Origin of the sequence: Pseudoalteromonas sp. AOP31-A2-14, from assembly GCF_052378035.1 — a bacterium.
Taxonomy (GTDB): Bacteria; Pseudomonadota; Gammaproteobacteria; order Enterobacterales; family Alteromonadaceae; genus Pseudoalteromonas.
Window position 1 is genome coordinate 2,119,275 of record NZ_JBQSXI010000001.1, and the last position, 57,671, is coordinate 2,176,945.

The window sequence follows — 57,671 nt, forward strand, 5'->3', positions numbered from 1 at the left end:
CCACTGCGTGCTATGGATTGGGTGGATTTATTTGCCTTAGCCGTTAATGAAGAAAACGCAGCGGGAGGCCGTGTAGTAACTGCCCCCACCAATGGCGCGGCGGGTATTTTACCTGCGGTATTAATGTATTATCACAAATTTATCAAAGAGGTAGACCGCGATATTGCAACACGCTACTTGCTTACCGCTGCAGCTATTGGCATTTTATATAAAAAGAATGCTTCTATCTCGGGTGCAGAAGTTGGCTGCCAAGGTGAAGTAGGCGTTGCTTGCTCAATGGCTGCCGGCGCGCTAACTGAAATAGTCGGTGGTAATGTTGTTCATGTTGAAAACGCGGCTGAAATCGGTATGGAGCATAATTTGGGCCTTACTTGCGACCCGGTCGGCGGACTTGTTCAAGTCCCCTGTATTGAACGTAACGCTATGGGCGCTATTAAAGCAATTAATGCCTCACGCCTTGCCATACGTGGCAGTGGTGAGCAAAAAGTATCGCTCGATAAAGTCATTAAAACTATGCTTGATACCGGTAATGACATGAAAACCAAATACAAAGAAACCGCTCGCGGTGGCTTAGCAGTTAATATTATCGAGTGTTAGATTAAAGCTTAAATGTAAGCTATTAAAAAAGCCGCAATTGCGGCTTTTTTGTTTTTTGCTTTGATACAAATAATAACTTTATTAGTAATTACTTTACCGGTAGCTCAATGTCTTCAAACAATTTATCTACGTCTTCTTGATTACGTAATAGGCTTGCGCGCTCTACTCTTTCTTTGGTTAGGTGCGGTGCAAAACGCTCAATAAAGTCATACATATAACTACGTAAAAAACTGCCTTTTCTAAAGCCAATTTTAGTCGTACTAGCTTCGAATAAATGGCTGGCATCAATACAAACTAAATCAGTATCAGAGATTTGATCAATCGCCATTGACGCCATAACCCCAACGCCTAAACCTAAACGTACATATGTTTTAATCACATCTGCATCAGTGGCAGTAAAGACAATATGTGGCTCAAGGCCTTGTGCATTAAAGGCTTTGTCCAGCTCTGAACGCCCAGTAAAACCAAACACATAAGTAATAAGTGAATACTTAGCAATATCGGCAACAGTTAAGTTATCCGCCTTTTTAGCTAACGGATGATCTTTAGCAACCACAATACTGCGATTCCAGTGATAACAAGGCAACATCACTAAATCAGAATATAAATGCAACGCTTCGGTGGCTATAGCAAAGTCTGCATCGCCTCGGGCTGCCGCATCAGAAATCTGCTGTGGCGTACCTTGGTGCATATGCAATGACACTGCTGGGTATTTCTTCATGAATCCTTGAATAACATTAGGTAATGCATAGCGAGCTTGAGTATGAGTAGTAGCAATATTAAGCTTACCTTGATCCGGTAAAGTATGCTCATTAGCCACCGCTTTAATACCTTCTACTTTAGAAAGAATTTCACGAGAGATATTAATAATCTCACTACCTGCACTGGTAACATGGGTGAGGTGCTTACCGCTGCGACCAAATATTTGTACACCCAACTCATCTTCTAACATACGCACTTGTTTAGAAATACCGGGTTGCGAGGTAAATAAACTTTCAGCAGTAGCTGAAACATTCAATTTATGATTTTGAACTTCGACGATGTATCTGAGTTGTTGTAATTTCATGGCTGCATTTTAAATTTTATTATTCAGTTTATTTATAAATGCTGCGCACTATTAAGCCAAGTGTTATTTGTTTAAAAAACAAATTAAGCAAAAAGAGGAGCATATTTATAACTTCAATTGCTTTAGGCTAGCATATTACAAGGTATTGAGGTAGCCATCTTTTTTAGCAAATTAGTCTTATTTTTGGGCATTTAAAGCTATAACTACTGCAAACTGTACTAATAAATCATGAATAACTGCTCTTTATGATTACAAATCCACGCAAAACTATCCCGCAGGTAATTATTTATGTCAGTCTTTTAGCACTAACTTGAGATACTTGAGTCCTACCCATTATCGTTTGTATCATTATGTGGCTGTTGCAGTTTTCGTTATTGCCCTATGAGTGAGCACAATACACCATAAAGAGAAACAAGAAGTCTAGCGCCGTAAAGAATTAACAAAACAAAAAATCATCGAAAAACCTGAAGGCGTGCTACTTAATAATGCGAATATTCCCATGTCAGAAGATACGCTTAAAATAGTTCAACGCCGCATATTCGATGCACTGAACGCCAGGGTTCAACTTTCATCAATTTCAAAAGAACTTAAAACCGTTTCAACTATGCAAAATAACGCTTAATCGCACCTGTTGAGGAGGAAAAATAAAGAAACGCTGACACCTCCACATAACGGTAAACAATTTGTAAGTTTTATTCAGGGGATAAAAACTACGCGCAGTGCTTCGCTCAGAGCATGGTAAAGATAAAGTCGACAGCCAAACAGTACTTTGAAAAAGCTTATGCCGTAGTTAGCGCAGCGCCCTACTCTGATGAGTATATTGTTGCAAAGCGCACCGAACTTAAAGATTATTTAGAAGCAATTAGTACTGAACTAAAAGCCGATAAAGCAACGGCACTCAAGAAAAACAGAACAATAACAAAACGACTTAGCTATTTTATGTTTTGTCTAACTTCTAAACTACACTAATCTAAAAACGCAAACTTTAATATAAATAATGCCGTTAGTACCCAAACACTAATGGTTATTTCTTCACGCTTACCACACACTAATTTAACGGCTGTATAAGCAATAAAACCAAGCGCAATCCCATGCGCAATTGAAAATGTAAGTGGTGTCATTAAAAGTACCACACTGACAGGAATAGCATCAGTCATATCATCCCAATTAACCAATTTTAAGTTTTGCATCATTAACACTGCAACATACAAAATTGCTCCAGCAGTTGCATAAGCAGGGATCATTTGAGCAAGTGGCGCAAAAAACATCATCAGTAAAAAGCACATACCCACTACCACCGCAGTAAGGCCTGTTCTACCGCCAACAGATACACCTGCAACCGACTCAATGTAAGAGGTAGTAGTAGAAGTACCTAACATTGCCCCTGCGATAGTCGCAGAGCTGTCAGCACTTAAGACACGGCCCAAGCGTGGCATATTGCCTTTTTCATCAGCAATACCTGCTTTTTGTGTTACAGCGACTAATGTGCCCGAGGTATCAAATAAATCCACAAATAAAAAAGCAAAAATAACGCTTAGCATTGACAGTTCAAACGCCGCTGAGAAATCGAGTTGCATAAAGGTCGGCATTATCGAAGGCGGCATTGATATAACGCCATGGTACTCGACAAGTCCCATTGATAGGGCAATACCGGTCACTAATAAAATACTAATCAATACACCACTTTTCATATCACGATAAAGCAACGCTGTAATAATAAAAAAGCTCAAAATAGCCAGTAACGGACCCGCTGAAGTAATATCGCCTAATTGTACTAACGTGTCAGGACTTGCTACGATTATTCCGGCTTTTTTTAATGCAATTAACGCTAAAAAAGCACCAATCCCTGTGGCAATGGCTCGTTTAAGCACTAAAGGAATCGCATTGATGATCCACTCTCTGACTTTAAATAAACTTAGACATAAGAAGATACAGCCTGACATAAATACCGCACCTAACGCAGCTTGCCATTCGTAACCCATGCTAAATACAACACCGTAGGTAAAAAATGCGTTTAAGCCCATTCCAGGTGCTAGTGCTAATGGATAATTGGCCCATAAGCCCATAATAAAACAGCCAATCGCCGCTGCAATACAGGTAGCAACAAACGCAGCACCTTGGTCCATTCCTGTTTCAGCTAGCATTGCAGGATTAACAAAAACAATATAAACCATCGTAATAAAGGTAGTTAGTCCAGCAATAGTTTCACGTTTTACTGAAGTGTTATTAGCGCGGATTTTAAAGAGAGCGTCGAGCATTGTAGTACACTTGAAAAGTTAATAAATGGTTAATTAACTTTATCATAAAATTTATTGAACTATAGGACAATTTGCTTCTAAATGACTAAATTACTCAAGTTAGACTTCCCATAGTTTGCTAGACACCAGATAAGGTACATTGTAACGTCTAATAAGAAGTGTGTTATGAGCGAAGAGCCGTTTGAGCAATAAATTAACCAGTCATTAAGCTGATATCAATGACTGGTTATCGCTCTTTGCTGAAGTACAGCTCAGTGCGTGAAGCGGACATTGGTAATGTCGCAATAAGCGGTAAGTAATAGTTGGTTAAAATAGCGAGGCACGAATAAAAACCAACTATTTTTTGTCATGCTTGAATCACTTGTTATATTTACTGGTTCTGGAACATTGTTTGAATTTGATCATCAAATATGAAAGTGTTTAAAACCCATTCATCGCGAGGTTTATAGAAATAAAACTTCCAACGAAGAACATGCTTATCAAATTTTTGAAGATACAATATTAGCATTAGTGATTCCCCAACTTCTTCTATAGCAGCAACTTCTACACTAATAGTTTTACCAAACCGCTGTTCAATAAGAGGTTGTTGCATTTTCATTTGATCAATTAATGCAAAATACTCATGTTCAGGGACTATGAGGTAAGGTTTTGTAAGCTTAGTACCTGCTACCATATTCCCTTTTTCCATTTCAGCCATAACACTTTTAGCTAATTCCTTTGCTTTCGTCTTTGAAGACAAAGTATCTGCAAATGTATTTGAGCCAAACAAAACTAAACTAAGAATTAATAGTACTCTTTTCACGACATATCCTTTATATAATGTAAACATAACGCCTTGCTAAGCGGCAAAAAATTGTTGCCTAAAATAACGACGAAGGAGCAAAAGCCAACTGTTCTTTATCCTTTCAAGCAACTTGTATGGATAATAAACCCATAAATTAATTATTATTCTAACCTAGTTCAGGTAATGTGAGGCCCAAACTTTGCCTGCAACCAAAGCCTTTTATACAGTAGTTCGATTGAGCGCAAACTCCTCTATTGAGAGACCGGTAACAAGTTAAAATGCGGTATAAACTCCAAGCATTAAACTCGGATAGTCAACGGGGCCTCGAGCCCGAATAGCAAGGCAGAGTCAGCTTATTATGAAAACACTTGATAATCAAAATGAAATAAACGCCGGTGTCGATACAAGTAAAGAACAACTCGATATTTATATCAGGCCTTTAGACATTTATTTTACTGTAGAAAACAATCAAAGTGGCATTAAACACGCCATTCAAATTTTAAAAAACACCCAGTAACGCGCGTCACTATTGAGGCGACTGAACGTGTTGAACAGCCTTTTATTATAGCCTGCGCTGAGGCAAATATTCCCTTCGTTGTTGCTAATCCCGTGAACATAAAACGCTTCGCAGAAACTATCGGCCAAAAAGCAAAAACTGATAAACTTGATGCACAACTTATCGCTCACTTTAAAGAAGGGATTAAACCACCTTTACCTTCTTTAAAGCCAGAAAAAATGCGCTTGATGAGCGATTTACTATCGAGAAAACGCCAGTTAATGAATATGCAAACGATGGAGAAAAATCGCTCTCAAATAATGCCAAAAAACTATCGTCACTCATAAAATCTATCTTAACTGCACTGAAAAACCAAATAGATAAAGTCGATTTAAAACTACAAAAACTCATTAAAGAGTGTGACGAATACGAAGCAAAAAGTGCCATTATCCAAAGTATGCATGGTGTTGGCAATGTGGTCGCATTTAACTTGTTTAGCGACATGCCTGAGTTAGGTTATGTAAACAACAAAGAGGCAGCTTCTTTAGTGGATGTAGCCCCATTTAATCGTGAAAGTGGCGTGTATCAAGGTAAGCGAATGATACGTGATGACCGACCTAAAATAAGAACGGCCATGTATATGGCGATGATGTCAGCCATTCAGTGCAACTCTAAATTTAAAGACATTTATTAACGCATGCTCAAAACAGGAAAGCCTAAATAAAGTAGCCATTATTGCGTGTATACGAAAGCTGGTAATGATCATAAATTCAATGGTGCGAGATGGTGTCATCCCTCTCTGTCAGACTAGTTGTCGCGCTTAATATTCAACCATTAAACAGAGGGCGTGGAGTAACAATGAAACATTATTCAGCGCAAAGCAAAGAGTCGGCTCTTCAGAAGATGATGCCTCCAAATAATATAGCAATAGCCCAATTATCAATCGAGATGGGGATTGGTGAATCAACCTTGTATAATTGGCGAAAACAAGCAATTGATAAGGGGCATTTAGTGCCAGGTGATGGAAAGAATGCTGAGCAGTGGTCATCAGCAAATAAATTCTCAGTCGTGTTGGAAACAGCCTCTTTAAATCAAGCTGAGTTAGCGGAATATTGCCGAGGCAAAGGTCTTTATGTGGAACAAGTATCGGCTTGGCGAAATGCGTGTATAGATGCAAACGCTAACGTTAAAGAGCAAGAAAAAGCCTTCTCCACCGAAACAAAGAAAGATAAAAAACAGATCAATCAATTAGAAAAGGAGCTACGTCGAAAAGATAAGGCACTCGCTGAAACCGCAGCACTATTGGTGTTAAGAAAAAAAGCAAATGCGATCTGGGGGGAAGCCGAGGACGAATGATCCTCGACTCAGCTCGCATTCAAGCAGTTAAACTAGTTAATGAAGCTGTGAGTTCTGGTGCGCCAAAGTTTAAAGCTTGCCGTGAACTTGGGATCAGTGTCCGGACGTATCAACGTTGGACTGTTGACGGGAACATAAAAACAGATGGTAGACCAATATCTCAGCGCCCTGAGCCAAAAAATAAGCTATCAAAAGCAGAGAGAGATAACATATTAGCCATCGTTAATAGCGATGATTTTAAGAGCTTACCACCAAGCCAAATCGTCCCTACATTAGCAGATGAGGGTATTTATCTTGCTTCTGAATCAACATATTATCGTGTTCTTCATGAAGAAAAACAGCAAAACGCTCGCGGACGTAGTCAGATAAAAGAGAGAAAAGTACCGACGACACACTGTGCTACAGGGCCAAACCAAGTGTGGTGTTGGGATATTACTTGGTTACCAGGCCCCGCTAAAGGGCTGCATTTTTATTTATATTTGATACTCGATATATTTAGTCGAAAGATTGTTGGATGGGAAATTCATGATGACGAATCAGCAGAAAATGCATCAATATTAATTAAGAAAGCTCATTTAAAAGAAGGAGTTAAAGATAATCCTCTGGTACTACATTCGGATATTGGAAGCCCAATGAAAGGCTCATCAATGCTTGAAACACTTTATAGTTTAGGTGTCGTGTCGTCTTTTAATCGTCCTAGGGTGAGCAATGATAATGCTTATGCTGAGTCGATATTTAAAACGTGTAAATATCGCCCTGACTATCCGTATAAAGGGTTTTCAACGTAAGCGCGCATTTAAGCAGTGCGCTTAGCTATAATCGAAGTCTAGCTGCACATTCCACGGCATTAGGTCGGTAAAATCATCATCACCCTCATCTCGATTCGGCAACGTTTTAAATAAATGCACAAAGTAGTTATAAGGATTGATGTCATTGGCACGACACGTCATCACAATACTATAGAGTGTGGCGCTTGCTTGGGCACCATTAATTGACTTTGAGAATAGCCAGTTTTTCCTACCAGTGGTAAACGGCCGAATATCTCGCTCAGTAATATTATTATCAATCCCTAGTTCGCCATCTTCACTATATCGCATTAATTTCGGCCATTGATTAAGCGTGTATTTTATCGCTTTGCCAATATAACTCCCCGCCGTTACTTTACCTTCGGCTTCATCAAGCCACGCTTTAAAGTGCATTAATATGGGTAAGGCTTTTTCTTGTCGTAACTGATACCGCGCTTGAGGGGATAACTGTTTGTTTTTAGCCTGGGTTTCCAGTTTATATAATTGGCTGATAAAGCTGATGGCTTTATGCGCTCGACCTTTGTTTTTCGACTCTGCTTTTAAGGCATCGTTATATTTGCGTCTAGCGTGTGCCCAACAACCAACAGGGGTAATGCCTTCAATACCGTCATAAACACGGTAACCGTCGCACTGTAAATAGCCTTGATAACCGGCAAGAAATTCTTTTGCGCAAGCGCGACTTCGACCTGCTTGGTAATCGTAAATCACGACAGGCTCATGGCTAACCTCATTGCTGCGATAAACCCACATGTAGGAATTGCTGCTAGGATTGTCACCTTCATCTAAGACTTGTGTACGGGTTTCATCGGCACATAAACTGTGCTCATTAAGCAAGTGACGTTGCATGGCTGCCACTAAGGGGCTGATTAGCAGGCCCGCTTTAATACACCAATTAGCTAATGTTCCGCGCGATAGTTCAAGGCCGCCACGGCCCAGTATTTCAACGAAACGATAAAGCGGTAAGGCATCGCAGTATTTGCCTGTCACAACCGCCGCTAATGCCTCGGGACTGGCAATACTCCCCGGTATCGGTTGTTTAGGTTTAGGCGCGGTGATGATTTTACTGGTCAATTGTTCATGCTCGCAATGTCTGCAAGCATATTTAAATTGTTTGTGCTTAATGACGCTGACTTTCGCCGGAATAATTTTAACTTGTTCGCTGTCTTCACTACCACATTGATGTAGTTGCTCACCGCAACACTGACACGTTAACTCGGTTAAGGTGTGCTCAACCTCTTCTCGTTCAAAGTGCTCAGCCAGCGTTTGTTTGCCTTTCTTATGGTGTTTAGGCGGCTCAGTCGTTTTATGCTGCTCCGCTTCATTGAAGGTGCCCCGTGGGGCTTTTTCACTTTTTTTACCGTATTTTTGGGATTTACTTAACTTAAGCTCAGCAAGCAAGTGGTCAATCCGCGATTGCATTTCAACCTTATCTTCTTGTAAAGCATCAAGCTTAGCCTGCATAAGTGCAAGCTGATTTTGTAGTTCGGTGATGAGAATAGTGTCTGGCATTTTAATAGCATGACACATGGGAAAGATCGTTCAAGTAAAAAAAACGATCTGATTAATTTACATCACCGATAACCCCGATAAAGTCGGGTGCCGTGTTTGATTACTGACCGGTAACCCTGATAGCAACCACTGTAATTGGCGTTGCTCGATGCCCATAGCCGTGTGTTCATTAGTCTGTTTTGGCCACTGAAATCGTCCTTGTTCTAAACGACGATAATAGAGCCAAAAACCGTTGGTATCCCAAAATAAAATCTTTAATTTATCGCGTTGTTTATTACAAAAAACGAACCACGCTTGGCTTAAAGGATCGAGAGATAGGGTATCGCTGACAATAATACTTAGGCCATTGATTGATTTGCGCATGTCGGTGAACCCCGTGACCAAGTAAACTTGGTGTGTGCAAGGTGTCACAGTACGCTCAATAATTTGGCTAGCGTTTGGTTAGCTAATGTCGACTCGAAGTCTATTTGATAGCCGTTTGGTGTGGTGAGTTTAATGATTGAAGGTTGCGTAAAGGCTTGCTCATGAATAACAAACGGGATCACCTGTTGCTTTTTAACCCTTACCGTTTCGTCAGAAAGGCGTTTACGCCAAACATAGAAAGTCGATGCGTTAATGTTGTTATCACGACAAAATTGAATGATGGCTAAACCACTCGATTTTTGCTGCTCAAAAATGCCTTGCCAGTGTTTTATTTTTTGCTGTTTATTCATAATTACCTCAGGTTAATATGCTGAGTAAATTATGCATAGGTGCCATTAACATTGGTATGTGGGGCTAATTACGCGCTTACTTTTCAACAATTGATGAGGCGCGTAGTTGGGTGTTGAAATTTAGCCACTGGTATAATTTTAACCACAAACATAGTGGCATCAAATACGTCAGCCCACATCAAAGGCATTCAGGATTAGCGGGTGACATATTGGCTAATAGAAAAGAAGTTTATCAAGGTGCTAAAGATGCTCACCCTGAGCGCTGGAGCGGTAATATCCGTAATTGGGATTTACCAAAAGAAGTGTACTTAAACCCTGAACAAAATAGTGTCAAGGCTGAGAGTGCATAACGTAGTGATCGCGACAACTAGTTTGACAAACACCGTCATGTGAGACCCTAAATTGGTTTTAAATTAGGAATTGACACCATAGTCACTTGTTAGATGCGATTACGCATGCTTAGATTCTAATAATTCACGTAGCGCTTTTGGCAAAAAACTTCTTGCTTTGGTGGTTATTATTAATTCATTTTTTTGCCAAAGAACTCCTAAAAAGATAACGAACAAACCAAGCAGCGTTAAAGTTATCGGGAATAACCAGCTATCCTTAAAAATATCGGAGGCTAAATAACCTATATAACCAGAACAACCTATTGCGCCAAAGATAACAAATACTCTTCTGACAATTAGAACTCCAGTAAAAATCATAAATAGATTGATCGTAAAATAGATAAACTTAGATAATTCGCTATCAGAGTATTGGAAAGACATTCCTCCCCAAAATGCAATTACGCCAAAGAGATATATCCAAAATGAATAATCAGCTTTATTGTGAGATCTAATATCAACCCAAAAAGCTAAAGCGATCATGAGAAGCCCAGAATACATAGAAACTATTTGTCTGAGCTCCCAGCTATAATCTCCACCATTAATCATGACCGCAACATCCATAGTTAAATACCAAAGAGTTACTGCAATTGGCATAATTAAGAACGGATATTTATATTTCCAAGCAATAATAACTCCTACTGCTAGCGTACTTAATTCCATGTAAAGCCAATGCCATTTGATATATCGATGGTATTCACGGTAAACACTATCATCAGGCCAAACACCTAGAGCATGCTGCAACCCATAAACCGCTAACGGTGTTAATGCTATTACAAAAGTTCCACATATTCCTGCAGGGATAGATAACTCTTTGGACTTAAAGATATTGGTAAGTTTCAAACCAACTGAACTATAAAACAAAGAGATAAAAACAATACCTACTCCACCGAACGACTCCCACCCTAAATTCATAAAAAGAGTCATTGCTCCGATGGCAATCATTCCTCCTATGTAATAAAGAACGTGTGTGAAATCAAACTTAGGCGCTGTATTTGGTTGCTTGTTTAAAAATTCGATTAATTTCTCAGACTGCTCAAATGAAAGAATATTTTCATTTACAGCGGCTTCAAGGTTTTTCCTAGTAAAGTTCAATCAAGACTCCTTTCTATTATGAGCATCTAAAACGCCTCATTAAGAGGCTAAAAATTGTTGGCTAAAATCAGCGAGGCACGAGCTGCGGCCAACTGTTTTAGTCCTGTTTGATTGGCTTGTTCGGGATATTTGTAGAAGATCGTGCTACTTTTTTATAAATAACACCTTTAAAATCCATATAGTCATTAAATGAATTCTTAATTCTATCAATAATATCTGCACCACTAAATGTCGTATCCTGACTGAAAAATGGAGTGATATCCCTATAAACAAGTTCTATACCCTTGAATTTTTTTTGGGACATAGTTAACCCCGTAGCAACGATAAAATCAACACGGACACTGGCGCTTCCCATTAATATATTACTTGGGTCATAATTAACAATAGCTTCAGAAGGAGATTCAAAAATGATTGAATAATTTTCAAGTCCTTCAACTACTGTTTGTAGATCTTTATTCAACTCTGACTCTTCAGCCATATAAATAGTCGTAATTAATGAGTTTTCTGTGGAAATCTGAGAAGAACATGAAGATATCAACCAAATTATCACAATTATATAGCTAAATTTTATTACATTACTCAAAGTTTGCACCTTATCCCTAACGCCTCATTCAGAGGCAATAAAATAGCTGGTTAAAATTAGCGAGGCACGAGCAAAAACCAGCTGTTTTTTGTCCTGCTGAAATGACTTGTGTACGCCCGACATGGGCATTGACTTATGAGGTGAAAGTCCTCTGTAGGAAGATCACCGTTTAAATAACACACTGTTATTAAACGATAACTACTAGCGAATGGCAAGGGCTAAATCGCGAGAGATAGTCTAGAGGAAGCCGCTAGCAAATCTGTGAGCTGATGAACAAAAACATCATATGAGGCGTAGGCTGGAGACGAGCTAGCACAAGATAGCGAAGTCATGTGATCTAACGGCCACCGTAAATGATGCAGTTGTGCAGAGAAAGTCGATGCACCTTATTCGGGGAGATCTGATAAACACGCATCCGCGCTAACGCTTGGAGATTACCAGTTAGGGACTGGTTGTTCAACCCTTGGCGCTTTGGTTGCTGCGACCTACAGCGAGCGAAATAGCAGTAAACAAGCATTAGTTTCGACGCGCTTTATCGAGTAATCGCTAGAGTGATTTATCAGAAGTCAGCAGACGGCATAGTAGCCAAACGCCCATCGTAATGGAGGGGACACGGTGAAGGCCTGAACATCTTAACCAGAGGAGATACTACAAATGAACTTGAATTCACATAGATCACCGTGTTGTGATAGTGATGAACAGCGTTCGACTGTGAATAATACCTCGAATGAATACAACAAAACAGATCGTGACCTGATGGCAAGGGTACTGAGCAACCACAATATTGGTGCAGCATGGCAACATGTTAAGCGCAATAAAGGGGCTGCGGGTATTGATAATATGAGTATTGAGGAATTTAATGACTTCGCTAAGTTACATTGGCTGGGTATTAAACAACAATTACTTAACGGCACTTATCAACCCTTGCCAGTCAAACGCGTGATGATACCCAAACCTGATGGCGGTGAGCGAATGCTTGGGATCCCTGCTGTTATCGACAGAGTGATCCAACAAGCCATTGCTCAAGTGATCAGCCCTTACTTTGAGCCTCAATTTTCACCACATAGTTATGGTTATCGCCCTCATAAAAGAGCCAGTCAAGCAGTGAACCATGTTCAGTCTTGTGTTAAACAAGGTTATAAAACAGCGGTTGATATCGACTTGTCTAAGTTCTTTGATGAAGTAAACCATGACATGCTGATGAATCGTGTTAGCCGTAAAGTCAAAGACAAAGCACTCATGCGCCTACTCGGTAAATACTTACGAGCGGGGATCGCAGAGCGCGAAACAGGTCTGTGGTTTGAGTCAACCAAAGGAGTCCCTCAAGGTGGGCCATTATCCCCTTTGCTTTCCAACATCTTACTCGATGAATTAGATAAGAAGCTAACCTACAAACACCTTAAGTTTGCACGTTACGCTGATGACATAATCATTTTAGTAAAAACGAAAAGCGAAGGATTAATAATCCAGCGGGAAATTACTGCGTTCATCACTAAGCGATTAAAGCTCAAAGTGAACGAATCGAAAAGTCGAGTGGGTCCAGTATCAGGCTCAAAATTTCTCGGGTTCACATTCCGTTACGGTCAAGTGCAGATCCACGAACAGGCGCTAAAGAAATTCAAAGCAAATGTCAGGGAACTCACTAACCGCAACTGGGGGATCTCAATGACCCTACAAATTCATAAACTCACGCAGTATTTGCGCGGCTGGGGACACTACTACCTGATAGCCAACGCTTATCAGCTAACGGTGGATTTAGATCATTGGATCCGACGTAGGATAAGAATGTGCTACTGGCGGCAATGGCGTAAACCTCGCACCAAAGTACGCAGTTTAATGAAATTGGGTGTTAGCGAACGACTCGCCATAGCCTGTGGTATCACCAGTAAAGGCCCTTGTAGAAGCTCAAAAACAAAAGGTATTAACATTGCGCTAGGCAATAACTACTTAGCTTCACAAGGTTTAGTGTCATTGAGGGATATTTGGATCAACATTCATTACGGGAGATGAACCGCCCATTGCGGACCCGCATGATGGGTGGTGTGGGGGCTGGAGGTTAGAGACCTCCGGCTACCCGATTAGCTTTGTTTGCCAAGGTATTCTTTAGCGTACAGGCCAACTAAACTACGCCCAGGATTTTGACCGTTAATCCATTCATCAACGGAGAATAGCTCAAACAATCCAACTTTAATCAAGGTCGGTACTGCGATCTTCAGCTGCTCTTCTACCTCGCCACGCTCACCTGCGTTGTATAAAGCGACGTTGCGGAGCATCGTGGCAACCGTACCTGTTTGTACCTTACTTCCATCTTTAAGGGTGACTGCGGGAAGCTCTTCTCCTTCGGCCACGATCTTTTTATTGATCGAACCAAGTTGCTCGATATTTTCTGGTGAACCTTCGGACATCTCGATCTCCTTCAATAATTTTCGTAATCGCTAACGAGCCTGTAGAATAACTCGTTTTTAATTTATTTTTATTGATGCATTAACCATAGCCGAGTTCCTATTTTGATTCAATCGGTTACTTCGATTTTACGTAAAATATAAAAGAGGATTTGCTGTTGCTTTAATGGGCGTTTTGGAAGGTATCACAGGTGTTTGAGTGGATTATTTGAGGTGATAAGGGCTTACGCTAATTAATGCATCGTGTTTCTCAGCTTTTCTAGATTATGAACAAGGCAATACAACTGCCATTGCGCATTCACTTTCGTTTGTCCACGTAAGGTCAACTTATTCATGCCTTTATTGACAGTAATATTCCCGAACACTGGCTCTATACAGCCGAGTCTTTTACTGTACTGTCGTCGTCCCATTGGGCTGTCTATTTTGGCCTTCATTTTGTCGATATAGCTGAGCTGTTTACGCGATTCATCATTTTTAAACTGTACTTGCCGCCCTGTTTTTGTCGGTGGCTGTCGCATGCATTGCTGTTGCAGTGGGCATACTTTGCAATCTTTTAAGTAACCGCAGAATCGCGTGTATTTTTGGTTGTGGCTTTTTACATTGATACCACTTCGCCACATGTCATTGCCTGCGGGACAGCGGCAGGTTTGTGTCGTTTCATCATAATGGAAGTCCTCTGAAGTAAATAAGCGTGGCTTACCTTTACTGCGTTTTAGTCGGCGTTTTTCTTGCTCTGTTTCGTATGTTTCGCTGTCTTTAAATAACGGGTTTCGTTTTCTAAATTGGTTATCCGCAATGTAAGTATCAAAGCCACTTTTCGCCATGTATTCAAGATTCGCTTCGCTATTAAACCCACTGTCTGCGGTGAACTTAATCGTTTGTTCGTCTGTTGATTTGTCGGTATTCAATTTATCAAGCTGCTGCTTTAATTGCTTAACTGCTGGCTGCAAGGTTTGTTGCTCACCCACCGAGCCCCATGCCTGTGCTTGCAGTATAATTTGATGTTTATCGTCATTTATCGCTATCCCATTGTAGCCTTGGATTGTGCCTTTTGACGTGGTCATTTTCGCGCTATCGGGGTCGGTAATATTACTTTTAATGGGCTTGCCTTTGCTGCCCGTTTTTTCCTCGTGGGTCGCTAAGAACTCCGTGATTTTATCTGCACTTTTATCCAGCTTTTCTTTTTGCTTTAAATCCTGTGTTATCAACTCTTCGCTCAGGCTATCTTGTGATTGGTGACGTTCGATAATACGTTTACTCGCGCGTTCTAGTTTTGCTTTTTTACGCCCTAGCTCATCGAATGTGCCGCTCCATTCTTTACTCGCATTCGATTTCAATTTGCATCCATCAATGGCAAACATGTTGCGACCTATCAAGCCTTCTTCGTCGCATATCATCAGTACTTGCGTAAACAGCGGTTCAATCTGTTCGTGCATTTTGGCCACGAATCCCGCTACCGATGTGTAATGAGGTTGAATATCACCCGACACACTCATGAACAAAATATTCGTCTCACACGCCTTAGCAATACGGCGGCTGCTGATCAAACCATGTGCATAGCCGAGCAAAATAATCTTTAGCATCACTGAAGGTGGATACGCCGCCGCGCCCGTTTTATCATTGTTATACCACGCGTCAAAGCCCGACAAATCGAGTTTATTTTCGACAATATAACAAAGCGCATACTCAAATGTACCTGGCAATATTTGCTCAGCAAAATTGATTGGAATGAATTTATTTTGGCAGGATAAGTCAGGCTTATAGTTGGCCATAACAATTTACCGTGGGTGAATAATATCTATTAGATCACAGTAACCCTGTGGGTTCAAGGTTAAAAAACAATCAAGTGAAATGTGTAGAACCAGTTCCTAAAAAGAGTAATTCTACAACCTCAACGCCTCAATAAAAGGCGAGCGTTAGCGAGTCCAGCCCACGTTTTTTGTGGGCGTTTTTCATTGCCTTGTTAGGTGCTTTAATACTTTTTATACCCATCAAGTGGCAGCCCTTTCTCGCCAGATATTTTAAGAATATTGCATACAATTTCAAAGTATTGCGGCTGTATGCCTTCTATTTCCTTATGTTCACCATGATCATTTAAAGAGCGAATAGTTTTAAAGTTATCCCACCTTCCACTTTGAGCTATGATTTCGTTAACCTCATGATGCTTTGTGCAATTATACTCACGGAATATCTTTATGTATTCATTAATTTCCTTGGACTCATTTTCAGAAAGAGGCTTACCTCTAATAACTGACTCTGAAACTTGCTGCTTACTAGAATACTCTCGGTAGATAAATACCATTTTACTGAATCTATCCGAACCAGCGGATACTAGTAATTGAAGGTCTTGCCATGAGAGCTTTGTAATATTAGTGATATGGATAGTGCTTCTTCTTCCCTTTCTATTCGATACCTGCACTACTTCATTTACACTAAAGTTTGCAATTTTTTTATATAGATTCACGTCATAGTCAATTTTCAAAACAACCTCTATCTTTCACGTGACTGACACCTAACAATTTTATAGTGCGCGAAGGGCGGATCTTTCTGCTCCGACCACACTCATTTTTTACTTTATATAGTTTTAACAAATTAGCTAATATATTACTATCACTAAGTTTTCTATTATCTTTAAGCAAAGCTAAATAGAACAATATACGCGCGTCGCTTATATCCTTGAATATGTGCGCAATCAACGTTTGGCCGCTCAATTAGCTGTTATACTTTGTCAATATCAAAATTTACCCTACAGCTACCGAAAAGCATCATTAGCATGACACGAGCAGGTTAACAGGCATTAAAAAAACACATAACTAAATATGCCAATAATTGCAGCATAAATCAGCATCGGCAGCACTGTTTTTTTGATCACCACGCCTTCTTGGTTATTTAAACCAACAATACTTGCCACCGCGATAATATTACTTATACAGACCATATTACCCATTGCTGCACCAACGGACTGTAGTGCAAGTATTAATGTAGTCGGTAAGCCAACCTGCTGCGCTATGCTGTATTGAATACCAGCAAAAGTTAGATTAGAGACCGTTGCTGAGCCGGAAAAAAATGTTCCTAAAGCACCGAGGAAAGCCGCAAACAAGGTCCAATTCTCGCCACTCAGTTGCGCAAACGATTGTGCCATATAAAAAATTGGTGCGTTGTGTTCACCTAGCATCATAAAGTTAACCATGATCAATGCGCCCAGTAACGAAACACAAGGTAAAGCGATTCGTTGCGCTGTTTCGTTGCACATTTGTTTAACTTGTTTAGCATTCATTTTTAATAACGGCAAACACACCGCCACCACGAGTACAAACGGAATAATGGCAGGTACATATAGCGTTTTATACGACCAGCTAACCCCGGTGGCAAAAATATCTTGCAGTGAGATTATTAAGGCTGCACTAAGTTGAACTTGCGCAAAACTCAAATCGGCCGCTAACCAGGCACTGTCGTTATTTAACCAGTCTTTAATGCCTAACTGCTGAATTCGCGTAAGCAACAAAACAATCATCAGTAACAATAATGGCGATAACGCAATAAGCAGTGTTTTGCACGAAATGTTCACGCTGTGCGTTATCTGTTTGTCTGCGGTGCTTAAACCAATATTAAATTTAGCAAACACAACGCTCAGCACTAGGCCGATAGCGCCACCAAGTAAAGAGGGAAATTCGTAATTCCATTGCGCTATCCACCAATAAGGTAACACGCAGGAAAAAATGCTTAAGTAAATATAGATCCCATTGCGACGGATCACCTCTGCAGATAACACAAACCGCAAGGCAATGGGCACAATGACCATTGCCGCAACAACATGACATAACGCAGTCCATTGTGATATAGCCAGTATTTGCTCTGGTACTAAATTTAAACTCGAAAAACCAAACCATGTGGGAGTACCCACAGCACCAAACGACACAGGCACAGAGTTTAATATCAACGTAAACACCACGACTTTAAGCGGCGCAAAACCTAGACCAACTAATAAAGGAGCAGCAATTGCAGCTGGTGTGCCAAATCCAGAGGCACCTTCAATCATAAAGGCAAACGCCCAACCGATGATCATTAGTTGCGCAACAGGATTACTGCTTATTGATTCTAACCAGCTTTTAATCGTTGCTTCAGCACCAGAAATAGCTAACAGCCTATTGAGCAAAATAGCGCCGGCAATAATAGAAATAGGCGTAGCAACCGATAAACCACCAGCAAGCGAATTGGCGGCGACTAATTGCCAATCAGCACGAAAATAAACTAGCTGTAAAAACCCAGTTAATAACGCCATGGCTGGCAGCGCAATATATGAAGGAAGCGGATCACGCTTAGTCATTAACCAAATTAAAATAATAATCGGCAAAGCGGCTATCACGGTACTCATCAACACATCCTTAGTGATATCGAGCTATTTACTGTCAGCAATTAATCAGCTCTAAGCAAAAATTAAACAGTTTAAAGCGCAGTTCATGAATAGCGAATAAGACCAGCGTACACCAATTTCAGAACCAGAGCCGTTTTTTACTGGCATCTTAATAAAAATATGCCATTAAGGCTAAGTTGGCACTGCCAATTAAAAATAATTTTATTATTTAGATTATCCCTCATTTACTTCTCATTCATTGCTCTTTGCGCAAAAAGTTTAAGTGCATTATTCACCAAGAGGTTCTGAGACGCTGCGCTTAAGAGAAATACATTAAGACCAGCTAACAACAAAGTATTTTTTGCTTATCCCTTTACGCCACTTGCATAGACTGTGCGTGCCAGAGGTGTGTGTAATGCCCACCAAGCGATAGCAAGCAACGGTGACTGCCCGACTCCACTACTTTACCTTGCTCAAGTACAATGATGTTGTCAGCGTCCACAATACTCGAAAGGCGATGGGCAATAGTGATCACAGTACGGTTTTGTAAAAGGTTATTCATTGCGCTCACAACCTCAGCTTGGGTGATTGGATCAAGAGATGCTGTAGCTTCATCGAGCAACACGATGGGCGCATCTTTTAACAACGCTCTGGCAATAGCAATACGCTGTCTTTGGCCACCGGATAGCAGTAGGCCACTGTCACCCACTCGGGTATTTATCCCCTCTGGCAGCTTGTCGATAAATTCTAAACAGCTAGATAATCGGCACGCTTGCATCACTTCTTCATCGCTGGCGCCAGCTCGACCAATGCGAATGTTTTCAACAATGCTGGCATCTATCAACTGAATATCTTGAAACACCATACTGATCACTTGATGTATACCTTTGGAGCCAATCTCTTTAAGGTCAAGGCCCCCTATTTTCACGCAGCCTGAGTTTGGGTCAAAAAATCGCGCACACAAATTTAATAACGTTGATTTGCCACTTCCAGACGCACCCACGATTGCCGTTGAAGTGCCTTGTTTCACACAAAAACTCACGCTATCTATCACCCTTTTATCCTCGTGATTAAACGCTACGCACTCCAGCTCTATGTCAAAGCTTGTTGGTATTTTCGGCTTAACAGGCTCTGCCAGCACTGGCTCGTTTAAAATAGACTCTAGCTTGTGCTCAGACTGCACAGCAATGCGCAAAACGGTGAGATACTCACCCACTTCGTAAAGTGGTTCGAGCAATTTTACCAACAACAACGCGAACAATATGGTCGTAAAATCTATACCTATAAAACGATGCTCGGGCAAGTTCATTGCCAACATAATTACAAATACAGTGAGCGCCATATTAAGCACAACTCGATAAGTTAAAACCGGACCGGCCCCCCACATCTCAACTTGCAGACTATGCTGTTTTGTTTGCTCTAATTGCGTGGCTACGCGGGCTAACCATGTCTGTGTTTGACCATATAGTTTGAGGGTTTTTAACGCTTCAACATAATCAGTGATCATACTGCCAGTTTGGCGATATGAATGCTGCTTGGCTCTGGCGACTTGAACAAACTTTTGTTTGGAGACTTGCATCACCCAAAATGCTAAAGGCAATAGTAGCAAAGTACCAAGCGCATATAAGGGGTTAATAAAAAGCAACACCAGCATACCAATTACAGGTGCTACCAAAGTCGAAATCAAATCAGGCGTAATATGCGAGAATATGCTCTCAATCTTTTTGATATCCTCGGTGAGCATTTCTAAAAACTCGCCACTGTGGGTACGTTGCATGCGGCCAAGGGGCAGCTGCCTAACATGGTTAATCAATTTAATCCGATAACCATGAACTATACGATAACTTCCTACAAAACTCTGATATTGACCAATATAAGCGCACCCTAATTGCACTAAAAAACAGCCACCTAAAACTAATAAATAATCCATTGGGGTTGATAGCCAAGACAAGAATGATAAAGACGTTAGAAACTGCTGCTGTAGCCAGTAAAAACATAACAGCAACGGCACAATCGCCACGCAGCGCTCCAACACACGAAAAGCAACGCCCGTATAAAAGCTCCATTTGCCGGCGCTGGCATGGCCTATCACACGGCCAATACTTGATAATGCTTGTCTGTTCATTTAAATCTCGTAGTTAATCGGTTGGAGAGCTGGCGGATCTTTCACGGTGCTTCGCTGCTCACCATCATTTTGTTGTAATCGCCAACTGTGAAGGTAATATTCACAACGCGCCAGCAGTACGTCATGAGTTCCTTGTGAGGCAATTTGACCATCTTTTAAGACAAAGATCTGACCGGTATTTTCGAGGCCTAAATACTTATGAGTAATCACTAAGAAAGTGGTATTTGGATAGTGATCTTGTATAGCCTGATAGAACTTAGCCTGAGTCACATTGTCCATTGCCGCTGCGGCTTCATCCAAAATTACTAAGCGGGTTCCGCTCACCAGCGCACGAGCGATGGCTATACGCTGTTTTTCTCCCCCTGATAAGTTTTGTCCACGCGCTTGCAGCTGTGTTTCAAGTCCATCGGGCAATTGCGTGATCCAAAGTTTAAGCTGAGCAGCGGCAATAGCATCGTCAAGGGCTGCGGAGCTAATACCACAACGGCCAAACAAGATGTTGTCACGCAATGTGCCTTCAAACAAATAACACTCTTGTGTAACCACACTCATAAACTGAGTACGCGCACTATCAGTTAATAAAGACACATCTTGTCCGTATAACTGCACTCTACCCGACGATGGCGACAACAAACCACACGCCAGCATTGCCAGTGTGGATTTGCCATTGCCAGACGCTCCCACTACCACATTCAATGAATTGGGTACCAATTTAAAGTGTACGCCCTTAAGAACTTTATGGCTTTGATAAGCAAAATTCACACTACAGAACTGCATCAGTGGATGCTTTGTATCAACTTGTATCTGGCTGTTATTTAATTTGGGCTGTTGCGCTAAATAGATAGGTGTAATGCGCTTTACACCGGCTAACAGCTCATTGGCTTCCATAAAAAAGCGACTGACTTTTATGATTGGACTAAGCATGCCCACCGCCAGCAAAATGCTCAAAATCACCTGCTCAGTGCTAACGGCCTGAGCACTGTGCAAACCAATCGCTGCAGGTAACAAGCATACGAAAGAAGCGCCAAGCAATGCAGTGTAGAGCGTCCAACCTGGCACGGTTTGACTGGTAAGCTCCAGCACCAGTTGGTGGTATCGATCCAATTTTCGATTTAAAACAGCAAAGCGTTTGCTATCTAGATTATAAAGCTTCATCAACGGCATGTTTTTAACGTAGTCGCTCAATGTGGAGGTTAAATCCTCAGATACTTGGCTAAAACGTTCGTACTGACCCGCCGTTTTATGCATAAATAAACCACTGGCTAAAAATGCTAAAGGCACTACTGCCACGGCGCAAAGTGCAAGCCGCCAGTCAATAAAGGCAAGCACCGTAAATACCACCAAAGGTGTAAGTACTGCATTGAACAGCTCTACACTTTGATGCGCTATAAAGTTCTCGATGTGCTCCACATCTTGCAAAATATTTTGTTTTAACACGGCAGGGTTTTGCGCGCTGAGCCAAGTCAACGGAAGGTTTGCCAGCTGAGTCACGAGCTTCATTCTTACTTCGGTCAGCGCTTTAAAAGCTACTTGATGGCTGAAGTAATAAGCACCTATAGAAAGCCCAGATTTTAATACAATCGCGCCACCTATGCCCGCAGCTATCCACAGTAATTGCTCGGCGGAGGCTGATAAAGGGTTCAATAACTCTTGTATCGAAAGAAATAATAAATACACCGGCACTAGCTCAAAGATGGTGACAAACACCATTAAGCTCAAAGCCATAAACATCTTGCCCTTATAAGGTCTACAGATCGCAAAGATGATAGACCAAGGACTATGATTCTCCTTGGTTTCATGCGACTCAACACGCATATGCCTACTCCTTTAAATGCGCTTAAAAATCGGCCTAATAAAGCAATCCAAATAGTGATTAATATCGCCCTGCCAAGTAAATATGACCTTACCGATAACCTCGCTTTTTAAATATCATGGTTTTATACCAAATAAACGTGCCAACTTTACCACACTGTGATTTATCTAATCCCAGTTAAAAATAGTGCTAAGCCTACTGTAGCAAACCTAATAGATCTCCCCGTATCCGTTAACTAACCCCCAAATCGGAAATAAGTGTGGAAACCCCAAAAATACACAAAAATTTATACGAAAAATTACCGATAGGGGCATACAACTCCTTTTAAGGGTGGGAACAAATTGCGCAAACACATATACATTAGAGCCGTGAAAACGTCATAAAAAATAACACTCGCAATTGTCGCAACTCAGAAAACAAACGCGATCGTGCCTCATAATCGGAGAACTATTGTGAAAACAACACCAGATACCCCCGTCCGGCCAAGGGCAGAGCAAGAACTTTATATCGAAAATAACTATTGGCAACAACAGTCTCTCGGCTCCCTCGTTTCAGTTTGGCGTACTCAATTTTCAAATAATGTCGCTTTGATAGAGGCAGGCACTGCACTTACTTATGCCCAATTTGAACAGCGCGTGCTAGCACACAGTGCAGGATTTCAGCAACTTGGTTTAAAAACCGGTGATCACGTCATGATACAACTGCCAAATAATCTCGATTTTGTGATCAGTTGTTTCGCAATGTTTCATTTGGGTGTCATTCCGATTTTAGCAATGCCCGCACAGCGTGAGTCTGATATTGCCGCTCTGTGTGACCTAAGTAACCCAGTGGCATACATCGTGCCCAACAACTATTTAGGCCACGATTATATTGCCATGGCAGAGCGTATCGTGTCAGCGTGTCCAAGTATTGAGCATGTATTGGTATCAGGTAATGCACCAGCAACAGCTCCGTTTACACCCCTGTCTCAATTAGCCAGTACAACCCCCGTGGTAGCACCAAGCATTGACCCTTCCTCTACAGCGTTAATGTTGCTTTCTGGTGGCACCACTGGCACACCCAAACTGATCCCACGCAGTCACAACGACTACCACTACAATGCCAAAGCCTCAGCTGAGCTGTGTCAACTTAACCAACACACGACCTACTTAGCTGTATTGCCGGTTGCACACAACTTCCCGCTTGCTTGTCCTGGGATCATCGGTACTTTATCTCAAGGCGGTAAAGTCGTGCTTTGCCCAGCGCCCGGACCAGACGAAGCATTTCCACTAATTGAACAACATAAAGTCACCCACACAGCACTAGTACCAGCCCTCGCAAAACTGTGGCTTGAGGCAAAACAGTGGGATGACACCGACATCAGTAGCTTACAACTGTTACAAGTAGGCGGCGCAAAATTTGCCACCGAGCAAGCTCTGCAAGTGCCCGAAGTGCTTGGCTGCAAGCTACAACAAGTGTTTGGTATGGCTGAGGGTCTGCTGTGCTTCACCCGGCTAGATGACCCACAAAGTGAAGTGGCACATACCCAAGGTCGTCCACTGTGCGACCTTGACCAAATTCGCATTGTTGACGAACAAGATAATCCCGTAGCCCAAGGTGAAGTTGGAGAACTTCAAACCAAAGGGCCATACACCATTGCGGGCTATTACAAAGCACCAGCGCAAAATCAAACTGCCTTTACCTCGGATGGCTTTTACCGCACAGGTGACTTAGTGCGTATGAACCAGTCAGGTAACCTGATTGTTGAAGGGCGAATAAAAGAACAAATTAACCGCGCTGGCGAAAAAATCTCCGTCGCCGAAATTGAGCAGCGCCTACTTACACACCCATACATTGACGAAGCTACATTAGTACCGGTACCAGACGCGCACTTAGGCGAGCGCAGTTGTGCATGTATTATTTCCAGCCAGCCTGTTTCGCTAAACGATGTGCATCAACTATTAAAAGAACAACAAATTGCACGTTTTAAGTACCCAGACCAAATTATTTCACTGAGCTTTTGGCCGCTCACCGCTGTAGGGAAAATCAATAAAACAGCACTGGCAAAACGTGCTGAGGAAGAATATATAGAGACCTCTATAAATCAGTCACAATCAACAACCTATTTTGAAAAAATTATCTCAGTTCAATCTGCAGCCGCGCAGTTAGCGCCCTGGATTTCTGAGCTAAGTACTAATCCATTTAAAGCGGTTTACGAAAGCAAATCTGCTTGGTCTATCGGCATTGGCAAAGTGGTTGAGCTTTACTCAAATGGCTGCGAAATCACACTGCAGCAAGGTGAGAAAATAGCACAGTTTAGCGGTGAGTCATTTGCCGAACTGATGGCACAAGCGCTGCAGAGTCTTGAATTCGACAATTGGCGTTTGTACGGCGTGGCTAAATTTGAACTGGCCAGTGTCTTTCACGGTATTCAAACACATACTGAACATAACAAGTCTCTACAATTGTTTTTGCCTGAACAAGAAGTGCGCCTTGCAGAAAGCCAAGCCACGCTGCGTGCATTGAATGAAGCAGAACTAGATGCACTTGAAGCCTTGGTTCAAAAAGCAGATAAAACGTGCGCACAAGCAGCAAGCATTGCCGCGCTAACGCCTCTACAAACGCCGCAAATCAACACCCAATATAAAGACGAGTACAAAGCATCGGTAGCCAAAGCCGTTGTAGAGATCTGTAACAAACAATATCAAAAGGTGATCTTATCTCGCCGCATTCAAGTGCCAAATAGTGTCTGCTTGAATAAGAGCTTTCGCTTTGGCCGCTTAAACAACTCGCCAGCGCGCTCATTTTTGTATCAACTAAACGACTTTTCAGTTGCAGGATTCAGCCCAGAAACATTGCTTGAGGCCAGCCGTGAAGGTTACATCAGCACTCAGCCACTGGCAGGCACCCGTGCCCTTGGGAACTCGCCTCAAGAAGAACAGCAATTGCGTGAAGAGCTACTTAATGATACCAAAGAAATCGCCGAACACGCCGTATCTGTAAAACTTGCACAAGAAGAACTGGCACAGATCTGTGAACCTAGTTCGATTTCTATCAGTGAGTTTATGACCATCCGTCGCCGTGGCAGTGTACAACATCTTGCCTCACGTGTTTGTGGTCAACTCAGTGACAACAAAAACCCGTGGCATGCATTTCAAGCCCTGTTCCCAGCTGTAACGGCTTCTGGGATCCCAAAACGCGAAGCCATTGAGGCCATACTGCGACTTGAGCCAAACCGCAGAGAGTGCTACAGCGGCTGTGTAATGATTGTAGACAGTGATGGATTTATGGATTCAGCCTTGGTGCTACGTTCAATTTACCGCGCCGATAACTGCACTTGGTTACAAGCAGGTGCTGGCGTGATTGACCAGTCAAAACCCGAGCGCGAGCTGACCGAAACCATCGAAAAACTGACCTGTATCGCCAATTACCTAATTGATGAAAAAACGCTTGCAGAGGCGGAGAGCTAACACATGACACAATTAATGAACGCACCGCTAAATAAGGAACAACTGTTAGAACATGTACAAGCATTTGTACAAACGCCAGTTGATGACAAGTTAGATGCAAACCTCATTGAGCTTGGCTTAGACTCAATGCACATGATGCGCTTAGTGAACCAATGGCGTAAACAAGGTGCCAAAGTGACTTTTTCCAAACTGATTGAGCGGCCTGTACTCAATCACTGGATCACACTTTTATGCGCACAAACTGAACCCGACTCTGAAATACCTCAAGCACCTGAGCTACCAAATATAGATCCCTATGCGGAGTTTGCATTAACTGATGTGCAATATGCCTACTGGATTGGTCGTCAGGACGAGCAAGAACTTGGCGGCGTTGGTTGTCACGCATATCTAGAAGTGGACAATCAAGACATCGATCCACTCAAGCTAGAGCAAGCTTGGCATGCACTTTACCAATACCACCCGATGCTACGCGCACAGTTTACAGAATCTGGCAGTCAGCAAGTTTATTCACCATTGCCGACTCCTGGACTCGCAATCAATGACTTTAGCTCACTTTCACAAGCAGAGGCGACACAAGCGGTAGAGCAAGTGCGCAGCCGCCTGTCACACCGTAAGCTTGGTATTGAGCATGGTCAAACCATAGGTCTGGAACTGAGTCTACTGCCTGAAAGTAAATGCCGTATCCATTTTGATGTAGACCTGCTGATCGCCGATGTACAAAGCTTAAATATCTTATTAAAAGACTTAGCGGTGCTATACCATGGTGGCACGCTAGGCACAGATCCAAACTGGAGCTTTGCAAAATACTTAGCCTATGAACAGACGCAAAACCAAGACAAGCTTAAAGCCGATAAAGCCTACTGGCAAACGCGTTTAGCTACACTGCCGCCTGGTCCGCAACTACCACTGAATTGCGACCCACAAACAGTGACAAAGCCAGAGTTTTCTCGCCGCTTGCACACACTGACAGCAACTCAATGGCAAACACTTAAAAATACGGCGCAGCAACACCAAGTAACACCGGCAATGTTACTCGTCACAAGTTATGCTTATGTACTTGCCAAATACAGTGCCGAGCAAAAATTCACGCTCAACTTGCCCCTGTTTGACCGAAAAACTCAGCACCCGGGCATTGAGAATGTGGTTGCCGACTTCACTAATTTATTGCTTTTGGATTGCGATTTTAGTGACGCTAAAGAATTTATTGAACATGCTAAGGCGGTACAAAGCCAATTTCACCAAAACGTTGCGCACAGTGATTATTCCGCAGTCCAGATCCAACGCGACTTAGTAAAACACGGTTATGCTCAGGGCGTCAGTGCGCCGGTAGTATTTGCCTGTAATTTAGGCACCCCACTGTTATCGCAAAAAGATACCGTACTTGGACAATTTAACTACATGATCTCGCAAACCCCGCAAGTTTGGTTAGATCACCAAGTGTACGAAGTTGACAGAGGCTTGATGCTGGCGTGGGATGCGGTCGATGAGATCTTCCCTGAAGCGTTGCTCGATACCATGTTCGCAAGCTATGTAGAACTGCTAGAAAAACTGGCAGCAAACAATGATGCATGGCAAGCACTACACTTACTTGAATTGCCACCATACCAGCAGCAGCAAAGAGAAAGGGTGAATAATACCACCGCCCCTTACACACCGCATACATTGCATGAAGCATTTTTTAACTGTGCTAAAACGCATCCAAATAAAACGGCCTTGGTATTCAACGGCGAACAACTGAGCTACCGCACTGTCGCTGAACAAGCGCTGCGCGTAGCTGCACACTTAAAACAGCAAGGGCTAGGTGATTCAGAACCGGTGGCCGTGACTTTACCTCGAGGATATCAGCAGATCATCGCAGTGCTGGGGGTGCTGGCAGCTGGCGGCTGTTATGTACCAATTGGCACCCATCAACCTCAATCTCGACGAACTAAGATCCACAACACCGCAAAAATCAAGTTGGTACTAGCCCATCAAGACGATCCTGAACATGATCCAGCAGTCCAGCTCATTAATATTCAAGCAGCACTGCAAAGTGCACCGCTCGGATCAGCAATAATTGCAAGCCCAGCGAGCCCGGCCTATATCATTTTCACCTCTGGCTCCACAGGTGAGCCGAAAGGGGTTGAAATGAGCCATCAGGCCACTGCCAATACTATTTATCAGCTTAACAAAGACTATCAAATCGGCCATAACAGCTGTGCTCTTGCGGTGTCGGCATTGGACTTTGATTTATCTGTGTATGATATTTTTGGTCTGCTGAGCGTAGGTGGCCAGCTTGTCCTAGTTGATGAGCAACAGCGCCGTGATGCACAAACATGGTTGGAACTAGTGCATCAACATAAGGTCACTATTTGGAATACCGTGCCGGTGTTACTAGACATGCTTTTAACCGCGGCCGAGCAAGACAGCCGCCAATTAAAATTTGAGCAAGTGATGCTGTCTGGCGACTGGATCGGCTTAGATTTACCACCCCGGCTACAGCACATTAGCGCAACTAACCCACCGATCATTGCGATGGGTGGCGCAACCGAAGCGGCGATTTGGTCAAATCGCTGTGAAGTACGTGCCCCACTACCTCTGGACTGGCATTCAATCCCTTACGGTAAACCATTACCAAACCAGAAGTACCGTGTTGTTGACCAGCATGGTCTTGATTGCCCTGATTGGGTCCCTGGTGAATTGTGGATTGGCGGTATTGGCCTTGCGACTTGTTATCGCGGCGACAGTGCGCAAACAGCTGCGCGCTTTGTAGAGCAAAATGGTGAACGCTGGTATCGCACAGGCGACCAAGGTCGCTATTGGCCTGATGGTAACCTTGAGTTTTTAGGGCGAATTGACCACCAAGTAAAAGTGCGCGGACACCGTATTGAACTAGGTGAAATTGATACCGCCCTTACTAACATCGACGGTATTCAACGCGCCGTGACGGTCACCATTGGCGAGCCAAAAAGCCTTGCTAGCGTAGTTGTATTGACTGCCCATAGTGAACTTAATAGCACAGCTATTCAACGTCAACTGCACAAGCTTCTGCCGGATTATATGGTGCCAAGTCATATTAAGTTTGCTATACAAATACCACTTAGTGCCAACGGCAAGGTAGATCGAAAAGCGCTGATCAAGCAACTAACAGCCACACAGCAGTATTCAACGGCTAGCCTCACTAAGCCACAAACAGACAACGAAAAACGCCTAGCCAAAATTTGGCAGTCTTTACTGGGTATTGAACAAATAGGCCAGCAGAGCCATTTCTTCGAACTAGGTGGAGACAGCTTAATTGCCACACAACTTATCGCAAAGCTTAAGCAACTGGGTTTGGCATCACCAAAACCACTATCCGATTTATTCTCAGCACCGCAGCTAAGTGCCTATGCAGCACGTTTAGAAAGCGTTGTGTCTGTGCCAAAACTTGCAGTCGTGCCCGACCTAAACAACCGCTTTGCCCCATTCCCGCTCACAGAAGTTCAGCGCGCCTACTGGATGGGTCAAACACCGGGTTTACCACTTAACTGCAGCACTTTGTATTTGCTTGAATTAGAAGGTGAAAACGTTGACCTACAGCGTATGGCGAAGGCTTGGGATAGACTCGTTGAGCATCATGAAATGCTACGCGCTGTGATCACACCAGATGGCCAGCAACAGCTGCTATCGCACTTGCCAACTATGTCCATAGCCGAGGTTAGCCTAAAATCGGAGACAGAAAATCACGCAAGTGCAGCGCGCGACCACCTGCACCAGTTCTGGAGTAAGATCTGTAAAAAAGCACTGCAGAGTCATAATCAGAGCGACTCTGTAACCCTGTCTAATCACCGTATTTGCGCCGTGCATTATGGTGATAACAAAACCCGCTTGGGGATCATTTTTGATTACTTAACCTTGGATGGGTTCAGCATTAAGTTATTGTTGGATCAACTTGCCAGCCTGTACAACGATCCGACTTATCACTTAGCCAAAATCGACATTTCATTCCGGGACTATGTGATCCAAGTGCAACACCATGATGCAGAACGCGCAGCCGCAGAAGCATACTGGCGCGAGCAGATAGACACATTGCCACCAGCGCCACAACTACCGCTAAGACAAGACCCACAAAGTATTACCAAGCCTGAGTTTGTACGCCGTGAGGCACAGCTAAACGCAGATACATGGCAAGCACTTAAAAACCAAGCGAGATCACACGGGATCACGCCATCGGTGTTACTACTAACGGTATACAGTAATGTATTAAGACGTTGGAGCGAAGGCGACCACACCTTAAACTTAACCTTGTTCGATCGCCAAGACGTACATCAAGACATTAACAAAGTACTTGGTGACTTTACTACCTTGGCACCCATTGCATTTCGTGCAAACACTGAAAACTCTCTACTAGAGCAAGCTAAAAAAGCACAACTGCAAATTGCTCAGGCCATTGAACACAAAGCAATTTCATCTATATGGATGCAACGTGAACAGGCACGTCATGGCACATTGACCTCTGCTGCACTGCCAGTGGTATTTACCAGTACCTTGGGCCTTGGTGGTGGTTTGTTTGAAAATTCCAGCGGTAACTTTCCGCAGATTGTACCGGGTGGTTTATCTCAAACACCGCAGGTTTGGCTTGACCATCAATTGTATGAATTTGATGGGGCGCTTATCTTATCTTGGGATGCGGTAGATGCACTTTTCCCGCAAGGTATGATTGACGACATGTTTACCAGCTATATTGACGCACTCGAAGAGCTGTGCCACAGCAGTTGGGAACAAACTATGTCGCTACCTTTACCAGATGCGCAAGCGCATACACGCATAGCGGTTAATCACACCGAAAGCCCACAAACGCCGCGTACTTTGCACAATGCTATTTTTGAGTATGCAGAACAAAATCCAGACGACACTGCCCTTGTATTTGAAAACAGGGTTGTCAGTTATGCAGAGCTAAGCAAGCAAGCGCTGAGCATTGCAGCACTGTTACAACAACACCAGCTTGAGCCGACAGAACCTGTCGCGGTCACTCTACCGCGCGGTATTGAACAAATAGCTGCCGTATTGGGTATTATGGCTGCGGGTGGCTGCTATGTGCCAATTGGTGTGCATCAGCCAGCTAGTCGTCAAGCAAAAATCCATCGCACAGCGGGGATCCGATTAGTCCTCACAGACAGTGCTCACCTTGACACCGAATCAATCGACTCAGTCACGAGGTTAGATGTGGCTACTGTAAGAAATCCGCTTGCAGCAATCGTGAATAGTTCGCCAGCACAGCCTGCCTATATTATTTTCACCTCAGGATCTACAGGTGAACCAAAAGGTGTCGAAATGTGCCATCAAGCCACAGCAAACACCATAGATCAACTTAATAAAGCCTACAACATAGATAAGAACAGCAGTGTGTTGGCCGTTTCCGCCTTGGACTTCGACTTGTCTGTATATGACATCTTTGGCTTGCTAGGCGTGGGCGGTAAGGTTGTCTTGTTAAGCGATGAAAATCGCCGCGATGCTCACCAGTGGCTGCAACTTGTGCACCAACATGATGTTAATATCTGGAACTCAGTACCAGTTCTACTCGATATGTTGCTGGTTGTTGCAGAGCAAGACGACAGACAACTGCCATTCAATCAAGTAATGCTATCTGGGGATTGGATTGGCCTTGATATCCCACCGCGTTTGCAGGCAAAAAGCAAAGCCGATATACCACTTATTGCTATGGGTGGTGCAACAGAAGCGGCGATTTGGTCAAACGTCTGCGAAGTGAGAGGTGATATCCCTGTTCAGTGGCATTCAATTCCTTACGGCAAACCATTACCAAACCAAACTTATCGCGTCGTCGATGCGCAAGGTCGTGACTGCCCAGATTGGGTGGCTGGAGAGCTATGGATAGGTGGTGCAGGCCTAGCAACCACATACCGAGGCGATAAAAAACTCACAGCTGATCGTTTCGTCAACCATGAAGGCAAACGCTGGTATCGCACCGGCGATAGAGGTCGTTATTGGCCTGATGGTAATCTAGAATTTTTAGGTCGTATAGACCAGCAGGTAAAAGTACGCGGTCATCGTATAGAGCTGGGTGAGATTGATACTGCTCTGAGTCGTATTGCAGGCATTACCCGTGGTGTCGCGCTCACTATCGGCGAGCCAAAAATGTTAGTGGCCGCGCTGGTAATGGACGAAAACATCACACTTAATAGCAAAGCTGTTAACGCTGAACTTGCACTTCTACTGCCTGATTACATGGTGCCCAATTATTTATTAGCTGTAGATGTACTGCCACTCAGTGCCAACGGTAAGGTTGATAGAAAACAACTTGCTGCACAATTTGACGGTCAATTTACTGCGCTTGAAGTGGAGCTGACGCCGCCACAAACAGACAACGAAATTCAATTAGCTAAACTTTGGAAAAGCTTACTGGGTGTTGCCGATATAGGCCTTCAAAGCAGCTTTTTTGCGCTAGGTGGTGATTCACTTTTAGCTACCCAGTTGCTTACTCAACTTGCCCAACAAGGGCTATCGACCAAGCAGCCGCTACGCACTTTATTTGCGAATCCAACCCTTGGTGCGTTTGCTGCAACGCTAGTGACACAGCAAGCCACACAAAGCCAACAAATCGTTGCTAAACCTGAGCTGCAATTTGAACCATTTGCACTGACTGAGGTACAAAGTGCTTATTGGTTAGGTCAAACAGCGGGTTTTCCTCTCAATTGTGGTACCCACTACTTGCTAGAGCTAGATAGCTTAACACTAAATATTGAGCGTATGACTCAAGCTTGGCAAACCTTATACGCACGTCATAATATGCTGCGTGCCAAGGTTAGCAATGATAATCAGCAGATTGTATTGCAAGACACTTGTGCACCAATGCTGGACATCGAGCAACAGGTTTACGCGAATTTAGACCTAGCTAGGTGTCAAATCAACACTTGGTGGCAAGCACAAAACAGTGCGCATCTACATGACGCTGTGGCGATTAAAATCGTGCGCTATCAAGCGGATGGAGATGAACGTACCCGCCTTGCCTTGATGTTTAATTACATGACCCTTGATGGTTATAGCATCATGCTGCTATTGCGCGAGTTTGCCACCTTGTATCAAGCACCACAAACCAAACTTACGCCACTGACATTAACTTTTAGAGACTATGTCACGCAGCTACAAAACAGTCAGCAGGCGATAGATGAAGCGCAAGCCTACTGGCGTAAGCGTTTAGCAACTCTGCCAGAGGCTGCAACACTGCCGCTGGCGCAAAACCCACTGCAAATTGAACACAGCGAATTCTCACGCCGTAGCGCAAGGCTGCCCGCATCTAAATGGCAAGCCATTAAACAAGCGGCCAAAGAGCAAGGTGTTACTCCAAGTATTTTAGTACTTACCGCCTATGCAGAAGTGCTCAGTCAATACAGTGGTGGTCATGCTCATACTTTGAACTTAACGCTCTTTGACCGTCAAAACGTGCACCCAGAAGTGGGCAGTATCGTTGGTGACTTTACCTCACTGGCACCACTTGATTACCATCCTGACGAGCAAGTCTCCATTGCCCATCATGCGCAGCAACTGCAAAACCAACTTGCCGATGTGCTGGAGCATCGCGCCGTTTCATCCGTTTGGGTGCAAAGGGAGCGTAGCCGAACGATGGGGCATACTGCGGCCGCATTGCCAATCGTCTTTACCAGTACTTTAGGAATGGCTGATGATTTATTGGCAGACTCCTTCAATGAAGGTTTACCACAGTTTACCGATGGCGGATTGTCGGCAACACCGCAAGTTTGGCTAGATCATCAAATGTATGAATTCAGAGGCGAGCTGATTTTATCCTGGGACGCTGTCGACGCTCTGTTCCCTGCAAATTTGTTAGACAACATGTTTGCACGCTTCTTGACGCTTCTTGATGAATTGGCTGATTCAGCAGACTCGCCATTTAGTTATGTGCTACCTGAAACCCAACAAGCGGTACGTCACAGCGTGAACAATACTTTCGCCGAGCAACCCCCCCGAACCTAAGGGATCCCCAGAAATAATCATTAAGTTTCAATTACATCACTCACATCCATATTTTTCCAATCGAGTTTCACTACCACCTGTACGAAATAGGCTAGCCCTTCCAAATAATCTCGCCGTCGCAGTTTAATGGACTGTTTTTTGAAGTATCGCAGCCCAACAAATGCCCATGACACTACTCGTCTTTTTTTGGTTGAATTAGCTTGAAAAGCGCCTGTCTTTCCTGCTTTGTCTATCACTGCCCCCAGCATCATTGAGAACCAATGAACCAGAGTTGCGAGCAGTAAAAGTATGTCTAATCGATTGAGTTTGTTCGTTCTGTGCAGATCTGAGCCTAAGCCGAATCTAACACTTTTTTGATCTCGAAACCCTGCCTCTATCTGCATTCTCATACCATATAGCTTGAGCACTTTTTCGAGAAAATGGTGCCTTTTTGGAAGTGAAGAAACGAGTAGCCAAGGCTCTTTATAACCGCGTTCTTTATCTCTTTTTAATAACTTATGTCCCTTGCCAACCAACACTGCATGCGTTTGATATTTTGCACTTTTGGTCAGCTCGGTCGCGCCAAGATACTGGCTCTTACGTTGATTGCTCTTGAATAGTGACTGGCATGGAACAAACTCATCGCTGCCCTGCGTTTTCAAGTGTGCCGTACCTCGAACTCGGCTAATATAATGCCAGTCATTGTTTCGCACGGCTTTGAGCCAAGGAACTTTAAAGCCCGCATCCGTAACAATAACGGGCCGACAATCACTCGGCAAGATCAGTTTGAGCATCTTCAAGAACCGTTTTTGTACTTTTGGGCAATGATATTGAAAGCTGAATGCACTTTCCTGGTATAAGGTCAAAGAGCGACCTTCACTGACAATGCTAGCACGCAGAATACAGTATTTGGTTTGTGTATCTGCATGACTCCAATCAACCAATATGACGGGATGCTTTTCAGTGACCACAAAACGGCTTAAGCGAACATAAACCGATGTCGATTCACGCAAAAGCTCGTGGTTATTGAGTAGTCGATCAATACGCTTAATATCATGTTTTTCAGTTGTTTTTGAATCCAAATTGCGACCAATAGATGTCAAGGTGCATTGCTGACAGTGCAAAAGAGATTTAACGGCAGCGACTAGAGTATTAAATCTGGCTTTATGAATAGAGTTAGGGGTGACAGCGCGGAGCATATTGTGCAAAATAGTAGACGCATTCATGGTGTTTAGTTCTGTTGTTTTTAAGCGATTCATAAGATCACAAAACACCATGAATGTTCCCTCACTACCCATATTTTTTAACACTATTAGTTCATTGATATATAAAGGCTAATTTTGGGGATACTTTAGCCCCCGAACCCTACATCAAGCTATGTTTGACTATGCCCGCCAGCACCCAGATACAACCGCACTGATCGCTGATGCGCAAACGGTGACCTATGGCGAGTTGGCAGACAAAGCACTGCGTATCGCCAACTTACTCGATACCCAAGGTTTGGCTGCGGGCGAACCTGTAGCCGTGAGCTTGCCAAGAGGTATAGCACAGGTGGCCGCCGTATTTGGCATTATGGCGGCAGGTGGCTGCTATGTGCCAATCGGAGTGCATCAACCAACAAGTCGCCAAGCGAAGATTCACCGTACCGCGGGAATTCGCTGGGTACTGACAGACGAACAGCATATAAAACAAGAGGTAGAAGTAGGCGTAACGCGCCTCAATGTGGCGGATGCAACTCGCTTCGCACCACTGGCAACGCCCTTGCCAGTGGCAACAGATGCTCCAGCGTATGTGATCTTTACCTCGGGCTCTACAGGCGAGCCAAAAGGGGTAGAAATGTGTCATCAAGCGACAGCAAATACTATTGACCAGCTCAATCAGCATTATGCTATCGATAGTAACAGCCGCGTGCTCGCGGTCTCTGCATTAGATTTTGACCTCAGTGTTTACGACCTATTTAGTCTACTAAGTGTCGGTGGCAGCGTGGTATTGCTAAATGAAAATAATCGCCGTGATGCTGCAACTTGGCTTGAACTTGTACATCAACATCAAGTCAATGTCTGGAACTCAGTGCCAATACTGCTAGACATGTTACTCGTGGTTGCTGAAAACGACGCCCGCTCACTGCCATTTGCTCAAGTAATGTTATCTGGCGATTGGATTGGCCTAGATTTACCTCCACGCTTGCAGGCTAAAACCCATCACACTATGCCACTAATTGCTATGGGTGGTGCTACCGAAGCGGCTATTTGGTCAAACAGTTGTGAAATCAAAGGAGAGCTGCCAGCCCATTGGACATCTATCCCCTATGGCAAGCCACTACCTAACCAAACCTACCGTGTGGTGGATCCATTTGGTCGCGACTGCCCTGATTGGGTTGCCGGTGAACTTTGGATTGGCGGTGTCGGTCTTGCCACTGCATACCGTGGTGATGAAAAACTCACTGCTGAGCGATTTGTCATAGCAAATGATAATCGCTGGTACCGCACAGGCGATCGTGGTCGCTATTGGCCTGATGGTAATCTCGAATTCTTGGGCCGAATAGACCACCAAGTTAAAGTGCGCGGTCACCGTATAGAGCTCGGTGAAATTGACGCTGCTTTTGCACGTATTGAGGGCCTCAGCCGCGGTGTGACATTGACCATTGGGGAGCCGAAGAAGCTCGTTGCTGCCTATGTTAAAGAAGCAAAAGCCACGCTGGATGCACATGCTATCACCGCACAACTTCAGCAACAGCTACCTGAATACATGGTGCCAAGCCACTTATTGGAGCTAGAGACATTACCGCTAAGTGCCAACGGTAAAATTGACCGCAAGCAACTGAGCAATGAATTCATGGCACTGGATTTAGAGCAAACAGAGTTTGAAGCGCCAGAAAGTGAGCTTGAACAGCAACTTGCCGACATTTGGCAACAGCTACTTAAACGCGCACAGATCTCGCGTCATGATGATTTTTTTGCCATTGGCGGTGATAGCTTAAGCGCCACTCAGCTGATCCAAACACTTCAACAACAACACATTATTCCTGCATCGTTGTCACTGACAACGCTATTTAGTGCGCCAAGTATTGCCAGCTTGGCCACTGCCATTAATCAAGCGTGGCGCGATTTAAGCGGTAACACCAGTGACACAGCTGAACTATTTGAAGAGGGGACAATATGACCATCGCCAGTATAATCGCTGATTTTGAAAGCCGTGGAGTTTACCTTTGGGCCGATCAGGGTAACTTAAAATTTAAAGCGCCTGCTGGCGTGATGACAGCAGCACTTAAAACCCAATTAAAAGACAACAAAGCAGCATTTATCGATTATTTAAGTGACCCTGTGATGGCGGCTATTGAACCAAATCACGCCGACCGCTATCAGCCCTTTGCGTTAACGGATCTGCAGGTTGCCTATTTGGTTGGTCGTAACAACGCCGTGGAATATGGTGGTGTGGGGTGTCACAGTTATATCGAATTGAACCTTCCCAATATTGATGCCAAACACCTGCAAACGGCTTGGCATAAGCTGATCGAACGCCATGACATGCTGCGTGCTATCGTCAATCTTGATGGCACACAGCAAATTATTGCCGATGTCACAGCAAAGGCCATTCGCGTTCACGAGTTTGCAGATTTTGATGAGCAAACTCGTCAAGATAAGCTGCTAGAGCTGCGTGAACAGCTAGCTCATCGCCACTATCAACCAGACAAGTGGCCACAGTATGACGTGCATTTAAGCCAAACAGGCAAAGGCTCCATACTGCATTTTTCTATCGATTTGCTCATCGCTGACTTTGCCAGCATTCAAATTCTGCTTGCAGAGCTTGGCGAGTTATACAATCACCCAGAGCGCGAACTTGCGCCTCTGAAGGTATCTTACCGTGACATTGTTATTGCACGAAAAGCCCTGTTAGACCACCCAAAAACGGCGCAACGTTATGAACAACACAAAGCCTATTGGTTAGACCGCATTAAAACGCTACCTGCACCGCCTGAGCTGCCACGTGCAAAAAGCACAGGCAATGATGAAAATGTTGAGTTTTCTCGCTTACACTTTAACTTAGAGCCAGCCCTTTGGCAGCGCCTCAGTGAGCGAGCGAAAGGCCACCAACTAACGCCTTCCAGCTTAGTGTTGGCAGCATTTACGGAAGTCATTGGACGTTGGTCACGTCGCCCTGAATTTTGTTTGAACTTAACCATGCTCAATCGCGCCAATGTACACCCTGATGTACGTGGTGTGGTTGGCGACTTTATCGCGGTAAACGTATTAGCCGTGTCGCCCAACCCTCAAGCGGGCTTTGCTGAGCGTGCTAGCCAGTTGCAACAACAGCTATGGCGCGACTTAGAGCACAGCGACTTTACGGGGGTTGAAGTGCTACGTGCCATGAATCAAGACCAACAAAGCAACACCATAGTACCGATTGTTTTCACCAGTACCCTTGGCTTGTCTGCAGATGAGCTAGACAGCAACCAATTTATGCACGACGCACAGCTACGCTACGGCATCACTCAAACGCCACAGGTGTGGCTGGACTGTCAAGCAACTGAACGCGGCGGTGAGCTGATTGTAGATTGGGATATCCGCCAAGGGATTTTCCAAGCGGGTGTAATTGAACAAGCCCATCAGGCATTTTGTACCCTGCTGCGCTCACTAGCTGAAAATGATGCACTATGGCAATCCATCAGTCCTGTGAGCTTACCTGAACAAACGCAAGCGCACATCGCAAAACTGAACAACACCAAAACAGAACCAGTTAAAGGGTATTTGCACTCAGGCTTTGCACAGCATGCATTAACAACGCCCAATCAAGTCGCGGTGCTCGACCAACACGGTGAAATGAGCTATCAACAACTCGCCGAGCTTGCTCTGCAAATCAGGCAAACCTTTGTGGGCTCTGTCAAACCGGGGGACCATATCGCCATTGTGTCTGACAAAAGCGCGCAGCAAATTGCGGCAGTCTTGGCGGTATTATTTGCCGATTGCGTGTATGTGCCCATTGAGGCGCAACACCCACTTGCACGCCAGCGATCCATTATTGCCAACTCAGGTGCCAAAATTGTACTGACAGAGTCACTGTATGCGGGCGAAGATTATGGTTCAGATATGACTGTTATCTCATTTGATCAAGTGCTACCTGTCATTCTAAAGCAAGACTATCAACATCTACTCGATGCATTCAACCAACGTCGACAACAGCAAACTTTTGTCGACTCAGCGGCTTATGTGATCTATACCTCAGGCACCACAGGTCAGCCAAAAGGTGTACAGCTCTCACATGGTGCCGCACTTAACACCGTGCTTGAGATCAATCGCTTGTACGATGTCTCCCCACAAGACAAAACCTTAGGGCTGGTAAGTTATGGCTTTGACTTGTCAATTTGGGACATCTTTGGCACGCTTTCGGCGGGTGCTACATTGGTGTTGCCGGATCAAGCTTTACGAGCTGATCCAAACCATTGGCATCAAGTGATTGCCAAGCACAAGGTGAGTCTCTGGAACTCGGTGCCAGCACAAATGCAAATGTTGATGACCAGCCGACCGTGGGCAGAAGATCTAAACCTCAGTACGCTCAGACTAGCTATGCTTTCTGGTGATTGGATCCCAGTTCAACTTGCCCAGGAAATGCTCCAACAACTACCACACATCAGTTTAATTAGCCAAGGAGGCCCCACTGAAACAGCAATTTGGTGTGTGCATCACCAAGTGACAGATATTGCCTCGGATGCCATATCAGTCCCCTATGGAAGACCGTTAGCAAACCATCAAATCCATATTTTAAATGACCGACTAGAGCCCTGCCCAACCTGGGTAACTGGTGAAATGTATATTGCTGGCGATGGCTTAGCACTGGGTTACTTAAACGATGCGCAAAAAACCGCTGAGCTGTTTATTGAACACCCACTCACGGGTGAAAGGCTTTATCGTTCCGGCGATCTCGGCTGTATTATGGATGATGGTATAATTGCCATTCAAGGGCGCGAAGATGGCCAAATCAAAATCAATGGCCATCGCATAGAGCTTGGCGAAATTGAGTCAACCATTGCTAAACATCCAGCGATTAAACATGTTGCGGTGAGCAATCTATCCAGTGATGGTAATTTGGCTGCTGCCCTTGTGCTGCAAGCAGGTGTCGACACTGAAATGGCAATCAGTGAGTTGGCTAACTTACTGGCTGATAAACTACCTAAATACATGCTACCAGCGCACTATTTTGCCTTAGACACACTCCCCCTTAGTCAAAATAGTAAGCTAGATAGAAAACAACTTAAAGTGCAACTCACGCACATGCAGCAACAACTTACAACGCAATTTGAAGCGCCGCTCGACAATCATGTTGAACAGACGGTTGCGCAAATCTGGCGTGACTTATTGGGGGTTACTGAAATATCTCGTCACGATGACTTTTTCCAGCTAGGCGGTACCAGCTTAAATGCGATCAACCTTTTAAGTGCATTTTTAGCTGCGGACTTTGATGCTGACATTGACCTAATTTTCAACAATGCGGTGTTCAGTGATATGTGCGACACGCTAGAGCAAGCAAATCAAGCGAAACAAGCGTGGCTGGATAGCATCGACTTGGGCGATATGGCAGCTAAGGCACTAACCGGGCTTGCTGACGCCCTGCCATACGACCCAAGCTCACCAGCAAACACTGTGCTATTGACTGGTAGCACCGGGTATTTGGGCAGTTATGTACTGAGGGAGATGCTAGATAACACCGACTATCAGATTGTCTGTTTGATGCGCTGTGATGACATTCAACATGGATTCTCACGCTTGGAGCAAGCCGCTGCAGAAAAAGGATTGCCCGCGAAAATTTCGCACGAGCGCATTCAGGTAGTCAGCGGCAGTATGTCTGAAAGCAACTTTGGGCTAAGTGACGCAGACTATCAAGCACTCAATGCGCAAGTTGATGTGATCATCCACAATGCATCGATCATTAATCTGATGGATCCGCTTTCATCGCTATATCCTAGCAACGTGGAAGGTGCCCGAGAAATCATCCGATTGGCAAGCTCGCATCACGTGAAACCGATACATTATATTTCCACCATTGGCGTACACCATGCGCTGCCTGTAGATACACCGCAGCCAGTGCTTGAGCAGACCCAGGTGGTGCCATGGCGTGAGGTGGATTTAACTTATGAGCAGTCAAAGATCATGGCTGAAACCTTATTCACAGAAGCAAGGCGTCACGGTGTACCGGTAAATATTCTGCGTCCAGGTACCATCACATGGGCTACCACAAAGACACCGTTTATTAACAACGATGCGTTCTTAAAGTTTTATCGTGCCTGTTTGCATATTCATGCTTACCCTGCGTCAGAACTGGCGGTAAATATAGTCCCCGTGGACTACGTGGCAAGGTGTATCACCGCCATCTTAAAAGGTGCAACGGGTCAAAATAGTAACTTCCACTTAGTGTCGGATCAAAGTACTGAAGTGGCTCAGGTCTACACGTGGTTTAACGAACTTGGCTGTGATATTCAGCCACTTGATTTTATTACATGGAAAGACACCCTTAATGACAATTTTGTGCGCAGCTTTGTTGAGCTTTATTTTAAACAAGGAATGGACGCAGGGGGTCACCACCAGTATGCCACCGACAACCTTAAAGCCATTTTAGCCAAGTTCGACCTAGCCAACTTTGCCGTCGACCGCGATTACCTGAAACCACTTACACAGAAGTACAACAATGCTTAATGCCACACAAACCAACAATGACGCGTGTTACCGTATTTTCAAAGCACGCCCAAATGCTTCTAAGCGCTTGATAATATTGCCTCATGCGGGCGGATCTGCAAGCTACTTTCGCCAGTGGGCCGATATCAGCGAGCCAGACTTAGAAATTGTGGTAGTGCAGTATCCTGGCCGTGAAAGCCGTATGGCGGAGCCTTTAGTGTCGGATATGAATCGCTTGGTTAGCACTTTGGCCACAGGCCTTAAGTCTCTGTTGAATAAACCTTATATTTTGTTTGGTCATAGCATGGGCGGCGGCATCGCCTACGAACTTGCCATGCGCATTCAAGCCTATCGCTATCCGCCTCCCATTCAATTGATAGTCTCAGCGGTTGAAGGGCCAAGTTGCCATCATGCAACTAAAGTGCACAAAGCCAGTGACGAGGCCATGCTTAATGAGCTAAAGCGCTTAAATGGCACAGGTGTTGATCTCAACGCCTACCCAGAGCTTCTAGATATGATGATGCCCTTACTGCGTAATGACTATAAGTTGATTGAAACTTATCAGCCAGACCTCAACGCAGCTAAATTACAGCACCCACTTACAGTGATGCTCGGTTCAACCGATACCGAGCTCAGCTATGAGGAAGCAGAGGCTTGGCAGCAAGTTTGCACTCAGCCTATCAATATTGAGACCTACGAGGGCGGCCATTTTTACTTAGCCGATCATATTGATGCCATTCTCTCGCACTTGAGTTTGCTGTTCCCCGCGCAAAAAACTTGGTTATGCACCCCCTAACCAGCTAGGGAGCTGCAGTGGCAGCTCCTGCTTTAGCAAACGCCCATAAAATTATCGCTTTTGGGGATAAGCAACCCGATATGGGTAGTACTCAATTATTAACCTCTGCAAAATGAAGCAATTTAATTAAGTCAATTTTTCGCAAGGAAACGCTAATGCGCCGCTATAACTTGTTGTTTTGTGTATTTCTATCCGCATTACTGTCTCACAACGCTTACGCCCAGTTCCCCGTTACGGTGAAAGATGACCGTAATAAGCTGGTCACCATTAATTCAGCGCCAAATAAGGTCGCTGCGGTCTCTGTATTTGGGGCAGACTTACTCTATGCTCTTGGCATGCAGGCTGCGGGGATCTCAACATTAAACCACCAGTTGTCACCTTATCTTGGTGAGCAAACCAAACAGATGGTGGACCTTGGAGAAATTCACGAAACTAATTTAGAGGAATTAACAGCTTTAAAACCTGATCTCACCATCGGGTTGCGTACCTATACCGAGCCTTTTGCGACCAAATTTGAAGAGATAGGCCACTTTTTGGCCTACGATTTAGTCACCAAAGCCGACTCAGATCGGGCGATCACATCCGCCGCTAAAGCGCTGGGTAAATCAACGCAAGGCGTTGAACTAAACCGCGTATTTAACACCCAACTAGAACGCTTTGCATCGCAACCACTCAAACCGCAATCAGTGGTGTTTTTGTGGCATTGGTCGGATGTACCTTATGCATTTTTTGATCATCATTTTACCGTTGCAATGATGACGGCCCTAAAAGCGAAAAATAGTGTGGGCACCTCGCCACAGCCAAACTTAAAGAAGTTTGATTCAGCACCAATTTCGATGGAGTCTTTATTACAGCTCAACCCTGATGTGATCATCTCCTTTAAGGGTGAACCTGGGCCTTTTAACTATCATCCAGTTTGGAAACAACTCAAAGCGGTTAAAAATGGCCGTGCCTATCGCGTTGCAGATCATTACGTCATGCCGCATGGGCCCATAGCAAGAAGTTTAATTTTGCAGGAATTGGCATATTTACTTCATCCAGATAAGTTTTCTCCGCCGAGCAGCTTAGCCAAAGAAGCACAGGCCACCCAGATGCAGTTTGTTAATTTATAACCCTTAATTTAGACACACTATGATGAATTCAGTTGTACTTCGCTTTACTGTATCACCGGTTGGCTTATGTCTAGTAGGCTTGTGCATGTTAATACTCAGCCTACTGCTGTCTATATCTATCGGCGACTATCAAATCTCGCTAAAAGAGCTTTGCTCGGTGCTTGTCTCACCGTCAGAATCACTGGCTAGCTTCGTCGTTTGGGAGCTGAGAATGCCCCGCCTCGTTTTAGCTATGATTGCCGGCGCTGCGCTTGGGATGGCAGGTGCGATTACCCAAGCGGTCACGCAAAATGAACTCGCATCTCCGAGTCTAGTCGGTGTATCAGCGGGAGCCGCATTGGCTATTGTCTTGCTCCTCGTATTCACCAGTTTGACTACTCACTATCACTTCATTGCTGGTATTTTTGGAGGCACTATAGCGATGTCTGTCACGCTATGGCTATCTTGGCAACAAAAGCTAGAGCCTGTGAATCTCATTTTGTCTGGTTTGTGTATCTCTTTATTTTGTGCAGCCGCAACGACTTTGTTATTGATCTCAGTAAGCACAGACACACGGGGCTTGTTTTATTGGCTGCTAGGCAGTGTGGCAAACCGTACTTGGCAACATGTATCATTATTAGCTCCCATCACATTGCTTGGCCTAGTTGTATGCGTGTTTTTAGCCCGTCCCCTCACTGTGTTACAGCTTGATAGCGAAATAGCAAAAAGTATCGGCGGACAGGTAAAGCGATGGCGTATTCAAGCGCTAGCACTTGCCGTTGTACTCACCTCTGCCACGGTGTCTGTCACAGGCCCAATCGCTTTTGTGGGCTTGGTTGCCCCGCACCTTTGCCGAACTTTGCTACCCAAGCACTTAGCATATGAGTATCGCTATGTTTTATTTGGTAGCGCACTAAGTGGTGCTGTGTTAGTCAGTGTTTCCGACTTACTGGCAAATTATCAGGAGATCCCTGTGGGCATTTTATGTGTGCTGTTTGGCGGGCCAAGTCTAGTTTGGTTAATACATACCCGATATAAGCAGGCCTCCATATGAACCCAACTATTGCGACACATTCTGCCATCGCCACGCCAACTTGGCCTTTTTATGGGCTGTTAATCTCGCTCATTGCACTGCTTGTTGGTTTATTTTTTGCCGCGCTGTGTATGGGGTCAGTACCGCTTTCTTTGCAATCTGTTTGGCATGCACTTATTGCCTCGACACCGCTAGAGAGCGAGTCGAATATACTCTGGCAGCTGCGTTTACCACGCTCACTGTTGGCTATGCTGGTTGGCATCCACTTTGCTTTGGCGGGGCTGATTTTGCAGGCTGTGATCCGCAACCCGCTGGCAGATCCAAGTATTTTAGGGGTAAACGGTGGCGCAAGCTTAGCCATCGTACTTTGTTTACTTGTGGTTGATTACATTCAACTGCAAGTGCTCAATTTAAGTGACGCAACCTTTGACTTTGTCTGGTTGCCGGCGGTGGCGTTACTTGGCGGAGTTTTGGCCACTGGGTTGGTTTTGAAACTGAGCTGGCGACAGCAACTACAACCCAATCAACTAGCACTCAATGGCGTGGCGATAGGTGCGGTACTGAATGCGTTGGTGATGTGGGCTATTTTGGCATGGGGTGGAAACCGTACTGAGACCAGTTTGATATGGTTAGCTGGCAGCCTGTATGGCAGGGACTTTAGTCAATTGTATTTACTTCTCCCTTGGACATTTGTCGGTGTAGTTGGTTGCTTTTTACTCTTAAAGCACCTCTCTATACTGCAACTAGACAGCGAAGTTGCCCAAACGTTGGGACTCAATGTAAAACGCTGGCGCTTAATCAGTTTGTTTATTGCAGTGGCTCTTGCGGCCAGCGCAACTGCAGTCACAGGTCCACTGGGATTTGTTGGTTTGATCGTGCCTCATTTTGCAAAAGTGCTACTAAACCGTTTTGGTTTAGGGGCTAGCCTGTTACATCTCATGGTTGTCTGTATTTTATCTGGAGCCACGTTAACACTGGCAGCAGATATTGCTAGTCGCACACTTATCTCGCCTTTAGAGATCCCAACAGGCACGCTAACTACTTTGCTGGGTATTCCCATCTTGCTCCTGTTGATCCGCCGTCAAAGTTAGGATATGTCATGTTAAACGCAAACCAAATCGCCTTACATTATCAACATAAGCCCGTGATACAAAACTTATCAGTCTCAATTGCACGCCATCAGATCACCGCGATTGTCGGTCCAAATGGCTGTGGTAAATCCACCCTACTTAAATTGCTTGGAGGACTTACCAAACCTAGTGAGGGCACTATCTCTTTGGAGCAAAAGCCACTGCATAAATGGCGCCCTAAAGCGTTAGCAAAAAAGCTAGCATTACTCGGGCAAAACCCGCAAGCACCGGGTGGAATGCTCGTAAAGCAACTCGTAGGACATGGCCGGTTTCCCTACTTAGGATTGTTTAACACATTATCGCAACACGATCAGCATGCAATCACGTGGGCATTGAAAAAGACCCAATTAGAAGAATTACAACATAAACCACTGGAACATTTATCGGGTGGAGAACGCCAGAGAGCGTGGCTGGCCATGGCTTTAGCCCAACAGTCTGAGATTTTACTCTTAGACGAACCCACCACTTATCTCGACTTAGGTCACCAGTTTCAGCTTTTAGACCTGCTCAAGCAGTTGCAAATTCATGAGCGCAAAACCATTGTGATGGTACTGCACGATATCAATCAAGCTAGTCAATTCAGTGACCGAATTATCGCCCTTAAAAAAGGCGCAATAGTGGCAGATGGTACACCGCAACAAGTAGTCACCAAGCAAATCATTAACCAACTGTTCAATATTGATGTTTCAGTCGTGCCTCAGCGCTATGGCAAAGTCATAAAACCGCTGTGCTTACCACTTGAAACTCAAAACCAGTTGACCTCAAACTCAGCGGTGCCATTGCGCAGCGCGGCAACCTAAAATCAACAATAGAAGCTAATGAGATGGAATTAGAAATTCGCGATGTATCAAAAACATATGCAAATGGTGTACATGCACTTAAAGCTATCAACTTAACCATAGGAAAAGGCATGTTTGGCCTACTTGGTCCCAATGGTGCTGGAAAAAGCAGTATTATGCGCACCATTGCCACACTGCAAACGCCCGATAGCGGCGAAATACACTTTGATGGACAAAGCATCTTTGCAAACCCCACTGAGTTTCGTCGTCAGTTAGGCTACTTGCCACAGGACTTTGGTGTCTACGCCAATGCATCCGCCACTGATATGTTAGATTATTTCGCCCGTTTAAAAGGCATTCAAAACGCCAAGCAGCGGAAAAGCAAAATTGACCAATTATTGCAGCTCGTTAATCTCACTGAGCATTGTCACAAAGCGGTAGATACTTACTCAGGAGGCATGCGTCAGCGCTTTGGTATCGCCCAAGTTTTATTGAACAACCCAAAAGTCATCATTGTCGATGAACCAACAGCGGGGCTAGATCCTGCCGAGCGTAACCGCTTTTACAGTATTTTGCATCAGCTTACTGACAGCGCCATTGTGATCCTTTCCACACATATTGTGGGAGATGTGACAAACCTATGTGGCGATATGGGTATCCTCAACCGGGGCACAATACTTGCGCGTGGCAAGCCAGATGAACTCGTCGCATCCATTGCTCAGCAGATTTGGCATAAGTCGGTATCTCGAGAAGAATTAAAGCAACTGCGAAGCAACCACAAAGTGATTTCAACACGCATTGTTAAAGGCGAGATACAAGCCACAATTCAAAGCGACACTGCACCTGCTCACTTTACGCAAAGCGCTGCGGACCTTGAAGACTTCTACTTCAGCTACGTCCCAGAACTTGCAGTTTAAGGAGCTCGCATGTTTGTAACCAGTTTTTTATTTGAGCTTAAATATCGATTGCGCTCCACAGCCACTTGGGGTTGCTTGATTGCCATGATCATTATGGGCTATCGAGAAATGCTAGGCGGTGAATGGGATATGCTGATGCAAAGTGGCAGGGTCGCTCGCAATTCTCCATACGCTATTTATTACCTGTTTATGTACTACACGTTTTGGGCGGCCACCGTAGGCAGCGCACTAGTGATCCCCACATTACTTAGGGATCTTAATTCGAAAACGGCAGATTATTTGTATAGTTTTGATATTAATAGTAAACACTATTTTATAGGTAAATACTTAGCTTGTTTAGTTATTGTAATGTTGGTGATGAGCTCGGTTATCATCGCCATGGTTACTCTGCCTATGGTATCAAATCTGTTTGGGCTCTACCCTGCCAGTGATTTTATGGCCACCTCATGGCCACATATTTTACATGCGATGCTAATTTGGGTGCTGCCTGCTTGTATTGTTTATACTGCCATTCCTTTTGCGCTCACCGCACTCACGGGCCGCGCTACACCAGCTTATGCCGCCATGATGATAGCAGTAGGATCGTTTGTCTTGATCACCGCCTTATTTGGTGATGGAGCACCACAAGCGCCTTGGTTGCGAATTGTCGATCCACTGGGCAAAGTCACGGTTGAAGGGCAAATTTTTTACTGGACGGCAGAACAAAGAATGAGCCAGTTTTTAAGCTTAGACAGCACCTTACTGTATAACCGCCTCCTCTATTTGAGCTCGGCACTTACTCTGCTCGCATTTGCTTGGTGGCGCTTTGATTTAACAACATTCAGAACCAGCAACAGTCAAAAGTCGGCCGCCAAGCAGGTAACTAAAGGCCAACAACAACACCGCTCAGGTAAGTTAAACATGGCTCCATTGGCACTCGTAACCAATGATGCGATAGCCTATTGGCTCAAATTCAGCGCCCATGCTGGGTATTTACAAGCACGGCAAATCATTACTAATCGAGCATTTTACCTTTCAATGTTGACCTTGGCGTTAATGTTACTTATCGCCGGATTGAGTTACCGCTTACCGGGAATTGAGGGCAGTGCAGCCATCTTGCCAAAAACCCACACGCTCCTGCCCGTTTTAATTTACCCAAGCTTAATTTTCACTATGCTCGCTGCCGCATTCTTCGTCGTTGATCAATGCCACAAAGACCACCAACTCAATACTGCGCAGCTTGTTGCTGTGTGCCCTGCACCCGACTGGCAAGCGCCGCTTAGCCACATCATCGGTGCGGTCATTGTTGCAGTTGTTTTGATGCTGGTTCCGGTTACAGGTTTATTGGCCACTCAATTAGTACAAGGCTACATCGACCCTGATTGGCAGAGTTTGTTGCATTTAAGTTTTATCGTATTACTGCCATTAATGCTGGCTTATGTGTTCATTGCAATCATCAGTTATGGACTTTTACAGTCCAAAATTGCAGCGCAAGTGCTCGCTGTGATGCTGTGTATTTCCCCAGCGATATTCAATGAAACAAACGCTGTAGAAAATTTTATGTTTTTGTGGGCATGGCCATCCATCGCGCAGCTGTCTGAGCTTGCATCTATGGAGCAGTTTATCGTCAGAGATATCAATATTATGCTCTACTGGCTCAGCTTTTATTGCGTATTGCTGATGCTGGTCAGCTGGTTCTGGCCAAGGGGCATAATTGCACCATTTAAAGAAAGGTTAATGGTATTGCCACGCAAAGTCGCACCACGTTCACTTGCCTTTATGCTGTTAGCGGTTACGATTTTTGTCTATCAAGCGCATTCAATCCATCAAGATATGATTATCAATGGTCAGTTTCAAACTCAAGCTGATGGCTATGCAAAGCAAGTTGATTATGAACAGCAATATCGTCAATTTGATACCCAGCCGCATCCTAAAATTAACCATGCTGAAATTGCCATATCGCTTCACCCAAATAAGCGTTCGCTTGGTTATACGGCCAATTTTACACTTCTTAACCCACATCACACGAGCATAGAACAACTGCTAATTAACACTGACGATTTTACTTCTATCGATGAAGTCAGTATGAAGGGACAAGCACTTTCGCCTGTTATTAGCGACGATACGCATCAAGTCTCGGGATGGGCTTTTAATACTCCACTGTCTTTTCAACAACAAAGTCAGCTTAGTATGACTGCCTCAGTGCAATACCAAGGCTATAGCAATCGTGCAACCGACTACCTCGGCAATGTGACAAAAAGTGCGAGCTATATCAATGCGGATTTTTGGCCCACAATCGGGTTTGAAAGAGACAAGATAATCAAAGACAATGCTCTGCGAGAGCAACATAAACTCGACCCGTTAGCGTCAGACTTTTTTAGTCAATCTACCACATCCGATGTTTATCAACACAATGATGCAGACTTAATAACCTATAAGTTGAAAATAGACGTGCCCAGCAACCAAGTTGTTGTCGCACCAGGAGAACTGATTAATCACCAAGTTCTTGGCCATCGCCATAGCTATGAATATAGCACAACCACGCCCAGTCACTGGAAGCCAGCCATTGTGAGCGCAAAGTATCAGACACGCCAAGCGAAGTGGATAAGCCCTAAGACGGCGCAAGAAGTATCTATCGATCTGTTTTATGTCAATGCTGATGAAATCATCATTAATACGATGTTGCAGCGCGCAATGCATGCCCTTGAACAAGGTGAAGCGGTGTTCGTCGCCTACCCTTATAACAGCTTAAAAATTGCCGCACTGCCACAGGGGATGGGGGAACAAACGGTGAGTGCAAATCTAGTGCTGATCCCTGAAATGTCGGCTTGGCAGCATAATTACCAACAGCCGCCCAGTATTGATTGGCTAGGATATACATTGCATCGCGCTATAGCACAAGTGTGGTGGCAGAACATTGCAGTCGCTAACACCGCGGGTTATCCCTTGCTGTCTGAGGGGATCCCTACCTGGTTTGCGCTGACCAAGTCAGGGCTTAGCAGCGAAGCAAGACAACAATTACTGACAACCCTCACCGATGAATATCTACTAACACGGACCAAAGAGTCAGGTGTGGAGAAAAATGCGCTAGCATTGACACTGCAACCTTATGCCAATAACAAGTCACAACTTGCAGTCTATGCTGCATCGCAACTTATTGGCGATAAACAATTTAGCAGCGTGGTTAAGGACACGGTAGTTAACTACCGTGCACAACAAGGGCGACATTTTGTGTCTGCACAACATTTATATCAACAGCTTACGCAGATCGTACACGCTCAGTACAAAAAGCAGCTACACACTTTATTTCAACAGGTAGTGTTACATGACTTTACAGTACAAAACCTACAGCTGGAAAAACTCAATAACAATCACTACAGCCTTGTTGCGAACTTAAAAGCCGTTAGTATTGAACAACAAAACGACAACGCCTTGCGAGCGCCCTATTCAGGCACATCCTCTGTTACTATTTACTTTGAACAAGCTGGGATCTCCAAAAGCCACGACCAAGAAGTATATTTTAACGAAGGCAAAGCGGAGTTAAGAATGTACTTACCTCAACCTCCCAGTAAGCTCTTCATTAATGAAAATGGCGCTTTTATTGATATCGCATACAGTGACAATGTCCGACAGTTATAAACATCTAATTAAGGCGCGATATGCACGCGCCTTAATCATTTTAATCCTTCGCTATATCCCGCTTTAAAAAAACCCGCAGAGAGGGGTAATTACCGTTTTCGGGTAGTACCTAAATCCCCCTACTCACACAATAACGAACAATAAAAAATAGGGCCGACCACATGGCCGCTGCTGAACAGAAATCAGCCTAAAAGCGAGTTTCTTACACAGCAATACTTTAGTACCCAACTACTCTACTCGTTGTTATTAGGAGCTTACTTAATATGTATCGTTACAAGCTGACACCTGCAGCCAATTCTAGTCACTCGCTTTCAAAACTTAGCCGTCACGTTACGCGCGCATTATTTGCCCTTAGCTTAGGCGCTGTTTCTTCAGCTGTTTATGCTGACGAACAAGCTAAAAAAATAGATTTAGAGCGTATTGAGGTCACCTCCGAAAAACGGGCCGCCAATATCATGGAAGTGGCGTCCAGCGTAACCGCAATTTTTGGACAAGAACTGATCGACTCAGAAACCTATTCCATCACCGAACTTGGGCACGCAATCCCGAGTTTACACGTTTATAGCTGGGGCGGTCGAAGAGACAGCAACGTCTTTATTCGTGGTATAGGTCCTGGTTTATTTACCGAGCCAACCATTGGTTTTTACGTCGATGGCGTTAATTACAGCAATAATAGTATTTTCGATTTGGACCTTGTCGATATCGAACGTGTTGAAGTACTTCGTGGCCCTCAAGGTACGCTGTACGGTGGTAACTCTCTTGCGGGTGTTATCAATATCACCACCAAGCAACCAGATGAAGTACAAGAGTTTAAGGGAACGTTTTCGGCTGACAACTTTGGCTCAAAAAGAGCTCGATTAGGCGTCAATACGCCTATTAATAACGATGACCTGTTCCTTGGCTTGTCTGTATCAGTACACAATTCCGATGGCTATCTTGAAAACACTTACCTCAATAAAGACTTTGGCGCACGGGATGATATCAGTGCGAGAACAAAACTAAGATGGGTTGCCTCGGACAATCTCGAAGCCAATTTCATTGTCGATTATGAACATTTTCGTGGCGATTCATATGCAATAGGTCCACTTGAGAACATCAAAGCAAACCCAGATCAAGTAGAGCATGACTTTGAAGGGGTCGATGATCGTGATGCGCTCGGTGCCTCGATAACACTCGATTATACCGGTGACAATGTAGATTTTATCTCAATCACAAGCTGGCGTGATTGGGACAACTTTAACACCGCCGATCAAGACACCGGCCATGATCCGAGTTACCAATACCACAGTCACTCGACTGAAAAATTTGACCAGCTTTCTCATGAAATGCGTTGGAGCTCAAAAAATACCGATAATTACCACTGGCTAGCTGGCGTCTATGCCTATAAAGCCAATGCTCATTACACGGCAAGACATGACTTAAATTTTTCTGCGCTGTATCCAGGTAGCGGGCCTATGGTTGATCGCTCTGTCATCAGCAAAGACGACCAAGCTTGGGCTGCATTTGGACAAATTGACTATGCAATCAACGAAAACATTACTGTGATTGCTGGGCTACGTTATCACCAAGAGCAACGAGCAGCTGACATCAATATTAACTCCCAGTCTACCGCCGTTACTTCGCAATATGATGGAGAGAAAAAATTCAGCGAAGTGCTGCCCAAATTGGCCCTCTCGTATCAAACAAGTAATGACGACCTAATTTATGCTTCTTGGAGTAAGGGCTATCGAGCTGGTGGATTTGATACTGTGTATCCTAACTTAAGCAAGCCCAGCTTTGAGCCAGAGTACAGTAATAACTATGAAATAGCATATAAGGCATTAGCTTTAGATAACCAGCTGAGCTTCTCAATCACTGCTTTTTATGTATCTTTAGACGACCAACAAGTTCAGCAAATGTTAGAAAATACCACCATTATTACTGACAATGCTGGTAACAGTACCAGCAGAGGTATCGAATTTGAATCGCGTTATCACCCCCACCCAGACTGGACTGTTGGATTCTCTAGTAGCTATGTGGATGCGACCTATAGCGAGTACGAGAGTGTAAATTTAGCAACTGGCGTAGTAGAGGATTACTCAGATAATCGCCTGCCGAATACGCCAAAGCTCAGCGCAAACTTATCCATTAGCAATCGCACTGAGTTAAACAGCGACTACATATTATTCACACAGCTAGAAAACATTTACACGGGTGAACATTACTTTGATGCGGGTAACAAAATGAGACAGTCAGCATATCATCTCTTGAATGCCAAAGTGGGCCTTGAAACCGAAAACTGGTATGCGCACTTATGGGTGAAAAATACGCTCGATGAATATTATTCAAAAGTTGCATTTAACTTTGGTTTTGGTGTAACAGCAGAAGCAGGTAACCCAAGGACTATTGGCCTCACGGTCGGCACCAATTTCTAAACCGATAAATAGGGAAAGGTGGCACTAACTTACTTTGCGCCACTTTTACTTTATACAACACAATATCAATGCGTTGAAACGCTTAATAAGGGAGTTATCATGCAAGCTCAATCCGTATTATTGCTCGGTAGCACAGGTCAAGTAGGCTTAAAAGTAGCGCAGTACTTGCTCCAACATACCGACGCAACGCTCACATTTGCCTCGCGCAGAACAGCCTCATTGCCCAGTGCAATATTGCAATTCCAAGACCGTATAAGCACGGTTCAACTGGATGCCCAAAATCCTGACGACTTGCAAGCTCATTTAAAGGAGATCGAGCTAGTCGTCGCATGTGTTGGTCCTTCAGGCATTATCGGTGACCAAATAGTCTTAGCATGTAAAAAATTAAACGTGCCCATTATAGATGCCGGTGGTTACGACCCCGTTTACGCATCACTCCATGAGCATGAAAAGCACAACAAGAGCAAAGTGCCACTTATCATTAACGTAGGTTTGTTACCCGGCCTCTCAGGTGTGTTCCCTAACTATCTTATGCAACAACGCAGCAATGGCAAAACTGTAAAGTCCATAAAAGTGCAATATGTTGGCCGAGACGCTTGGAGCTATAACTCGGCGTGGGACATTATTCATGGACTCGGTGATTTTGGGCACGAGCGTGGGTTTTGCTATTTAGAAAACAAACAAATTAAGTCAGAAAAGTTCTCCAAAGCAGGCACAAAGGCACATTTTCCAGCTCCCATTGGTACGACATCAACCATGCTGATTTATGCAGAAGAAATTGTACAGCTTGCCAACAAGCAAGGCATAAAAACAGCTAAGGTTTATGGTGCCAACTTGGGCCCTCGCGCTATGTTTGTTTGCATGATCGCAAAGATATTTAAGATGTATAAAAATCATAAAAATATCGCTCGTGCTGCTCGCTGGTTATGTAAGGCTTCGGCTAAAGATATGCGTAAGCTCCCACCCGTTTATGGTATTGATGCCGAAATCGAGTGTGCTGATGGCAGCATACAGCGCGGCCAGATCATTCTTGAAGACACCTATCAGGCGACGGGCTTTATTATAGGCATTACAGCCAAGCAATTACTTAACAATCAAATTACCAAAGTTGGTCCTATGATGCTGCATGAAGCCGTTGATGCCAGTGACTTTATTAGCGATTTAGAACAAGCAGGAGTTGTTGCAAGCCTCACCCTCTCTGGATCAGACAAAACTGCTAAACAGGAGGCCGCATGAGCAAAAAAATCATCGTCTTAGGGGGCACTGGTGAGTCAGGCAGGCGCATCATTCATTTACTCAGTGCGCGTCATCCTGATCTAAAACTGAGCTGTGCAGCAAGGCGAACACCAAAGGCAGGAGTAATACCAGATCACATAGAATATGTCGCTTTTGATATTAACGACCAAGCCAAAAGTATTGAAACTTTGCAACAATTTAACTTAGCAGTCATTGCATTAGGCCCTATGGATAAATTTGCCATGCAAGCACATCAATTGTGCCTAAGCGCGAATATTGATGCTGTCGATATCAACGACAGTCTGCATGCAGCGGAGCAAGTGCTTACACTAAACACTGAGGCCAAGTCAAAGCAGCGCCTGCTGCTTACTGGCATGGGCTTCTCTCCAGGGATTTCTACATTATTATTGACTGAGCTTGCTCACAAAAAAGCGTCAGCTAAAGGACACTACCAGTGTCGTTTATATATGGGCGCCGCGTATGGTGGCGGTGAAACCAGCCCTCAGGCAATTTTAGCAAGTTTTACCAATCAGCTAACTTGCTGGCGAGGCGGCGCTCGTCAGCAAGTTAATACACCTTGGCAAGACGAACAACATCAGTTTGCCTTCCCTGCCCTGAAAAAGCCTGCGGACCTTATTCCATTTGCAACACCAGAAGTGGCTGGGCTTAGCTGTGAAGATGTTGCCGAAGACTTAGATATTAAGCACCTTGATAGCCGTTATCATATCCAGCACTTAACGCTTGGATTTGCGAAATTCATGAGTAAATATCGTCTTGGAGAGCGCAAGAATGCGTTTTTCTCGAATATGTTCTTTAATAACGGTCAAAAGCTTAAAACGAAAAAAGACTCCGACCCAGACACTTGCTTGTGGGTATACCCAGACAATGCTCCACAATCAGGATTGATATTACATGGCGTCGTTTCTTCTTACGAGCTTACAGCCAAAATGGCATGTGTGGCCGTCGAGTGCTGGCTAAATAACGCATTTTCTACAAGCTATGGTGTAACAGCAGTAGAGCACCTAACTTATGATACGCGTCAAGTATTGTTACAAACGCTTGCGCTTTATGGTGTAACAGCCAAACCAGCAAACGAACAGAACATCCATCAAGCGGATCAGCAGTTTGGTTGGGTAGACAGTGTTTCGTCAGACATAAATAGTCTAAGAAACTTAGGTTTAAACTGGTATACCGTGACCAAACAACACCCAAAAATGGCCAAGCGACAACAAGAGTATCTTTATAAATCACAGATTTGGCATGCACTCAAAGCAGCCACAAATACATTCAGTTTTACTCGGTTTGTGATCTCAACTTTGCTTGCCTGGCAACGTGATGGAAAGCGCCTACAGCATTGGCGAGATAAACATCCGGGTGAATACAGTGAGATATGGCAATCCATCACACGCGATATGAGCATGTTTACCTCCGGTTACGCCAATGCCAGAAAAGTATTAGGCAAAGAGCAAGCCTATCGGTTGTACCGCGAGATGTTTTTAGCAACAGGCAAAATGGAAATGCGCTGGCTATGGCCAAATCCTGAGTCCTTTAATATGTTCGCTCAAAAAGAAGATGCTATTTTAGAATACTGGCTAACTTGGCTACGAAATTACGCTAAACTTGGCCTATTTACGCTTAAAGAGTCAATAAATGGTTCGCAAGCGATTACCATTTCAATCACAGATTGTGCATATGCTGCAATGTTTAAAGAGCTGGGCTGCCCTGAGCTTGTAAACATGGTGAGAGAAATGGAGCAAGAAGCACTAACCTTTTTAGCAAGCCAGAGTAATTTAGATATTACTTGGAACATCAAAAGTGATGGCGCAGCAGACATAACCTTGAACAAAGCTAAAAAGCTCCAAGCCGTGAGCTAAGTTCCTACTCAATAAGGGTATGACTTTTATTCACGGTGAAGCGAGTAGTTTTAGCTATTTATCCAGAGTTCAGGTTATTTAGTATGCTTACTCTGACGATAACGACACGCCATTGCGGCTTGGTTCGCGATCAACCCAAAACAAGGCGTTGAGATTTAATGTGCATGGGCTCCTGAACCAAGTTCAGGCTCCCAAATGTGTAACTTCACGATCTCAGGAGCGCGATGTTTGTGCTAGTTGGTCAAATTAAATTGCCAACGATGGTAGGCGCCAAGTTTAGCCGAGCTTCCTTAGGAAGCACGTCAAACTGTTTTCTAAATGCCACGCTAAAATGACTAACATTGCTGTAACCCAACGAGATTGCCGTTTCAGTCACATTATTGTCCTTCAGTAAATTCATTGCTTTGTGCATTCTTTCTTCTTGGAAACAGCCGTACACGGTATTATTAAACAATGCCTTGAAACCTTTCTTAAGCTTGCACTGGTTTAACCCAACCGCCTTAGCCACATCTGAAATCGTCGGGGGGCTGCTCAAATCAGCAAGCAAAAAGTCTCTTGCTGCCATAAGCTGCTTTTTCTCTCGAAGTGGGATCTGGTTACTAATATCAACTGACTTAAGCGCGGTGAGATGCCAATATAAATAATCTAGAGTCGCAGAATGTAATAGAAGTGGTTTGCTTTCCTGCTCTTTTATCAGCTTATAGATGCGATTTGCACATGCACTGACTTTGCGACAAGGACCACTTTGCTTCACAAAGAACGACATATTCTTGCCAAGATCAATGCCACTGAGCTCTTCACCAGCAAGCTCAGCAAGTACTTCTGGCTTTATCATGATTTCTAGATTGCTAAAATCATTGCTGTGATATGCACAGAAACTCTCACCACTTGAAAAGCCAATATTGAAGTCTCCGCACTTACATTGTAAAAGTTTATTGCTTACTGTCGCTTCGAACTTCCCCGCCAGAACACTATTTAAATGAATATACTGGTCATCGCCAGGGAATACGTGTTTGGTATCGGCAGCCCCCATATCTTGTGCTGTAGATAAGCTGACTGAAAGACCGGGCATCAACTGTACAAAGTTATGTCCAACCGTACTTTCAATTTGCTGCTGTTCATTCACTATGTTTATTTCAATGTCACTGCAAAAAGTCATTTTAAAACCTTACCTATCCTTTGCCGTATCACCCTGACATATCTCTAATTAACACCTCCACATCCTTTGCAAGACCTTTGGAGGATACATATATTATCTAGAATCACCACAAATGAGACTATATCACAACATTATCGCAAATAAAAACAATTTTCATTTACAAGTATTGTACAGTAATCACCCATGAAAATGATATATTTGGCACCTAATGGCTATTT

37 protein-coding genes and 1 pseudogene (1 of these 38 only partly in view) are annotated in these 57,671 nt (G+C 44.1%); 22 read left to right on the forward strand and 16 right to left on the reverse strand.

Going from position 1 to position 57,671, the window contains the following annotated elements; genetic code table 11:
• A protein-coding gene (locus ACT3S9_RS09755) for an L-serine ammonia-lyase (RefSeq protein ID WP_441834181.1) crosses the window boundary here: on the forward strand, positions 1 to 597 show its end. Its footprint begins 780 nt before the window's first position; only the last 597 of its 1,377 coding nucleotides appear in the window; its start codon lies beyond the left edge, outside the window; its stop codon occupies positions 595 to 597.
• A gap of 88 nt (positions 598 to 685) precedes the next feature.
• On the opposite strand, the gene cysB is transcribed toward ACT3S9_RS09755, so the two are convergent.
• Positions 686 to 1,663, reverse strand: a complete 978-nt coding sequence (cysB, locus tag ACT3S9_RS09760) for an HTH-type transcriptional regulator CysB (RefSeq protein WP_441834182.1) — start codon at positions 1,661 to 1,663, stop codon at positions 686 to 688.
• Positions 1,664 to 2,162: 499 nt separating this feature from the next.
• Here cysB and ACT3S9_RS09765 point away from each other — a divergent pair, with 499 nt between their 5' ends.
• A complete protein-coding gene (locus ACT3S9_RS09765; protein WP_444750921.1) occupies positions 2,163 to 2,285 on the forward strand; it encodes a hypothetical protein in 123 nt (40 codons plus the stop codon).
• 113 nt (positions 2,286 to 2,398) lie between these two features.
• Positions 2,399 to 2,632: a hypothetical protein gene (locus ACT3S9_RS09770; protein ID WP_441834183.1), complete on the forward strand. Its 234-nt coding sequence runs from the start codon at positions 2,399 to 2,401 to the stop codon at positions 2,630 to 2,632.
• Here the strand turns inward: ACT3S9_RS09770 and ACT3S9_RS09775 are convergent.
• Together ACT3S9_RS09775 and ACT3S9_RS09780 are read right to left on the reverse strand one after the other, a co-directional pair.
• Positions 2,629 to 3,921 (reverse strand): NCS2 family permease, encoded by a 1,293-nt coding sequence (locus ACT3S9_RS09775; protein ID WP_441834184.1) that lies wholly within the window; start codon positions 3,919 to 3,921, stop codon positions 2,629 to 2,631. The two genes, ACT3S9_RS09770 and ACT3S9_RS09775, sit on opposite strands and share 4 nt — an antisense overlap.
• 370 nt (positions 3,922 to 4,291) lie before the next feature.
• On the reverse strand, positions 4,292 to 4,723 hold the full coding sequence (locus ACT3S9_RS09780) for a hypothetical protein (RefSeq protein ID WP_441834185.1): 432 nt from the start codon (positions 4,721 to 4,723) through the stop codon (positions 4,292 to 4,294).
• A 340-nt stretch (positions 4,724 to 5,063) separates the two neighbouring features.
• On the opposite strand from ACT3S9_RS09780, the pseudogene ACT3S9_RS09785 reads away from it, so the two are divergent.
• From ACT3S9_RS09785 to ACT3S9_RS09795, 3 genes and pseudogenes are all read left to right on the forward strand, one after another.
• Positions 5,064 to 6,025 (forward strand): annotated as a pseudogene (locus tag ACT3S9_RS09785) (IS110 family transposase).
• A gap of 34 nt (positions 6,026 to 6,059) precedes the next feature.
• The gene (locus tag ACT3S9_RS09790; protein ID WP_110957785.1) at positions 6,060 to 6,557 is read left to right on the forward strand and encodes a hypothetical protein; all 498 of its coding nucleotides are present in this window, start codon (positions 6,060 to 6,062) and stop codon (positions 6,555 to 6,557) included.
• The gene (locus tag ACT3S9_RS09795) at positions 6,554 to 7,345 is read left to right on the forward strand and encodes a transposase (protein WP_444750922.1); all 792 of its coding nucleotides are present in this window, start codon (positions 6,554 to 6,556) and stop codon (positions 7,343 to 7,345) included. The genes ACT3S9_RS09790 and ACT3S9_RS09795 overlap by 4 nt, the downstream gene beginning before the upstream one ends.
• A 21-nt stretch (positions 7,346 to 7,366) precedes the next feature.
• Here the strand turns inward: ACT3S9_RS09795 and tnpC are convergent, their stop codons facing one another.
• Genes tnpC through tnpA form a run of 3 tightly spaced genes read right to left on the reverse strand, consistent with a single transcriptional unit; the run spans position 7,367 to position 9,585 of the window.
• A complete protein-coding gene (gene tnpC / locus ACT3S9_RS09800) occupies positions 7,367 to 8,890 on the reverse strand; it encodes an IS66 family transposase (RefSeq protein ID WP_443489209.1) in 1,524 nt (507 codons plus the stop codon).
• A 39-nt stretch (positions 8,891 to 8,929) separates the two neighbouring features.
• On the reverse strand, positions 8,930 to 9,283 hold the full coding sequence (gene tnpB, locus ACT3S9_RS09805) for an IS66 family insertion sequence element accessory protein TnpB (RefSeq protein WP_301563133.1): 354 nt from the start codon (positions 9,281 to 9,283) through the stop codon (positions 8,930 to 8,932).
• Positions 9,280 to 9,585 (reverse strand): IS66 family insertion sequence element accessory protein TnpA, encoded by a 306-nt coding sequence (tnpA, locus tag ACT3S9_RS09810; RefSeq protein ID WP_301563154.1) that lies wholly within the window; start codon positions 9,583 to 9,585, stop codon positions 9,280 to 9,282. Before tnpA ends, tnpB begins: the two co-directional genes overlap by 4 nt.
• Before the next feature lie 110 nt (positions 9,586 to 9,695).
• Between tnpA and ACT3S9_RS09815 the strand changes: the two genes are divergently transcribed.
• On the forward strand, positions 9,696 to 9,935 hold the full coding sequence (locus ACT3S9_RS09815) for a hypothetical protein (RefSeq protein WP_444750923.1): 240 nt from the start codon (positions 9,696 to 9,698) through the stop codon (positions 9,933 to 9,935).
• Positions 9,936 to 10,034: 99 nt separating this feature from the next.
• On the opposite strand, the gene ACT3S9_RS09820 is transcribed toward ACT3S9_RS09815, so the two are convergent.
• Together ACT3S9_RS09820 and ACT3S9_RS09825 are read right to left on the reverse strand one after the other, a co-directional pair.
• Positions 10,035 to 11,066, reverse strand: coding sequence for a DUF2157 domain-containing protein (locus ACT3S9_RS09820; RefSeq protein WP_444750924.1), 1,032 nt, complete (start codon positions 11,064 to 11,066; stop codon positions 10,035 to 10,037).
• A gap of 97 nt (positions 11,067 to 11,163) precedes the next feature.
• Entirely contained in the window at positions 11,164 to 11,544 is a 381-nt protein-coding gene (locus ACT3S9_RS09825) for a hypothetical protein (RefSeq protein WP_444750925.1), read from the reverse strand.
• 759 nt (positions 11,545 to 12,303) lie between these two features.
• Here ACT3S9_RS09825 and ltrA point away from each other — a divergent pair.
• Complete coding sequence (ltrA, locus tag ACT3S9_RS09830; RefSeq protein ID WP_444750926.1) at positions 12,304 to 13,659, forward strand: group II intron reverse transcriptase/maturase; 1,356 nt, start codon at positions 12,304 to 12,306, stop codon at positions 13,657 to 13,659.
• A 68-nt stretch (positions 13,660 to 13,727) separates the two neighbouring features.
• Here the strand turns inward: ltrA and ACT3S9_RS09835 are convergent, their stop codons facing one another.
• From ACT3S9_RS09835 to ACT3S9_RS09860, 6 genes are all read right to left on the reverse strand, one after another.
• Positions 13,728 to 14,054: a DUF7709 family protein gene (locus ACT3S9_RS09835; RefSeq protein WP_192532262.1), complete on the reverse strand. Its 327-nt coding sequence runs from the start codon at positions 14,052 to 14,054 to the stop codon at positions 13,728 to 13,730.
• Positions 14,055 to 14,284: 230 nt separating this feature from the next.
• A complete protein-coding gene (locus ACT3S9_RS09840; protein ID WP_193038569.1) occupies positions 14,285 to 15,823 on the reverse strand; it encodes a transposase in 1,539 nt (512 codons plus the stop codon).
• A 200-nt stretch (positions 15,824 to 16,023) separates the two neighbouring features.
• Positions 16,024 to 16,533 carry a hypothetical protein gene (locus ACT3S9_RS09845; RefSeq protein WP_192542167.1) on the reverse strand — a complete coding sequence of 170 codons (510 nt, stop codon included), beginning with the start codon at positions 16,531 to 16,533 and terminating at the stop codon, positions 16,024 to 16,026.
• A gap of 315 nt (positions 16,534 to 16,848) precedes the next feature.
• Positions 16,849 to 18,426 (reverse strand): L-lactate permease, encoded by a 1,578-nt coding sequence (locus ACT3S9_RS09850; RefSeq protein ID WP_225736665.1) that lies wholly within the window; start codon positions 18,424 to 18,426, stop codon positions 16,849 to 16,851.
• 352 nt (positions 18,427 to 18,778) lie between these two features.
• Complete coding sequence (locus ACT3S9_RS09855) at positions 18,779 to 20,530, reverse strand: ABC transporter ATP-binding protein (RefSeq protein WP_192542165.1); 1,752 nt, start codon at positions 20,528 to 20,530, stop codon at positions 18,779 to 18,781.
• Positions 20,531 to 22,345 (reverse strand): ABC transporter ATP-binding protein, encoded by a 1,815-nt coding sequence (locus ACT3S9_RS09860; RefSeq protein ID WP_192542164.1) that lies wholly within the window; start codon positions 22,343 to 22,345, stop codon positions 20,531 to 20,533. It abuts the gene before it with no gap.
• 450 nt (positions 22,346 to 22,795) lie between these two features.
• On the opposite strand from ACT3S9_RS09860, the gene ACT3S9_RS09865 reads away from it, so the two are divergent.
• A complete protein-coding gene (locus tag ACT3S9_RS09865; RefSeq protein WP_192542163.1) occupies positions 22,796 to 25,792 on the forward strand; it encodes a salicylate synthase in 2,997 nt (998 codons plus the stop codon).
• A 3-nt stretch (positions 25,793 to 25,795) separates the two neighbouring features.
• Positions 25,796 to 33,760, forward strand: a complete 7,965-nt coding sequence (locus ACT3S9_RS09870) for an amino acid adenylation domain-containing protein (RefSeq protein WP_444750927.1) — start codon at positions 25,796 to 25,798, stop codon at positions 33,758 to 33,760.
• 20 nt (positions 33,761 to 33,780) lie between these two features.
• On the opposite strand, the gene ACT3S9_RS09875 is transcribed toward ACT3S9_RS09870, so the two are convergent.
• On the reverse strand, positions 33,781 to 34,998 hold the full coding sequence (locus tag ACT3S9_RS09875; protein WP_444750800.1) for an IS4 family transposase: 1,218 nt from the start codon (positions 34,996 to 34,998) through the stop codon (positions 33,781 to 33,783).
• Positions 34,999 to 35,116: 118 nt separating this feature from the next.
• Here ACT3S9_RS09875 and ACT3S9_RS09880 point away from each other — a divergent pair, with 118 nt between their 5' ends.
• The 12 genes from ACT3S9_RS09880 (at position 35,117) to ACT3S9_RS09935 (ending at position 56,294) form a co-directional block, all read left to right on the forward strand.
• The gene (locus tag ACT3S9_RS09880) at positions 35,117 to 36,901 is read left to right on the forward strand and encodes an amino acid adenylation domain-containing protein (protein WP_444750928.1); all 1,785 of its coding nucleotides are present in this window, start codon (positions 35,117 to 35,119) and stop codon (positions 36,899 to 36,901) included.
• Positions 36,898 to 41,427, forward strand: a complete 4,530-nt coding sequence (locus ACT3S9_RS09885) for a non-ribosomal peptide synthetase (protein WP_192542161.1) — start codon at positions 36,898 to 36,900, stop codon at positions 41,425 to 41,427. The genes ACT3S9_RS09880 and ACT3S9_RS09885 overlap by 4 nt, the downstream gene beginning before the upstream one ends.
• Entirely contained in the window at positions 41,420 to 42,202 is a 783-nt protein-coding gene (locus ACT3S9_RS09890; RefSeq protein ID WP_192542160.1) for a thioesterase II family protein, read from the forward strand. The genes ACT3S9_RS09885 and ACT3S9_RS09890 overlap by 8 nt, the downstream gene beginning before the upstream one ends.
• Before the next feature lie 155 nt (positions 42,203 to 42,357).
• Complete coding sequence (locus tag ACT3S9_RS09895; RefSeq protein WP_192542159.1) at positions 42,358 to 43,314, forward strand: ABC transporter substrate-binding protein; 957 nt, start codon at positions 42,358 to 42,360, stop codon at positions 43,312 to 43,314.
• Positions 43,315 to 43,333: 19 nt separating this feature from the next.
• Entirely contained in the window at positions 43,334 to 44,347 is a 1,014-nt protein-coding gene (locus ACT3S9_RS09900) for a FecCD family ABC transporter permease (RefSeq protein ID WP_301562544.1), read from the forward strand.
• Entirely contained in the window at positions 44,344 to 45,417 is a 1,074-nt protein-coding gene (locus tag ACT3S9_RS09905; RefSeq protein WP_192542157.1) for a FecCD family ABC transporter permease, read from the forward strand. The genes ACT3S9_RS09900 and ACT3S9_RS09905 overlap by 4 nt, the downstream gene beginning before the upstream one ends.
• 8 nt (positions 45,418 to 45,425) lie before the next feature.
• On the forward strand, positions 45,426 to 46,256 hold the full coding sequence (locus ACT3S9_RS09910; protein WP_192542156.1) for an ABC transporter ATP-binding protein: 831 nt from the start codon (positions 45,426 to 45,428) through the stop codon (positions 46,254 to 46,256).
• Between the two features lie 23 nt (positions 46,257 to 46,279).
• Positions 46,280 to 47,152, forward strand: coding sequence for an ABC transporter ATP-binding protein (locus tag ACT3S9_RS09915; protein ID WP_192542155.1), 873 nt, complete (start codon positions 46,280 to 46,282; stop codon positions 47,150 to 47,152).
• Between the two features lie 9 nt (positions 47,153 to 47,161).
• On the forward strand, positions 47,162 to 50,770 hold the full coding sequence (locus tag ACT3S9_RS09920) for an ABC transporter permease/M1 family aminopeptidase (RefSeq protein WP_301562545.1): 3,609 nt from the start codon (positions 47,162 to 47,164) through the stop codon (positions 50,768 to 50,770).
• Between the two features lie 263 nt (positions 50,771 to 51,033).
• Positions 51,034 to 53,184, forward strand: coding sequence for a TonB-dependent receptor (locus ACT3S9_RS09925; RefSeq protein ID WP_301562546.1), 2,151 nt, complete (start codon positions 51,034 to 51,036; stop codon positions 53,182 to 53,184).
• Positions 53,185 to 53,283: 99 nt separating this feature from the next.
• On the forward strand, positions 53,284 to 54,420 hold the full coding sequence (locus ACT3S9_RS09930) for a saccharopine dehydrogenase NADP-binding domain-containing protein (RefSeq protein WP_192542152.1): 1,137 nt from the start codon (positions 53,284 to 53,286) through the stop codon (positions 54,418 to 54,420).
• Positions 54,417 to 56,294, forward strand: coding sequence for a hypothetical protein (locus ACT3S9_RS09935; RefSeq protein ID WP_441993067.1), 1,878 nt, complete (start codon positions 54,417 to 54,419; stop codon positions 56,292 to 56,294). The genes ACT3S9_RS09930 and ACT3S9_RS09935 overlap by 4 nt, the downstream gene beginning before the upstream one ends.
• 241 nt (positions 56,295 to 56,535) lie before the next feature.
• Here the strand turns inward: ACT3S9_RS09935 and ACT3S9_RS09940 are convergent, their stop codons facing one another.
• Entirely contained in the window at positions 56,536 to 57,420 is an 885-nt protein-coding gene (locus ACT3S9_RS09940; RefSeq protein ID WP_444750929.1) for a helix-turn-helix transcriptional regulator, read from the reverse strand.
• Positions 57,421 to 57,671 lie beyond the last annotated feature (251 nt).

Bases quoted from the DNA above. Each gene is read 5' to 3' on its own strand.
- ACT3S9_RS09860 (WP_192542164.1), bottom strand. From the start codon at position 22,345: ATGCGTGTTGAGTCGCATGAAACCAAGGAGAATCATAGTCCTTGGTCT.
- ACT3S9_RS09765 (WP_444750921.1), top strand. From the start codon at position 2,163: ATGTCAGAAGATACGCTTAAAATAGTTCAACGCCGCATATTCGATGCA.
- ACT3S9_RS09770 (WP_441834183.1), top strand. From the start codon at position 2,399: ATGGTAAAGATAAAGTCGACAGCCAAACAGTACTTTGAAAAAGCTTAT.
- ACT3S9_RS09790 (WP_110957785.1), top strand. From the start codon at position 6,060: ATGAAACATTATTCAGCGCAAAGCAAAGAGTCGGCTCTTCAGAAGATG.
- ACT3S9_RS09870 (WP_444750927.1), top strand. From the start codon at position 25,796: ATGACACAATTAATGAACGCACCGCTAAATAAGGAACAACTGTTAGAA.
- ACT3S9_RS09925 (WP_301562546.1), top strand. From the start codon at position 51,034: ATGTATCGTTACAAGCTGACACCTGCAGCCAATTCTAGTCACTCGCTT.
- ACT3S9_RS09915 (WP_192542155.1), top strand. From the start codon at position 46,280: ATGGAATTAGAAATTCGCGATGTATCAAAAACATATGCAAATGGTGTA.
- ACT3S9_RS09885 (WP_192542161.1), top strand. From the start codon at position 36,898: ATGACCATCGCCAGTATAATCGCTGATTTTGAAAGCCGTGGAGTTTAC.
- ACT3S9_RS09895 (WP_192542159.1), top strand. From the start codon at position 42,358: ATGCGCCGCTATAACTTGTTGTTTTGTGTATTTCTATCCGCATTACTG.
- tnpC (WP_443489209.1), bottom strand. From the start codon at position 8,890: ATGTGTCATGCTATTAAAATGCCAGACACTATTCTCATCACCGAACTA.
- ACT3S9_RS09835 (WP_192532262.1), bottom strand. From the start codon at position 14,054: ATGTCCGAAGGTTCACCAGAAAATATCGAGCAACTTGGTTCGATCAAT.
- ACT3S9_RS09795 (WP_444750922.1), top strand. From the start codon at position 6,554: ATGATCCTCGACTCAGCTCGCATTCAAGCAGTTAAACTAGTTAATGAA.
- ACT3S9_RS09775 (WP_441834184.1), bottom strand. From the start codon at position 3,921: ATGCTCGACGCTCTCTTTAAAATCCGCGCTAATAACACTTCAGTAAAA.
- ACT3S9_RS09880 (WP_444750928.1), top strand. From the start codon at position 35,117: ATGTTTGACTATGCCCGCCAGCACCCAGATACAACCGCACTGATCGCT.
- ACT3S9_RS09890 (WP_192542160.1), top strand. From the start codon at position 41,420: ATGCTTAATGCCACACAAACCAACAATGACGCGTGTTACCGTATTTTC.
- ACT3S9_RS09855 (WP_192542165.1), bottom strand. From the start codon at position 20,530: ATGAACAGACAAGCATTATCAAGTATTGGCCGTGTGATAGGCCATGCC.
- ltrA (WP_444750926.1), top strand. From the start codon at position 12,304: ATGAACTTGAATTCACATAGATCACCGTGTTGTGATAGTGATGAACAG.
- ACT3S9_RS09905 (WP_192542157.1), top strand. From the start codon at position 44,344: ATGAACCCAACTATTGCGACACATTCTGCCATCGCCACGCCAACTTGG.
- ACT3S9_RS09825 (WP_444750925.1), bottom strand. From the start codon at position 11,544: ATGGCTGAAGAGTCAGAGTTGAATAAAGATCTACAAACAGTAGTTGAA.
- ACT3S9_RS09840 (WP_193038569.1), bottom strand. From the start codon at position 15,823: ATGGCCAACTATAAGCCTGACTTATCCTGCCAAAATAAATTCATTCCA.
- ACT3S9_RS09850 (WP_225736665.1), bottom strand. From the start codon at position 18,426: ATGAGTACCGTGATAGCCGCTTTGCCGATTATTATTTTAATTTGGTTA.
- cysB (WP_441834182.1), bottom strand. From the start codon at position 1,663: ATGAAATTACAACAACTCAGATACATCGTCGAAGTTCAAAATCATAAA.
- ACT3S9_RS09930 (WP_192542152.1), top strand. From the start codon at position 53,284: ATGCAAGCTCAATCCGTATTATTGCTCGGTAGCACAGGTCAAGTAGGC.
- ACT3S9_RS09920 (WP_301562545.1), top strand. From the start codon at position 47,162: ATGTTTGTAACCAGTTTTTTATTTGAGCTTAAATATCGATTGCGCTCC.
- ACT3S9_RS09875 (WP_444750800.1), bottom strand. From the start codon at position 34,998: ATGAATCGCTTAAAAACAACAGAACTAAACACCATGAATGCGTCTACT.
- ACT3S9_RS09935 (WP_441993067.1), top strand. From the start codon at position 54,417: ATGAGCAAAAAAATCATCGTCTTAGGGGGCACTGGTGAGTCAGGCAGG.
- ACT3S9_RS09900 (WP_301562544.1), top strand. From the start codon at position 43,334: ATGATGAATTCAGTTGTACTTCGCTTTACTGTATCACCGGTTGGCTTA.
- ACT3S9_RS09910 (WP_192542156.1), top strand. From the start codon at position 45,426: ATGTTAAACGCAAACCAAATCGCCTTACATTATCAACATAAGCCCGTG.
- tnpA (WP_301563154.1), bottom strand. From the start codon at position 9,585: ATGAATAAACAGCAAAAAATAAAACACTGGCAAGGCATTTTTGAGCAG.